Below are 55,816 nucleotides of genomic sequence, written 5' to 3' on the forward strand. Positions count from 1 at the left end.
TGGCCCGGATGCACCAAGTCAGGGTGATCATCGGCTGTTTAAGTTAATGAAGGATGAATGCGTAGGGCCGGACTCGCCCTGGACGGGCTGGTTCAACGTGCTAATCTGCGGCCGCAGCACGCACCCCGGAAGACCCACGCCCCGGAAGACATACACCATGACCAAGCCCGCCCGCCTCGCCGCCTTCCTTGCCCTGTCCCTGGCCTGCGCCGCCGCACCGGCGCTCGCCGACGGGGGCGTGTCGGTGACCGCCCCCTGGGCGCGGGCCGCCGCGCCGTCGGCGCGCAACGGCGGCGCCTTCATGGTGGTGACCAACGGCGGGACGGAGCCCGACCGCATCGTCGCCGCCCAGACCCCGATCGCGGAGAAGGCGGAACTGCACACCCACCAGATGGACAACGGCGTCATGAAGATGCGGCCGGTGGACGCCATCGCGGTGGCGCCCGGCGAGCCGGTGACGCTCCGCCCCGGCGGGCTGCACGTCATGCTGCTCGGCCTGAAGCAGCCGCTGACCCAGGGCAGCCGTTTCCCGGTGACCCTGACCTTCGCCAAGGCCCCGCCGGTGACCGTCGAGGTGCCGGTGCTGGGCGCCGCCGCCATGGGCCCGGAGGGCGCCGCCATGACTCACGAGCCCATGCAGCATGGCGCCATGGACCACAACAGCCCGGAGCACGAGGCCATGCACCAGCAGCACATGAAGCAGATGCAGCAGCAGGGCCAGTGACCGGCCGGGGGAACGGCCCAGGGGAACGACCGAGACGGCTTCACGCTTCGTTAAGCATGTTCCTCCAGGATGCGCGCAACGACTTAGGCCATTCGGCAGGAATCCCTTGTCCGCGCCGTCCTCCAACCACCGCCCTCCCCCGCGCCGCCCCGTTGCGGTGGCGCTGAAGTATGAGCCGGGCGCGCAGTCCCTGCCGCGAATCGTCGCCACCGGGAAAGGCCATGTCGCGGACCAGATCCTGGAACTGGCCTTCGCCAACGGCGTGAAGGTGCGCGAGGACGCCGACCTCGTGCAAGTCCTGTCGGCGGTGGACATCGACAGCGAAATCCCCATCGAGGCGATCGCCGCGGTGGCCGAGATCCTCGCCTACGTCTACCGCGCCAACGGCACCCTGCCGCCGTCCACTGAATCGGACGACGGCGCGAAGGCACCGGTCGGGGCCGCGCCATGACCCCTGCCCTCCTCCACGACATTGCCGCCGTCTCCGCGGCCCTGGACGAGGCGCGCGCCCAGGCGGAGGCCGGCGCGCCCATCGATCTGGCCGGGCTCGAGTCGCGGGTATCCGAGCTGTGCGCCGCCGCCGAGGACCACCGCGGCGGCGCGCTGGCCGAGCCGCTGCGCGCGGAGTTCCAGGCGCTGGTCGCGGCGCTCGACGCGCTGGCCGGGACGCTGGCCCGCCAGCGCGAGACGATGGCCGCCGCCGCCGAGGGCCGGCCGGACCCGCACAGCGCCCGCCAACGCGCCGCCTCCGCCTATGGCCGCACCGCCGCGCCGCCCTCCCCCGCGCCCACATCCGACAAGAAGCCGTCCTGACCCATGGACCTCGATCAGTACATCCGTTTCATCGTCGCCCTGCTGTTCGTCATCGCGCTGATCATGGTGGTGGCCTGGGTGATGCGCCGCGTCGGGTTCGGCGGGCTGGTGTCCACCCCGTCGCGCCAGCGCCGGCTGGGCGTCGTCGAGGTGCTGCCGCTGGACGGCAAGCGCCGGCTGGTGCTGGTGCGCCGCGACGACCAGGAGCATCTGCTGCTGCTGAGCGCCTTCGGCGACACGGTGGTGGATGGAGGCATCAGGCCGGGAGGCGGCTTCCGCGGCGCCCTGGTCGAGGCCGCGGGACCGGCCCAGTCGACGGAGCCCCGGCCATGAGCGGGCCCAAGCGTCTCGCGCTCGCCGGCGCGCTGGCCCTGGCCGTCGGCGTCGTCGGCGCCCTGGCGGCCGGCCCGGCCCTGGCCCAGAGCATGACCTTCGACCTGGGCGACGCCGGCGGCACCGCGACCGGCCGCATCGTCCAGATGATCGCGCTGATCACGGTGCTGTCGCTGGCGCCGTCGATCCTGATCATGATGACCGCCTTCACGCGCATCGTCATCGTGCTGTCCTTCCTGCGCTCCGCGCTGGGTGTGCAGCAGGTGCCGCCGAACACGGTGATGATGTCGCTGGCGATGTTCCTGACCTTCTTCGTCATGGCCCCGGTGTTCGAGCGCTGCTACACCCAGGGCATCCAGCCGCTGATCAACCAGGACATCGACGAGATGGAGGCGTTCCGCCGGACCGCCGCCCCCTTGCGCGAGTTCATGCTGAAGCACACCGGCGAGAAGGACCTGCGCCTGTTCATGGACATGGCGCGGATCGAGAACGTCCAGGAGGAGAGCCAGACGCCGCTGCAGGTGCTGGTGCCGGCCTTCATGATCTCGGAGATCAAGCGCGCCTTCGAGATCGGGTTCCTGCTGTTCCTGCCCTTCCTGATCATCGACATGGTCGTGTCGTCGATCCTGATGTCCATGGGCATGATGATGCTGCCGCCGACCATGGTGGCGATTCCCTTCAAGATCATCTTCTTCGTGCTGGTCGACGGCTGGTACCTGATCGCGGGGTCGCTGGCGCGCAGCTTCGGCACCCTGTAGCCCGCATACAGGGGGAAGCGCACATCGTCGCAGGTGAAACGGCCCCGGGACGGGCGGCGCAGCTTGCGCTAGAATTGGCCCCCGGAAGCGCGTATGACGGTTCGGCCGGTCGCACGCCGCCGCCCGGCATCACGCGCTTTGCTTGAGGCTTCTTCGTCCAGAATCGGACCCCCAACGGACCTCGCCCCCTTCCTCCCATGTCAGAAACACCCCTGAAAGCCGCCGCTCCCGACACGGGCAAGCTGGCCGCGCTCACGCTCGGCGCCTTGGGCGTCGTCTATGGCGACATCGGCACCAGCCCGCTGTACACGCTGCGCGAATGCTTCTCGCCCGACCACGGGCTGGCGCTCACCCCGGAGAACATCATGGGCATCATGTCCCTGGTGTTCTGGGCGCTGGTGATCATCGTGACCGTGAAGTACGTGCTGTTCGTCATGCGGGCGGACAACAAGGGCGAAGGCGGCATCCTGGCGCTGCTGGCGCTGGCCACCAGCAGCCGCCCGGACGCCAGCGGACGCCTGTCCGGCCTGATGGCCATGGGCCTGTTCGGCGCTGCCCTGTTCTACGGCGACGGCATGATCACGCCGGCTGTGTCCGTGCTGGGCGCCGTGGAGGGGCTGGAGGTCGCGGAGCCGGCGCTGGAATCCATCGTGGTGCCGGTGACCGTCTGCATCCTGATCGCCCTGTTCGCGATCCAGAGCCGCGGCACCGACAAGGTCGGCAAGCTGTTCGGCCCGATCATGGTCGTGTGGTTCGTCACGCTGGGCATCCTGGGCCTGATCGAGCTGGTCCAGCAACCGCGGGTGCTGATGGCGCTCAACCCGGCCTACGGGGTGGCCTTCTTCCAGAACAACGGCTGGGTCGGCTTCCTGGTGCTGGGCGCGGTCGTGCTGGCGGTGACCGGTGGCGAGGCCCTGTACGCCGACATGGGCCATTTCGGCCGCCACCCGATCAAGGTCGCGTGGCTGACGGTCGTGCTGCCGTCGCTGCTGCTGAACTACCTCGGCCAATGCGCGCTGCTGCTGAGCGATCCGGAGGCCGTGCGCAGCCCGTTCTATCTGCTGGTGCCGGAGTGGGGCCTGTACCCCATGATCCTGCTGTCCACCTGCGCCGCCGTCATCGCCAGCCAGGCGGTGATCTCCGGCGTGTTCTCGCTGACGCGGCAGGCGGTGCAGCTGGGGCTCTGCCCACGGCTGGACATCCGCCACACCTCCAGCGAGGAAGGCGGCCAGATCTACATTCCGCGCGCCAACTGGGGCCTGCTGATCGCGATCATCGGCCTGGTGGTGTGGTTCGGCTCCTCCAGCCGGCTGGCCACCGCCTACGGCATCGCCGTGACCGGCGACATGTGCATCACCACCGTCCTGGCCCTCGTCGTGGCCCATCGCCGTTGGGGCTGGAGCGTTCCGGTCTGCATCACGCTGGGGGCGCTGTTCCTGAGCGTGGAGCTGTCGCTGTTCGCCGCCAACGCGGTGAAGATCCCGCACGGAGGCTGGGTGCCCCTGGCCATCGCCGCCGCCGCCCTGGGATTGATGTCGACATGGCGCCGCGGCCGCGCCGTGCTGGCGCACCGGCTGGCCGAGGAATCGCTGCCGCTGGACAGCTTCATCAAGCGCCACGCGAAGTCGGGCGAGATTCAGCGGGTGAAGGGCACCGCGGTCTTCATGACGTCGGGCGCCGACACCGTGCCGATGGCCCTGCTGCACAACCTGAAGCACAACCAGGTGATGCACGAGCGGATCGTCTTCCTGACCGTGGTGGTGGAGGACGTGCCGCGCGTGCCCGCCAAGGACCGCGTGCTGCTGGAAGGCTTGGCCGAGGGCTTCTACCGCCTGACCGTGCGCTACGGCTTCTCGCAGGAGCCGAACATCCCCAAGGCGCTGCGGCTGTGCAAGGCCTTCGGGCTGGAGTTCGACGTGATGACGACCTCCTTCTTCCTGGGCCGCGAGACGCTGATCCCGCGCATCAACCCGCACATGGCGCTGTGGCGCGAGAAGCTGTTCGTCGTGATGTCCCGCACCGCGGTCAGCGCCACGGACTTCTTCAAGATCCCGCCCAACCGCGTGGTGGAACTGGGCACCCAGGTGCAGCTGTAGGTCTGGAGCCGTAGGTTGGGTGGAGCGTCAGCGCAACCCAACACAGCTTCCATGGTGGTGGCTGTTGGGTTGCGCTGCGCTCCACCCAACCTACGGACCTGATGGCGGACTCACGCTCCCGGCGGTCTGATGCGCCAGATGGCGGCGGGGTTCTGCTGCGGGTCGAGCCAGACGTGCTGGAACTTGCCGATCCAGGTGAAGCGGTGGCCGCTGAACAGGTCCTCCACCTGGACGTGGGCGCCGTCGGGCAGGCCCAGTTCCCACAGGGGGATCTCGATGGTGCCGCCGTGGCCGTTGTGCGGGTCGAGGTTGACGGCGATCAGGATCACGTTGTCCTTCGCCTCGGTCATCTTGCCGTAGAGCAGGATGTTGTCGTCGAAGGCGTTGTAGAAGCGCAGGTTGGTGAACTGGTGCAGCGCGGGGTTCTCCCGCCGGATCTCGTTCAGCTTCTTGACGTAGCCGACGATGTTGCCGGGCTTGTTCCAGTCCCAGTGCCGGATCTCGTATTTTTCGGAGTGGTTGTACTCCTCCTTGCCCGGGTAGGGATCGGCCTCGCAGACGAAATACGGGGCGTAGAGGCCGTAGACTCCGGACAGGGTGGAGGCCAGCACCGCGCGCATCATGTGCGCGGGCCGCCCGCCATGCACCAGGATCGGCGGCAGGATGTCCGGCGTGTTGGCGAAGAAGTTGGGCTGCATGTAGTCCTTGGACTCGCCCTGGGTCAGCTCCGTCAAATACTCGGTCAGCTCCGGCTTGGTGTTGCGCCAGGTGAAGTAGCTGTAGGACTGGGTGAAGCCCAGCTTGGCCAGCCGCTTCATCAGCTTCGGCCGGGTGAAGGCCTCCGCCAGGAAGAGCGCGTCGGGGTAGCGGTCCTGCACCTCGCGGATCATCCATTCCCAGAAGGGGAAGGGCTTGGTGTGCGGGTTGTCGACGCGGAAGATGCGCACCCCCTCCTCGCACCAGAACAGCACCACGTCGCGCAGCGCGTACCAAAGGTCCGGGTAGGATTCGCGGTAGAAGCTGACGTTGACGATGTCCTGGTACTTCTTCGGCGGGTTCTCGGCGTAGCGGATCGTGCCGTCCGGGCGCCAGTAGAACCACTGCGGGTGCTGCTTGATCCAGGGATGATCGGGGGAGCACTGGACCGCGAAGTCCAGCGCGATCTCGATGCCGTGCCGCCGGGCTTCCTTCACGAGGCGGCGGAAGCCCTCGTGGTCGCCGATCATCGGGTCGATCTCGGTGTGGCCGCCCTCGGTCGCGCCGATGGCGTAGGGCACGCCGGGATCGTTCGGGCCGGGATTCAGCGTGTTGTTGCGCCCCTTGCGGAAGCTGCGGCCTATCGGGTGGATCGGCGGGAAGTACAGCACGTCGAAGCCCATGTCCCGGATGAAGGGCAGCATGTTGGCGACGTCGTCGAAGGTGCCCGGCCGCGACGGGTCGGGCGAGGCGGAGCGCGGAAAGATCTCGAACCACGCGGAGTAGCGCGCGGCCGTGCGGTCCACATAGACCTCCAGGTCGCAGCCGTAGCGCGACAGGTACTGCCGCTCCCCATACCGCGCCATGGCCTTGCGCGGCTCGTCCGACAGGGCGTAGGCGATCAGCTCCGGCCCCTGGAGCGTGTTCATGCGCTCCACCACCCGCTCCAGCGCGGCCCGGCCTTCGCCCTCGTTCAAGCCGACGGCGTGCTCGACGAAGCGGCGGCCCTCGATCAGCTCCAGGCTGACGTCCATCCCGACGTCGTGCTTCTTCTTGAAGTCGGCGCGCCAGCTCTCCCACACGTCGCGCCAGGCAAGGATGCTGTACTGGTAGCGGGTGTTGCGGGTCAGCGGCACCTTGCCGACCCAGCGGTCGTTGTCGAAGAGGGTCATGGGCACCTCGCGCCACGCCTCCTCGTCCACCGGCCGGTAGATCACGCGGGCGGCCAGCACGAAGGTGCCGTCGGTGTAGATGTCGGCCCACACCTCCAGCGTGTCGCCGACCACGCGCTTGACCGCGAAGCGCCCGCCCTCGATCTCCGGATAGACGTTCTCGATGGTGACGCGCCGCGCCGCCAGCTCGTCCATCCAGGCGCGCGAGTCCTTGTCGTGCTGCGGCCCCTGCTCGCCCAGATGCTGTAATTCGATGGGCCGGCGCTGCGCCGGGCGGGCGCGGAAGACGCGCATCTCCAGCGGACGCAGGCGCAGGTCGCGGCCGGGCTCGAAGGGCACGGGCTCGGCGTCGGGGGTCACATCCTCGAAGTCCGCGAAGCCGCCGCCGGTCTGCGCCAGCACCGGGCCGGGGTCGATGGGGTGCGCCTGCGACTCGTCGGGGTTGATGAGCATGACCGAGCAGCTCTCGCCATCCCCGTTCGCCCAGCCCTGCGTGCTGCGGACCAGCCCGATCACCGGGTTGTGCGGTGCGGTGACGCGGCGCTGCGGCCCTTCGACGTTGAGCGCCGGGGTCTCCGCCTTCATGGCGTTGACCTTGCCGATGAAGCCGGTCAGGTCGAGCTTCGGCTCTTCCCAGTCCTCCGGCGTGGTGTGGACCACGTCCAGCTTGCGGGTGAAGCCGTACTCGAAGCCCACCGGCATCATCACGCCGGTGGAGAAGGACGCGGCGAACAGGTAGTGCATCTTCAGCTGGGCGGCCAGCCGCTCCGTGTCCTGGCTGCCGACTTCCGCCGCCAGCCGGTCGGTGTCGTGGCTTTCCGGGAAGGCGATGGAGGGCGCGATCCAGCGGAACTCCTCATACTGGTCGAGCAGCCAGTCCGACTTGAAGTCCCACCACTTGGCGCTGTTGAACAGGAAGTCGAAGCCGGCGCCGCAGAGGTCGCGCACCTGCTCCACCGTGCAGCCCAGCGTCTCCGCGAAGAATTTCACCTCCGGGTCGACGGCGTGGGACGCGTCGATCAGCGCCTTCCAGACATCGGCCGGGATCTGGTAGGCGGCGTCGCAGCGGAAGCCCTTCACGCCCAGGCCGATGTAGTGGCGCAGGTAGTGCGTCCAATACTCGATCATCCCGGCCCGCGCCTCCGCCTTGTCGTAGTCGAGCATGGCGAGGTCGCCCCACACCGTGACCAGCGACGGATCGACCGGGTCCACGGCGCGCGGGCTGTACAGCTCCCCATTGCCGTCGCGCCGGTACCAGTCCGGATGCTCGCCGACCAGCAGCGCGTCCTTGGCCGTGTGGTTGATGACGAGGTCGAGCATCACCGACTGGCCGTGCCGCCGCGCCTCGGCGATAAAGCCGCGCAGCAACTCGTCCGGATGCTCCGGCGCACTCCCTTGGAGCCGATCATGCAGCCGGTAATAATCCTTCACGGCGTACAGGCTGCCGGAGAAACCCGGATAATGGATCGGGTTCAGGAACAGCCAGTCGAATCCCATGCCCTGGATGCGCGGCAGGTGTCCCGCCCAGTCGCGTACCGGGCCGATCAGGGTGGGAAACAGGTTGTAGATGCGCGGTCCAGCGGTGGCCATCCGGGGTTCCTCGTGGTCGGCTGTGGCACGCCCGCCCGGCTCGGCCGTTGACAAGCCGAAAGCCCCCATATGGGATTGCTCAACGGCGGCAACGGAAGCCCGGCGGTGCGCACGCGCTCAACCCCGGCGAGGCGCGAAGGTTCCGCCATCGATTACGCTATGGCCGCAGCGGAAGGGACAGGAATGGGAAACGGGAACGGCAAGATCCGCCTCGACAAGCTGGACATCAAGGCGGCCACCATCGCCAGCAAGGAGGAGTACGAGAAGCGCCTCGACAAGCTGCAAAAGGAACTGCTGCACATCCAGCAGACCTATTGGCACGAGAAACGCCGCGCCATCCTGGTGTTCGAAGGCTGGGACGCCGCCGGCAAGGGCGGCTGCATCCGCCGCCTGACCGAGCCGCTCGACCCCCGCGGCTTCCACGTCTGGCCGATCGGCTCCCCCTCGGCGGAGGAGCAGGGCAAGCATTACCTCTACCGCTTCTGGACCAAGCTGCCGGCGCCGGGCACCTTCGCCGTCTTCGACCGGTCCTGGTACGGCCGCGTGCTGGTGGAGCGGGTGGAGGGCTTCGCCAACAAGGACGACTGGAAGCGCGCCTACGACGAAATCGTCCAATTCGAGCGGATGCTGACCGACGACGGCGCCCGCATCATCAAGATCTTCATGCACATCACCCAGGACGAGCAGCTCGACCGCTTCCGGGAACGGCTGACCAACCCCTACAAGCGCTGGAAGCTGACGGAGGAGGATCTGCGCAACCGCGCCAAGTGGGACGACTACACCAAGGCCATCGAGGCGATGTTCGAGAAGACCTCGACCGACAACGCGCCCTGGCACGCCGTTCCCGCCAACTCCAAATGGTACGCCCGCGTGAAGGTGCTGGAGATCGTGACGGAGGCCCTGCGCAAGGGCGTCAACGTCGCCCCGCCGCCCATCGACCTGTCCGTCGCCAAGATCGCCGCCGAGGTGCTGGGCATCCATCTCAGCTTCGGCGTGGACGGGAAAGACCAGTAATATGTCGGGTTGCGCTTCGCTCCACCCGACCTACAGGGCCGTTTCGTAGGTCGGGTGGAGCGAAGCGCAACCCGACACCCGCCCCCGACACCCGCCCCCCTCAATCGCGGCCGTACAGGCTCCGCTCGCCCAGTTCCTCGCCGCGCTGGCGCTCCAGCTCCTGGCTGTAGCGGCGCAGGGCGTAGGCCTCGGTGACGTAGCCGGCGATGCGGCGGTCGGTGCGCGCGGTCAGCACCGGCAGCGCCTCCACCTCGCACTCGTGGAAGCGCTGGAGCACCCGGCGCACGTCGTCGCCGGGCAGCACGAAGGCCTCCGGGTGCCGGGCCAGCTCGCCGACCGGCCGGGTCGCGGCCTCCTCGCCGAGGGAGGGATCGTGCACGGCGTCCATGTCGATCACCCCGGCGTAGGCGCCGCTGGGCTCCACCGCGAAGACCTGCTTGGCCGAGCCCACGGGGTAGAGCCGGCGCAGCGCGTCCACCGTCTGGGTCGTCAGCACGGTCTTGGCGTCGCCGCGCATCAGCCGCAGGGCGGTCAGCTCCGCCACCCAGCCGATGTCGTAGGCGCCGCGGATCGGCACGCCGCGCAGGTGGAAGCGCCAGGTCGCGAAGGAATAGCCGAAGGCCTGCCGCACCACGGTGGTGGAGACGACCACACCGATCATGACGCCCGACGCCGCCCAGAAGTCCTGCGTCGCCTCCAGCACCAGCAGCACCATGGTGACCGGCGCGCCGACGATGCCGGCGGCGACCGACCCCATGCCGACCAGCACCAGCAGCATCCGGTCGATGCCGAGCCCCGGGACATAGGCATCGACGGCACCGTACAGCACGCCGCCGAACAGCCCGCCCAGCAGGAGCGACGCGCTGAACAGCCCGCCGCGGAAGCCGGAGCCCAACGACAGGGCCGACGCCACGATCTTGGCGAGCAGCAGGATCGCCATGGCCTGCAGCCCGTCGGTGACGTGCGCCGGGTCGGCGCCGGGGCCGGCGCCCAGCACCCGCGGCACGGCCAGCGCCAGCGCGCCGAGGCAGAGGCCGCCAAGCGCCGGGCGCGCCCAGACCGGAACGGGCAAGGCGCGGAATCCGCGCTCCGCCACCGTGACCGACTGCATGGCGAGGATGCTGAGCCAGCCGGCGAGGAAGCCCAGCACGCCGCAGACCAGGTAATCCAGCCCCTCGACCGCGACGGGCCGGACGAACTGCAACGGCATGTCCCCGTCGGTCAGCCCATTCGCCACCGCTACGGCGGTCACCGCCGCCGCCCCGACCGGGGCCAGCGTCGCGATGGTGTAGCCGCCCAGCACCAGCTCGAACGCGTAGAAGGCGCCGGCGAGCGGGGCGTTGTAGGCCGCGGCGATCGCCGCCGCGGCACCGCAGCCGACAAGCGTGCGCAGGTCGGCGCGGCGCAGGTGCAGCCTCTGCCCGGCGACCGACGCGAGGCCGGACCCCGCCTGGGTGTAGGCCGCCTCCATCCCGACCGAGGCGCCGGAGCCGTTGGACAGCAGGGTGGACAGGGTCAGGCGCAGGCTGTCGACCAGCGACATCTTGCCGCCGTACAGCGCGTTCGCCTCGACCGGGTCGACGATCTCGTTGGGCCGCCAGCGCCGCACCAGCTTGACCAGCAGGCCGAGCAGCAGCCCGCCCGCCACGGGCACCAGCGCGATGCGCCAGGGATCGCCCGCCACCGCCTGGCTGAGGTTGAGCCCGTGCGGCAGATCGAACGCGGTCGCCTGCGCCCAGGCCACCGCCTCGTGCAGCAGGGCCACCGCCAGCCCGATCACGCCGCCGATGCCGGCGGCCAGCAGAAGGACGGCGAGCGTGCTGTTGCGCAGGCTCTGCCGGGTCAGCGACGCGGCGGACCGCTCGCTGGACAACAGGTTGGGCAGGGCGTTGGCGGCGTCGCTCGCCGCCCCACGGATTCCGGTGACGTCGTCGGGCATGACTGCATAACTGTGCGGGAGCGCTCTCGCGTCAACCGCACGGGTGAAGCGCCAGCCGATCTTTAGGGCTTGGCCTTCTCCGATCCAGTCGCCGGAGTGGCTGCCGGGGCACCCGCCTGGGCCGCGGGCGCCGGGGCGGAGGCGATCTTGCGCAGCACCTCCGCCAGGTTGTCGCGGACCTTGTCGGCGAGCGCCTTGTCCGCGTCGGCAGATTCGTGGAACAGCACCGTGAACAGGTGCGCCGACGACAGGAAGAAGGTCAGCGAGACGTGGAGGTTGCCCTCCTTCAGGGTGCAATCCATGGCGCCGGTGCGCAGCGACAGGCCGGGGAACTCCTCCATCAGGTTCAGCGTGGCGGCATGGGTGCCGTCGCACCGCTTCTTCATCGCCTCCACATAGGCCTCGGTCAGGTCGGCCAGCTTGGCGTCGTCGCCGACCACCCGCTCCTTGATGCCGCCCATGATCGGGCCGATGCGCCAGGCGAGGTCGGCCGGGCGCTCCTCCTTCGGGATGTTGTCGAGCGGAACGGACTGCGCGTCGCGCACGCCCGCGGCCCGCAGCAGGTCGGCCAGCCCGGCCGGAAGCGCCGGCCCCTTGGCCTTGCCGTCCTTGCCGGTGCCGGACGCGGTGGTCATCGGCGGCACGTCGCCCGCCTTGTCCACGCAGGTCTTCAGGTCGCCGAGGATCTTCTTGGTGCCCTTCAGCTGGAACACGATGCGGTCGCTGTCGGAGGAGAAGACCAGCTCCTTGCCGCTCATCATCGCGTTGTACAGCTCGTCGTCCTTGCCGTTGGGGACGACCAGCATGTCCGGCTTCGGCGCCACGGCGATGCGATCGCGCGTCAGCTTGCCGTCGACGGAGACCTTCACCTTCCACTGCTGCCCGCCCGGCAACTCGGCGCCGGGGATGCCGATGCCCAGGTTCACCTCACCCCTCGGGTTGCGCGCGACCATCAGCGTGTGACCGGTGTCGAAGCGGCCCTCGATCGCGCAATAGGCGAACTTGCCGTCCTTGTCCTTGGCCGGCCCGCCCTCCCAGCCGTCCTCCAGCACCGACGGGCCGGACTTCGTGGGCGCGGTCCCCGGTGCGGGTGCTTGACCGGCGGGTGCTTGACCGGCGGGCGCCTGTCCCGCCGGGGCCTGCGCCGCCGGGGCCGCGGGAGCGGGAGCGGGCGTCCGGCTGGGCGGCAGCGGGTAGTACATGACCGGCGGGTCGACCGGCACCAGTTCCGCGACCTGCGGCCCGGCGGCGTGGGCGGCGGTCGCCCCCAGCAGCAGAAGGGCGGAAAGCGCGACGGCGGCGGCGGTGTCGGTCATGGTGGAAACTATCCTTGGGGGCCTGCAGGGGGGCGAATCACCGCGGGAAGCTAGCCCCGCACGCCTGGATCGGCAAGCGGAAGACGAGCGCTTCTCCAGAAAGTTCACCCACCCCGGAGCAACCGCCCGCGGCCCCATCTCTTACCCGCCGAGAAAGGCCTCGCGCAGCGCGTCTTCGGGCAGGCGGTCGGCCGGCCCGTCGTGGACGATGCGCCCCAGCCGCATCAGCACGGCGCGTCCGGTGGCGGCCAGCGCGCGGGCGGCGCTCTGCTCGGCGACCAGCACCGTCGTGCCGGCGGCGGCGATGGACCGCACGGCGCCGAAGACCTCGCCCGCCAGCTTCGGCGACAGGCCGAGCGAGGGCTCGTCCAGCAGGAGAAGGCGCGGCCGCCCCATCAGCGCGCGTCCCACCGCCAGCATCTGCTGCTGCCCGCCGGACAGCCGCCACGCCCGCTCCGCCGCCTTGCCGGCGAGATCGGGGAACAGCGCGAACACCCGCTCCAGGTCGTCGGCGCGGGCGGCGCGCCCCAGCGGGCTCGCCACCTCCAGGTTGTCGCGCACGCTCATGCCGGGAAAGACGCGCCGGCCCTCCGGCACATAGCCGAGGCCGCGGCGGACGCGCTTTTCCGGGGTAAGGGTCGTGATCGCCTCCCCGTCCAGCCACAGCCCGCCGCCGCGCAGCGGCACGAGGCCGAGGATCGCCTTCAGCAGCGTGGACTTGCCGGCCCCGTTCGCCCCCAGCAGGGCCACCGCCTCCCCCGCCGCGAGCGACAGCGACAGGCCGTCCACCGCCACGGCCCCGCCATAGCCGGCGGTCAAACCCTCGATGCGCAACAGCGGTTCCGGTACCGGAACGGTCACGGCGCGTCCTCCCCCAGATAGGCGGCGACCACCGCCGCGTCGCTGCGGACGCCCGCGGGCGGGCCGTCGTACAGCGTGCGCCCCTGGTCCAGGCACAGCACATGCCCCGCCAGCGGCAGCAGGAAGCCCATGTCGTGCTCCACCACCAGCAGCGCCGTGCCAGCGGCGGCGATGGCCCGCAGGTGTCCGGCAAGCTCGGCCTTTTCCGCGTCGGTCAATCCCGCCGCCGGCTCGTCGAGCAGCAGCACCGCGGGCTGGCGCGCGAGCGCGCGGGCAAGCTCGACGCGACGGCGCAGCGCCGCCGGCAGGTCGGCGCAGGGCCGCAGCGCGAGGTCCGCCGCGCCCAGCCGCTCCAGCGCCCAGAGCGCGTGCGCCTCCGCCGCCGCGACACCGCGGTCGCGCTCCAGCCGGGCGGCGGCGACCGCCTCCAGCACCGTGGCCCCCTCCGGCAGGCTGACCGCCTGGAAGGTGCGCGCGATCCCGGCCCGGGCGATGCGGTCGGGCCGTTTCCCGGCAAGGTCGCGCCCGGCCACGAGGATGCGCCCGGCATCTGGCCGCTCCAGGCCCGAGATCAGGTTGATGACCGTCGTTTTGCCAGACCCGTTGGGACCGATCAACCCGGTGATTGTGCCCGCCTCCAGCGTCAATGAGACCTCATCCACCGCCCGCACGCCGCCGAAGGACTTTCGCAGCCCCTCGACCAGCAGCACCGGGCCGCCTTCGATTGCCACCGCGGGGGGCGCTTTCGCCACCGGAAGCACCCGCTTGCGCGGCGGGAACAGCCGGTCGAGCAGGCCGGTCAGCCCCTCCGGCGCCAGCACGATGGTCGCCAGCAGGGCCGCGCCGTAGACGATCAGGTAGCTGCGCTCCAGGAAGCGGAACCACTCCGGCAGGTGGACCAGCAGCACGGCGCCCAGGACCGCCCCGGCCACCCGCCCCCGCCCGCCGACCACGGCGATCGCCAGGACGGAGACCATGACCGGGAACTCCAGCACCTCCGGCGAGACCACGCGCTGCGTGTGCACGGACAGCGCGCCGGCCGCCCCGGCATAGACGGCGCTGAGCGCGAAGGCCCCCAGCCGCAGCCGCCCGACGTCGAGCCCCAGCGTGCCCGCCGCCAGCGGGTCGTCCCGCACCAGCGTCAGCGCCCGACCCCAGCGCCCGCGCGCCAGGCTCCAGGCCAGCGCACCGCCCGCGGCCACGAAGCCCCAGACCACCGCCGCCAGCGGCAACCCACGCGGCACCGCCCAGCCGAACAGCAGGACTCCCGGCACGCCCGGCAGCCCGTTGGCGCCCCCGGTCAGGCCGGGGCTGTTGACCGCCAGCAGCAGGACGACCTGCGCGATGCCCAGCGTCGCCAGCGCGAAGTAATGGGACTCCAGCCGCAGCACCGGCAGCCCGACCAGCAGCGCCAGCAGGAACGGCGCCAGGATGGACAGCGGGAAGGTCGCCGCGAAGGTCCAGCCCAGCTGGCTGCCCAGGATGCCCGTGGCGTAGGCCCCAACCCCGAAGAACGCCCCATGGGCGAGCGACAGGGCCCCGCCCAGCCCGAACACGATCTGGAACCCGATGGCGGCCAGCGCGTACACCCCCGCCACCGTCAGCACGCGCAGCCCATAGGGCGACGCGTACAGCAACGCGTACGCCGCCAACACAGCGACCCCAATCCCCTCCCCCGCCCAGCGGGGGAGGGTCAGGGTGGGGGCAAATTTCAATGCTCTACGCACGGCGCCGCGCCGCCTCCCCGAACAGCCCCTGCGGCCGGGCCAGCAGGATGACCAGCAGCGCGGCGTAGAGCAGCCCAAGCGCCACGGGGTATGAGAGCACCGACGACACCCCCACCTCGAACAGCGCGATCAGCAGCGCCCCGACCACCGCCCCGGGGACCGATCCCCAGCCGCCGATGGTCACCGCGATGTAGGCCTTCAGGATCAGGTCTCCGCCCGCCGTCGGCGTGACGAAATACCGGTTGGCGAGCAGCAGCCCGGCCGCCCCGGCGTAGGCGGTGCCCAGCGCGAAGGTGACCAGGATCATCGCCGTGACCGGCACGCCGCAGGCCCGCGCCATCTCCGGATCCTGGGCCGTGGCGCGGAGCCGCCGGCCGAGCTGCGTCCGCGCGAACAGCCATTGCTGCCCGGCGATCAGCAGGCCCGCGACCGCGATGATGGCCAGGGACTGCTCCGCCACCACCAGCCCGCCGAGATCGACCGTTCCGCCGGACAGCAGCGGCGGGGCCGCCCGCGGCTCCGGCCCGAACAGGACGGAGGCACCGTTCTGCAGGATGATCCCCACGGCGATGGTGCTGATGAAGACCGCCACCGGCGGGCTGCGCCGCAGCGGCAGGTAGGCCGCCAGCGCCAGCACAAGGCCGAGCGCCGCCATGGCGACCAGCACCACCGGCAGCAGCGCGATCCCCGGCAACGGAATCAGCGGCGCCAACGCGACCGCCAGCAGCCCGCCGGCCATGACGAGATCGCCCTGCGCGAAATTCACCGCGGAGGTCGCGTTCAGCACCAGCACGAACCCCAGCGCGACCAGCGCGTAGGCGGCGCCCAGCGCCAGCCCGTTGATGAGGAGTTGGAGGGTGGTCACGGGTGGATCCGTTGCGGTTTGGTGGTCGCGTCGGGCCCCCACCCTAACCCTCCCCCACTTCGCGGGGGAGGGAACTTAACCCCTCCCCCCGTCGAAGATGGGGGGAGGTCGGGAGGGGGGCCCAGCGCCACCACCTGGCAACCCAACGCAACCACTCCCACTCCCCTCACTTCACCACGCCCGTGACGTTGTCGTAGCGCTTCGCGATGGCCGGCACGCGGGACGCGCCGTCGTAGCAGACGATCACCGCCGAATGGGCCATGTTGCCCTTGCCGTCCGACCTGTAGGTCATGGCGAGCCCCTGGTGGGTGCCCGTGGACAGGCCCTTGCGCACATCCTCGGCCGAGCGTGCGCCCGCCTTGACCGCGTCCAGCACCATGCGCGTGCCGTCATACTGGCCGAGCGCGAAGGCGTCGGGCTCCGCGTTGAAGGCGGCGCGGTAGGCGGCGGTGAAGGCCTCCACCTCCGCGCTGCCGCCGGAGATGGGGGAGGCCGCGGTCTCCGCGCAGACGCCCTTCAGTTCGGCGGGCTCCAGCAGGGCCGCGGTGCTCGGCTGGTGCATGGCGGACCCGGCGACGATCGGCACCGGCACGCCGCTGGCCGCCGCCTGGCGGATGAACAGCGCGGTGGGGGCGGAATGCAGGTGCAGGACCAGCACGTCCGGCTTGGCGGCCAGCGCCTTGGTCAGGACCGGCAGCAGATCCTTGGCGGTGGGATCCACACCTTCCTCGAACACCAGATCGGCGCCCAGCCGCTTGAAGGCCGCCTCCAGGTGCGCCTTGCCGCTCTGCCCGTAGGCGGTGGTCTGGTAGATCAGGGCCGGGCGCTTCTTGCCCAGTTCCTCCACGACGTAGCGGGCGTGCGCCTCCTTGGTTACGGCGTCGCCGGGGAAGAAGCGGAAGACCCAGGGGTTGCCCTGCTCCGTGATGCTGGCGGTGCCCGACACGGTGACGAGCGGCAGCTTGTATTCCGCCGCCAGCGGAAGCATCGCCAGCATCTGCGTGCCCAGCATGCTGGCGACCACCGCGGTCACCGGGCCGCCGGCCGCGCGCTCCAGCGCCGTCACCGCCGCCTCCGGGGAGGTGCCGGTGTCGATCACCGGCGCGTCGGCGGTGATGCCGGCCGGCGGGCTCTTCAACGCCAGAAGCGCCCCGTTGCGCTGGCTGGTGCCCTCCAGCGATAGGAAGCCGGTCAGCGGGACCAGGACCGGCACCGACACGGATTCCGCCCGCGCCGAGACGGTCCCGCAAATAAGGGGCGCACAGAACAGCAAAGGCAGAAACCGCCTCATGGTCGTCTCCTCCTGGCCGGCGGGGGGGCGCCGCGCGAGGATGGGAGCCTGGGGGGCGTGCCCTCGAACGGTCGGCTCCCTTCGCTGGCATGACCCAGATCAGGTTCGATGGGTGTTGTCTCAGCCCGCCGGATCGCGGGCACCCCAGCCGTACGCACGCACAGTGTCGCCCCGGCGGCCCGCCTGTCAAGAAAGCGCAACAGGTCCAAGAAAGCGCACGGCTTGCGGATTCACGAATTTGAAATCGATCCGCCACGATAGCGTCCGCCATTCCGTGGTCCTGTCCGGCCCTCCCGCAACGCGGCACCAAGCCGTCATCGAAGGTCGCAGAAGGACACCGGCCGATGCACCCGGCATCGCAAGGCTCCGCCCCAGGACGCTCCGCCCCGTTGCATACGGTGGTTACCCTCACGGACGGGCGCTGCCTGCGCGTCGCCCTCCGGGGGCGGGTCGACTACGCCGCCCTGCCGCGGCTGCGTCCGATGGTCCGCGACATTGCGGACACGCCGCACCGGTGCCTGCGCATCGACCTGTCCGGCGTCGACTTCGTCGATTCCTGCGGTATCGGCCTGCTCCTGACCCTGCGCAGCCTGGTTGCGGAGCGGGGCGGCCGGGTCGGCTTCGAAAACCACACCCCCCGGGTCCGCCGCATCCTGGAACGCAGCGGCGTGGCTGCGCTCCTCGCGCCGGTCATGGGCTGTTCCGAACCCGAGCCCCTGCCCCGCGCGGCTTGAGCGTCCATGCAACGGAGGTGGGCTCAGCCCCGATGCGGCACTTGGTCGCTCGCTCTGGTGTAGAAACAATTCATCCGACTTCCTGATGAAAAAGTTCGTAGGCTGTATTACTAATTTCGCGAGACAATGAAGCGCGATCAATCGCCGAAAAGGACGCCTTGATGCACGCCACCGCAGCCGTTTCGCCATCCGCCCCGCCCCGGACGGCGGGCCCGGATCGGCAAGGTCCTGATCAGGAAGGCCTGGATCGCGACCTCTGGCGCATCGACGGGCGGACGGAGGCGACGCTGCGGACGCTGGGGCCCGCGCTCGGCCCCGTCCTCGACACGACCATCGACGCCTTCTACGCCTTCATGGCGAAGCAGCCGGACGTCGCCGCCCTGCTGTCCGATCCGGACCGCGTGGCGGCGATCCAGCGTGCCCACCGGGCGCAATGGGACGCCTTCTTCGCCGCCAACTTCGACGCCGACTACCTGGAGCGCGTGCGCAAGCTGGGCCACGCCCACCAGAAGGCCGGCGTGGCGCCGAAATTCTACATGGCCGGCTATTCCATGCTGCTGGAGCGCATGGCCGCCCACGTGATCCGCAGCCATCGCTTCGGCCGGGACCAGGCGGCGGCCGAAGTGGGGGCGCTGATCCGCGCGGTGCTGATGGAGGCGGAACTGGCGCTGTCCGTCTACCACCACGCCGCGACCAGCTCCGACATGTCCGCCGAGATGGAGGAGTTCGCGGAGGGCTTCGAGCGGGAGCTGAGCGAGGCCGTCGACCTCGTCCGCCACAACGCCGCCAGCATGGAGGGGGCCGCCGACGAGGTGCTGGGGGCCGCCAACAAGGTGGCGACGGAGGGGGAACGCGTCACCGACGCCTCCGAGCAGACGAACATGAACGCGCGCCTGATCGCGCTCGCCGCGCGCGGCCTTTCGGAGTCCTTCAGCGAGATCACCGCGAAGGTGGAGCACGCCACCGAAAGCTCCCGCAGCGCCGCCGGCCGCTCGCAGGAGGCGCAGGCCTCGGCCCAGACGCTGGTCGCCGCGTCGGAGCGGATCGGCAGCGTCGTCACGCTGATCGAGCGGATCGCCAAGGAAACCCGCCTGCTGGCGCTGAACGCCTCCATCGAGGCGGCCCGCGCCGGCAACGCCGGAAAGGGGTTCGCCGTCGTCGCCAACGAGGTGAAGACTCTGGCCGACCAGACCAACAGCGCCACCGGCGACATCCGCATGCAGATCGAGGCCATGCAGGCCTCCATCGCCCGCACGGTCACCGCCATCGAGGCGGTCGCCGGGCGCGTCACCGCCGTGACGGAGGACATCGCCTCCATCACCGAATCGGTCGGCGAGCAGGCCATCGTCACCCGCGACATCGCGGACAACGCCGACGAGATGGCCGCCAGCATGCAGAACGTGCATGAAAGCATCGAGCGCGTGGCGCAGGCGGCCGAGCGGTCGACCCGGAAGGCCAGCGAGCTGTGGGAGAACGCGACCGGGCTGGTGCGGCAGATCTTCGGCATCAAGCGGCGCGTCACCGCCAGCCTGCGCGGCACGCGCTTTGGCAACCGCCGCCGGGAGGACCGCGTCGCCGTGGACGTCGCCGCCCGCGTGGAGGTGGACGGCCTGACCTTCGACAGCCGGCTCGACAACATCTCCATGGGCGGCTGCCAGGTGCGCGAGGTGCAGCTGGCCAGCGCCGACGGCTACGCCATCCGCCTGGACATCGACGGGCTGGGACGCGCCACGGGCACCATCGTGGCCACCGAGCGCGACATCGCGCACGTCCGCTTCGACCCGCTGACGGCGGACTTCGCCACCCGGCTGGCGGCGGCGCTCGCGCGCTGGAACGCCGCGGACCAGGAGCTGGTGGCCCTGGCCCAGGACACCGCCCGGACGATCGGCGGGCTGTTCGACGAGGCCATCGACCGCGGCCGGATCGGCGTCGACGCGCTCTTCTCCGCCGAATACACGCCGGTCCCCGGCAGCGACCCGCCCCAAGTCACCGCGCCCTTCACCGAGCTGTGCGACCAGCTGCTGGCCGACCTCCAGGACCGGGCGATGGCACGGCATCGCCGGATCGCCTTCTGCGCGGCGGTGGACCGCAACGGCTACCTGCCGACCCACAACAGCAAGTATTCGGAACCGCAGCGGCCGGACGATCCGGACTGGAACAACGCGCACTGCCGCAACCGCCGCATGTTCGACGACGCCACCGGCCTTGCCGCCGCCCGCAACCGGCAGCCGGTGCTGATCCAGACCTACCGCCGCGACATGGGCGGAGGGCTGGTGGTCTCCATGAAGGATGTCGCGGCGCCGATCTATGTGAAGGGGAAGCATTGGGGCGCCTTCCGCATCGGCTGCGAAGACCGGGTGCAGGGATGATTCGACTCCCCGTTGAATTCACCCTATAGTATGCACCGTTTTCCCAGGGATGTTCCCATGCCGGACGGCCGCACCGAACACGACCGCATCACCGACCTCGCCATCCAGGTCGAGCACTACGCCCACGCGACCAACACGGAGTTGCGCGCGCTGCGCCAGGGGCAGGAGCGGCTGGAAGGCCGCATGGACCGCCTTGAGGAAGGGCAGAAGCAGCTGCGCACCGATGTCAACCAGCTGAAATCCGACGTCAAGGAGCTGAAGGCGGACGTTAGCCAGCTGAAGATTGATGTCCAGGAGCTGAAGATCGACGTCAAGGAACTGAAGACCGACGTCGCCCAGCTGAAGACCGACGTGAAGGAATTGAAAACCGACGTCGCCCAGCTGAAAATCGACGTCAGCGATCTGCGCCAAGGGCAGAAGCAGATGCAGGAAACGATGAACGAGAACTTCCGGCAGCTGTTCGTCATCCTGAACACCCGCCAGGGCTGACGCCGCTCAGCCGCCGCGGCGCATGGTTTCCCGGTGCAGGATGTAGAGGCCGCTGGCGATGATGATGCCCGCCCCCGCCAGGACGGCGGGAGTCGGCAGGTCGCCGAACACCAGGAAGCCGAACAGGGTCGCCCAGATCATCCCGGTGTATTCGAACGGCGCCACGACGGCGGCGCGCCCCAGCCGGAAGGCCTGGGTGATCAGCACCTGCGCCACCCCGCCCAGCACCCCGACCAGCAGCATCAGGCCGACGTGGTCCCAGTCCGGCGCCACCCAGACCGGCACCGCCGCGATCCCGCTGACCGCCGTGGTGGTCAAAAGCAAGTAGACGACGATCGCCGTGTTGGTCTCCGTCCGGGACAGGCCGCGCACCGCGATCATCGCCAGCGCGTAGAAGAAGGCTGCCGCCACGCCCACCAGGATGGGCAGCATGGGCGCGTCCGCCTCCGGCCGGGCCATCACGACCACGCCGCCGAATCCCACCAGCACCGCGGCCCAGCGGCGCCAGCCCACGGGCTCCCCCAGCAGCGGCATGGACAGGGCGGTGATGAACAAGGGCCCCGCGAAGCTGAGGACATAGACCTCGGCCAGCGGCAAATGCTTGAAGGCGAAGAAGAAGCAGCCCATCGACAGCAATCCGGCGAAGGACCGCCCGACATGGGCGAGCGGGCGCCGGGTGCGCAAGCTGCCCCAGCCGTTGCGGGCCACCGACACGCCGCCGACCAGGGCAAGCGCCACGGCCGACCGCACGAACATCAGCTGCGCGACGGGAAAATCGACGGAGAGGTGCTTGATCAGCGTGTCCATGCCAGCGAACAGCAGGATGGACAGCAGAAAGCACCCGATCGCGGTGCGGGTGTCGTCTTCGGCCACGGGGGCGATGGGAAGGGCGTCGGCTCGGCTCATGCCTGCACAGTATCTGAGCAGCCAGCGCGAAGCCCAATGCCGCAACCGCAGGTCAGGCCCGCGCGCCCTTTCCGGAGCGCAGGGCAAGGCCGCTGCCCACCACGATCAGCGTGCCGGCGAACGTGTCCCAGCCCGGCCGCTCCCCGAACAGCAGCGCGCCGAACAGCACCGCCCACGCCATGGAACTGTAGGACAGCGGCGCCAGCACGGCGGCGGGGGCCAGCCGGTAGGCCTGCGTCATGGCCAGCTGCGCCACGGTGCAGAGCAGGCCGGCCGCGGCCATGCCCGCAAGACCGGCCGCGTCGGGCCACACGAAATCCGGCAGCATCAGCGCGCCGCCCAGCACCCCGCAGGCGAGCGTGAAATAGGCGACAATCGTGGCGTTGTGCTCCGTCCGGGCCAGCCGGCGCACGCAGATGGTGGCGAGCGCGCTGCACAGCGTCCCCGCCACACACAGCAGCGCCATGCCCGACAGCATGCCCTCGCCAGGCTTCAGCATCACCAGCACGCCGAGGAAGCCGACCACCACTGCCACCCAATGCCGGCGGCACACGGCTTCGCCCAGCAACGGGGCCGACAGGGCGGTGACGAACAGGGGGCCGGCGAAGCTGATCGCGTAGACGTCGGCGAAGGGCATGTCGGAGAAGGCCATGATGAAGCAGAACACCGAAAGCGCGCCGACGACCGACCGGACCAGATGCGCCGCCGGCCGACGCGTGGCGAGCAAACCCCAGCCGCCCGAGCGCGCCAGGACGATGGCGAGCGGCACGGCCGAGAACAGGGAGCGGAAGAACATCACCTCCGTCGCCGGATAGCGCAGCGTCAGCGTCTTCTGGACCACATCCATGGCGGCGAACAGCAGCAGGGATCCCAGCATCCAGGCCACTCCGCGCCGCAACGGACTCCACCGCTCCGGCCGGACCAGTGCACGGGCAGACGCGGGCAAGGGTGCGGGAAGCGCGCCGGCGAGCGCGGTGTCCGTGGTCATGGTCGGAGCCGGGGATGATGGTTGGTGGTCATAGGCCTTTTAGACGAATGCCCGTGATCGGCGGGTGCGAAGCGTCGCCGCCCCCGATTTGTCCCGCATGCCCCAGCACAACGGTGGGTTTATCCCGCGGCATCGCCCTGCAAGTCGCGCATCGTGAAACGACGGGACGGGCATCAAACGGTGGTTTTGCGAAGGAATCCCGGCACTTCGCGGAACGACGCTGGCCCGCGCGGCCGGTCCGGGCAGTCTGTCGGCCATCACCTGCCCCACCACGCAGCCACGCACGGCGAAGGCCCGACCATGACCGTCTCAACCCCCGTCCGCATCGTCCTCGGCTTCTCTCCCTGGATCGCCTTCGGCGCGCTCCAGCCGCTCGGCGGCCTGTGGCCGTCCCTCACCGCGCTTGGCCTCAGCCTCGGCCTCTGCGCCCTCGACCGCCGGCGCGGGTCGCTGAAGGCGCCGGAGCTGGTGGCCGCCGCCTTCTTCGCGCTTCTCCCGGCCTGTGGGGCGCTTGGCTGGGCTTGGCCCGCGGAGAACATCGGTCTGGTGATCCATCTGGTCCTGGCCGCCATGGCCTTCGGCGGCATCGCGCTCGGCACTCCCTTCACGCTGCAATACGCCCGCGAGGAGATGCCGCGGGAATACTGGCATCTGCCGCAATTCGTCGCCGTCAACTCGGTCATCACCGCGGTGTGGGGCGCGATCTTCCTGGTCGGCGCGGCGGCCTTCTGGCTCGCCCCGACCGTCGCCCCCGTGATCGGTTCGGCCGCCGCCTTGGCCGGCATCCTGGCGAACCGCCGCTTGCCGGACTGGTTGACCAAGCGCGCCATCGCAAAGCAGCTGGCCGCACGGGAGCCCTTCGCCTGGCCGGCGCCGGCGGTGATCGGCGCGAAGGACGCCGATTCCGACCGCGACGTGGTCGTCGTGGGTTCCGGCATCGGCGGGCTGACCGCGGGAGCCCTGCTGGCGGAGGCCGGAGCGCGCGTCACGGTGCTGGAGGCGCACGACCGGCCCGGCGGTTTCTGCACCAGTTGGGACCGCAAGGTCCGCCTCGCCGACGGATCCATGGGGCGGTTCGTGTTCGACGCCGGCGTTCACGACATCAGCGGCGCCCGCGCCGACGGCCCGGTCGGCCATCTGCTGCGCACCGTCGGCGCCGCGGATCGCGTCATTTGGCAACCGGTTAACCGCGGCATCCTGATGGACGGCCGCTTCCGCCTTCTCCCCGGCGATGCCGACGGGCTGGTCGCCATGGTCGCCGCCGAGCATCCCGGCAGCGCCGAGGGTGTCGCCGCCTTCATGGCGGAGATGCGCGGCGTCTACCGCGACCTGTTCCTCGACTGCGGGACCACCGGCCTGCCCCACATCCCGCGCACGGTGGAGGCCATGCGCGCCTACCCCCGGCTCTGCCCGCACGCCTTCCGCTGGCGCGACACCGGCTTCCTGGCGATGCTGGAGCAGTTCGTGCCCGACGGGGGCGCCCGCCGGCTGCTCGCCAGCATGACCGGCTACCTGTCGGATCGGCCGGAGACCCTGCGCGTCGGCCAGATGGCGGCGATCTTCGGGTACTTCTTCGACGGCGGCGTCTACCCGCAGGGCGGGTCGCAGCGGCTGGCCGACGCCCTGGCGGACTCGATCCGCGACAAGGGCGGAGAGGTCCTGCTGCGCACCCCCGCCGCCCGCATCCTGGTGGAAGGAGGCCGCGTGGCGGGCGTCCAGACTGCCGAGGGACGGCGCATCGCCACCCCGGCGGTGGTCTCCAACGCCGACGTCCGCCGCACCATGCTGGAACTGGTCGGGACGGAGCACCTGCCCGACGCCTACGCCGCCCGCTGCCGGGCGCTGCGCCCCTCCACCTCCGCCTTCATGGTGACGCTGGCGCTCGACACGGTGCCGGACCTGCCGGCCATGTCCTTTCTGACGGACGAGCGGATGGCGATCGCCCTGCCCTCGGCCCACGACTCATCGCTGGCGCCGGAGGGCTGCGCGGCGGTGTCGCTGATCAAGCTGGCGCCCGCGGAGGATGGCTGGGACCGCGAGGCGCCGGACTACCGCGCCCGCAAGGAGCGGGAGGGCGACGCGATGATCGCCGCGGCCCGGCGCCTGATCCCCGACCTGGACCGCCACATCCGGCAGCGCCAGGACGCCAGCGCCGCCACCTTCGCCCGCTACGCGCACACCACGGGCGGCGCCATCTACGGCGTCGACCCCGCCCAGGGTCCCCTGCCCCGCAAGACGCCGATCCCCGGCCTGTGCTTGGCCGGCGGCGGCGTCTACCCCGGGCCGGGCGTGGAGGCCTGCGTCATCTCCGGCCGCCTCGCCGCGGAGGCGCTGGTGGGGCCGATCGGGGTGCGCCGCCCGGCGGAGGAGCTTTGCGCAGCGTAAGGGGTGCCTTGGTGGTGAATAATCTTTAGCGCCCGATGCGCTCCGCAATCAGCGGCCCTGCCGCCGGGGCGGTGTCCGCGACGGTGAAGGCGCGGCGCAGCATGGCCGTCGCCTGCTCCACCTGGGCCTCGCTACGGGCGTGGACCAGGGCGAGCGGCCGGCCGGCCGGCCCGACCGCGGCGCCCAGGCCGGCCACGTCGGCGAGGCCTACCGCGAAGTCGATGGGATCGGTCGTCTTGGTCCGCCCGCCGCCCAGCGCCACCACGGCGATGCCGACCGCGCGGGTGTCGATGGCGGCCACCACGCCCTCGCGCTCCGGATAGACCGGGCGGACGATGGGGGCGGCGTCCAGGTAGCGGTCTGGGGCGTCCAGCAGGTCGGCCGGGCCGCCCAGCGCCCGCACCATGCGGGCGAAACGCTCCGCCGCTTGGCCGCTCGCCACCGCCTCGTCGAACATCGCGCGGCCCGTTGCAACATCCGGCGCCAGCTTGGCGAGCGCCAGCAGCTCCGCCGCCAGCGCGGCGGTGACCTCGTAGAGGCGCGGCTCCGCCTTGCCGCCGCGCAGGATGTCGATGCACTCCCGCATCTCCAGCGCGTTGCCAGCGGTCAGGCCCAGCACCTCGTTCATGTCGGTCATCAGCGCGACGGTGGGCAGGCCGGCGCCCTCCGCCACGGTGACGATGCTCTCCGCCAGCTCCCGCGCCTTGGCATAATCCGGCATGAATGCGCCGGAGCCGAACTTCACGTCCATCACCAGCGCGTCCAGACCGGCCGCCAGCTTCTTCGACAGGATGGAGGCGGTGATCAGGTGGATCGTCTCCACCGTCGCCGTGACGTCGCGGATGGCGTAGAGGCGCCGGTCGGCCGGCGCGATGTCGTCGGTGGCGCCGATGACCGCGCAGCCGACCTCCTTGACCACCTTTTCCAGCAGCGTCCGGTCGGGCTTGGCCTGATAGCCGGGGATGCTCTCGAACTTGTCGAGCGTGCCGCCGGTGTGGCCGAGCCCGCGGCCCGAGACCATCGGCACGAAGCCGCCGCAGGCGGCCAGCGCCGGGGCGAGGATCAGGCTGGTCTTGTCACCGACGCCGCCGGTCGAATGCTTGTCGACCACCGGTCCCGGGAGGTTCAGATGATCCCAGCGGAGCACGCTGCCGGAGTTCCGCATGGCCAGCGTCAGGGCGACCCGCTCGTCCAGGTCCATGCCCTGGAAGAAAATGGCCATGGCGAAGGCCGCCGCCTGCCCTTCGGTGACCGAGCCGTCGGTGATGCCGCGCACGAAGGCGTCGATTTCGGCGGCGTCGAGGTGCCTGCCGTCGCGCTTCTTGCGAATCAGTTCCTGGGGAAGCATGCCGAGTCCGTGTTGTGCCGGGCCGTTGGAGGCGCGCCTCTAATAGCCCGCCCCTTAATAACCGGCGGTGGCCGGAACGGCCACCGTGTCGTCGCCCTTGCCGCCATGCCCGCTGGCCGCCAGCAGCGAGTCGAGCAGGCTCGACGCGCCGAAGCGGAAGGTCTTGGGCGTCGCCCAGCCCTTGCCCTGGAGCTGGTCGGCCAGCGCCAGGAAGGCCGCCGCGCCCGCCGCGTCGCGGATGCCGCCGGCGGCCTTGAAGCCCACGGTCTTTCCCGATTCGTGGATGACGTGCAGCAGCAGCGTCGCCGCCTCCAGCGTCGCGGCCGGCTGCACCTTGCCGGTGGAGGTCTTCAGGAAGTCGGCGCCCGCCGCGATGCTGTCGCGCGCGGCCCAGGCCAGCAGGTCCGGGTCGGGGAAGCAGCCGGACTCCAGGATCACCTTCATGATCACGTCCGGCCCGCAGGCGTCGCGGCAGGCGCGGATCACGCTCATCGGCTGGGTGCGCGCGCCGTCGATGAAGGCCCGGTAAGGCAGCACCACGTCGATCTCGTGCGCGCCGTCCTTCACGGCGGCCTTCGTCTCCGCCGCCACCGACGGGGCGTCGGCTTCGCCCTTGGGGAAGTTCACGACGGTGGCGATCTTGACGCCGCTGCCCTTCAGGGCCTTGCGCGCGGTCTTCACGAAGCGCGGCCAGATGCACACGGCGGCCACCGCGCCGGCCGGCGTGACCGCCCGCTTGCACAGCTTTTCCACCGCATCCTCGGTGTCGTCGTCGTTCAGGCTCGTCAGGTCGAGCAGGCCAATGGCGCGCGCGGCGACCTTCGCGTCGGCCTTCGCGGCCGCGGCTTTGTCGAGCGCCTGTTGCAGGTCGGCGGGGAGTTTCATGGCCGGCGTCCGTCCTCTTCGTTCAGCCCTTCCAGGAAGCCGACCAGCAGCCGCTCCAGGTCGGAGGCGGCGGCCGAGGCGGCCCGCAACGTCTGGTCATGGTCCACCGGCCCGTCGCCGAGCCCCACGCCCAGATTGGTGATGACCGCGCAGCCCGCGACCCGCAGGCCGCAATGGCGCGCGATGATGCATTCCGGGACGGTCGACATGCCGACGGCGTCCGCACCCAGCACCTTCAACATGCGGACCTCGGCGGGCGTCTCGAAGGACGGGCCGGGGTAGGCGGCGTAGACGCCCTCCACCAGGTCGATGTTCTGCTCCAGCGCCTTGCGGCGCATCAGCGCGCGCAGAGCCGGGTCCCAGGCGTCGGTCATGCTGGGGAAGCGCGGCCCGAAGCTGTCCTCGTTCGGGCCGGTCAGGGGGTTGGCGCCCAGCAGATTCAGGTGGTCGGAGATCGCCATCAGCCGCCCCGGCCCGACCTCCACCCGCAGCGACCCCGCGGCGCAGGTCAGCACCAGCGTGTCGCAGCCGGCGAGCTTCAGCGCGCGGATCGCGGTCTTCAGCGCGTCGAACCCGTTGCCCTCGTAGGCGTGAACGCGGCCCTGCATGCAGGCGACCGGCTGCCCGCCCAGCTGCCCCATCACGAGGCGGCCGGCGTGGCCTTCCACGCTCGGCACCGGGAACCCGTCCAAGTCCCCGTAGGAGACGGCGATGGCGTCCCCGATCCGGTCGGCGAGGCCGCCGAGGCCGGAGCCCAGCACGATGCCCACCCGGGGCCGGAAGCCGGCAGCCCGGTGCAGGATTTCCGCGGCGGCGCGTGCGGCGGTCATGGTGGTCGGTCCTTAAAAGTCCAAGTTGTCGGGGCCGAAGGAATGCGGCAGCAGCTCGCCGAGCGTAAACGTGCGACGCAGCCCTTCCGGTCCGCAAACATGAATTTGCGTCTCGGGCGCGGCGAACTCGCGCAGGCGCTGGCGGCAGCCGCCGCAGGGCGTGCAGAGGATGCCGTCGCCGGGCTTGCCGCCCATCACCACGATCTCGCGGATCTTGCGGTCGCCGCCGACGATCATCGCGCCGATGGCCGAGGACTCGGCGCACTGGCCCTGCGGGTAGGCAGCGTTCTCCACGTTGGCCCCGGCGTAGACCCGGCCGGACTCGCCCAGGATCGCCGCGCCGACGGAAAAGCGCGAATAGGGGGCGTAGGCCTTCTCCATGGCCTCGCGCGCGGCATCGATAAGGCGATTGGGGTCGGACATCACCGTTCCTTCACGTACGGAATGCCGCTGGCCTTGGGCGCCACCGCCTTGCCGACGAAGCCGGCGAGGAGGAGCACGGTAAGGACATAGGGCAGCATTTGGATGAATTGTACCGGTATGACGCCGACAACCGGCAGGGGTACGCCTTGCAGGCGCACCTGCACCGCGTCGGTAAAGGCGAACAGCAGGCAGGCGAACAGGGTCGGCCAGGGCCTCCACTTGCCGAAGATCAGCGCCGCCAGCGCCAGATAGCCCTTGCCCGCCGTCATGTCGCGCACGAAGCCGGCGCCGTGCGCGGTGGACAAGTATGCGCCGGCCACACCGGTCAGGACGCCGGTGATGATCACCGCCTGATAGCGCAGCTTGGTCACCGAGATGCCCGCCGTGTCCACCGCCGCCGGGCTCTCCCCCACCGCGCGCAGGCGCAGGCCGAAGCGGGTGCGGGTCAGCACCCAATGCGTCGCGATCACGACCAGGACGGTCAGCCAGATCAGCACGTTGGCGTCGTCGAAAATCTCCCGGTAGATCGGCCCTATGACGGGGATGGGCGAGAGCACCTCCACCCCCGGCAGGTGGACCTGCGGCAGCCGCGCGGAGGACGGCAGCAGCGGGGTCTGCCCGCCCTGGTGGAACCAGGCGTAGGCCAGCGTCGGGGCCAGCCCGGCGACCAGGATGTTGATCGCCATGCCGGAGACGACCTGGTTGCCGTTGTGGGTGATGCAGGCGAAGCCGTGCACCAGCGACAGCGCCACCGAGGCCGCGATGCCGGCGAGCAGGCCGAGCCAGGGGTTGCCGGTTGAGGAGGCGACGGCGGCGGCGAAGAAGGCGCCGGCCAGCATCTTGCCCTCCAGCCCGATGTCCACCACGCCCGCCCGCTCCCCGTAGAGTGCGGCGAAGGCGGCGAGCACCAGCGGAGTCGCCACGCGGATGGTGGCGTCGACCAGCAGAAGGATCGCCAGGAAGACCTCGTCCATGTCAGGCCCTCCCCTCGTTGCGCGCGCCCCGCTTGCGGAACAGCGCCTCCACCTGCGGCTTGAACAGGTTCTCCAGCGCGCCGGCGAACAGGATGACGAGGCCCTGGATGACCATCACCAACTCGCGGTTCACCGTGGGATATTCGAAGGACACCTGACCTCCCCCCTGCGCCAGCATGCCGAACAGCAGGGCGGCCAGGATGATCCCCACCGGGTGGTTGCGCCCCATCAGCGCCACCGCGATGCCGACGAAGCCGACGCCGCCGGTGAAGTTCAGCAGCAGGCGGTGCTGCACGCCCAGGATCTCGTTCACCCCGACGAAGCCGGCCAGCGCGCCGGAGATCACCATGGCGAGCACGATGTTCCGCGCCGGCGAGATGCCGGCGTACACCGCCGCCCGCTCGTTCTGCCCCACGGTGCGGATCTCGTAGCCCCAGCGGGTGCGCCACAGGAACAGATAGAACAGCGCGCAGCAGGCCAGCGCCCAGGCGAAGGACAGGTTCAGCGGCGAGGGCGCCACCTCGATACCGATCCAGCCCAGCGCCCGGTCCATGGAGGGCAGCCAGGTGCCCGGATCGAACTCCCGCGTTTCCGGCGACTGCTGGCCCGGCTTGATCAGCACGTCCACCAGCAGGTAGGTCATGATGGAGGCGGCGATGAAGTTGAACATGATCGTCGTGATGACGATGTGGCTGCCGCGCCTGGCCTGAAGCCAGCCGGGGATCCAGGCCCAGGCGGCGCCGAACAGCGCGGAGACGAGGACGCCGGCGACCGCGACCACCGGCCAGGGCCAGCCGGTCATCGCCAACCCGACCAGCCCGGCACCGAGCCCGCCCATGTAGGCCTGTCCCTCTCCGCCGATGTTGAACAGGCCGCAGTGGAAGGCGACGGCGACCGCCAGCCCGGTGAAGATGTAGCTGGTGGTGTAGTAGAGGGTGTAGCCGATGGCCTCCGGATAGCCCACCGCCTCCGTCACCATCAGCGCCAGCACGTCCAGCGGGTTCTCCCCGATCACCAGGATGATCAGCCCCGACAGGATGAAGGCCGCCAGCAGGTTCAACAGGGGCAGCAGCGCGTAATTGACCCAGCCGGGCACCTCCCCCGGCATGCCGAACCCCTTCCCCGCCATTCCTCGCGCCATTCAGGCCCCATCCCTTCGGACGTCTGCGTGTTCGCGTGCGTGTGCAACGCGAACCGCCCAGGAAGGTGCCCCGGCGCGAGACGCAGCGCAAGCGTGACCGTCCTGAAGCGCCGCGGCACCGATCAACGACCTCAGGCCGCCGCCTCCACCCCCGCCATCATCAGGCCCAGGCGGCGCTCGATTTGCTCAAGGGCGGCATCATTCGGCGCGACCTCGCCCATCAGGCGGCCGTCGAACATGACCAGGATGCGGTCGGACAGGCTGACGATCTCGTCCAGTTCCACGGAGACCAGCAGGATCGCCTTGCCCTCGTCACGCAGGCGCACGAGCCGCTTGTGGATGAACTCGATGGCCCCGATGTCCACGCCGCGGGTCGGCTGGCCGACCAGCAGCAGGTCGGGGTTCCGCTCGATCTCGCGGGCCAGCACGATCTTCTGCTGGTTGCCGCCAGAGAAGTTGGCGGCGCGCAGCCGCGCGTCGCGCGGGCGGACGTCGTAGGCCTCCATCTCCGCCTCGCAGCGGGACAGTACGGCCGCGCGGTCCATCAGGACCCGGCCGTTGTAGGCCTGATCGTCGTGATGGCCGAGGATGGCGTTCTCCCGCGCCTCGAAGCTGGTGATCAGCCCGACCTTCTGCCGGTCCTCCGGCACATGGCCGACGCGCAGACCCCGCAGCGCCTTGGCGTTGAACAGGCCCGGCCGGTCGGCCAACTCCTCCCCACGCAGGCGCACGGAGCCGCCGGCGACCGGCCGCATGCCGGCCAGCGCCTCCAGCAGCTCCGACTGGCCGTTGCCGGACACGCCGGCGATGCCGACGATCTCGCCCGCCCGAACGGAGAAGCCGACGCCCTTCACCCGCTCCACGCCGGAGCGGTCGCGCAACGTGAGGCCCGACACCTCCAGCACCACGGGGCCGGGCTGGGCCGGCGCCTTCTCCACCCGCAGCAGCACCTTGCGGCCGACCATCAGCTCGGCCAGCTGCTCCTTGCTGGTTTCGGCCGTGCGGACGTTCGCCACCACTTCGCCCCGGCGCATGACCGTGACGTTGTCGGTCAGCTCCATGATCTCGCGGAGCTTGTGGGTGATGATGACGATGGTCTTTCCCTGCTCACGCAGCGCGCGCAGGATGCGGAACAGGTGGTCGGTTTCCTGCGGGGTCAGGACGCCCGTGGGCTCGTCCAGGATCAGGATGTCGGCGCCGCGGTAGAGCGCCTTCAGGATCTCCACGCGCTGCTGCGCGCCCACCGGTAGCTCGCCGACCGGGCGGTCGAGGTCCACCTCCAGCCCGTAGTCGCGGGCGAGCCTGACGAGTTCCGCCCGCGCCCGCTCCATCCCCGCGGCCAGCGTCACGCCGCCCTCGGCGCCGAGCAGGACGTTTTCCAGAACGGTGAAGGGATCGACCAGCATGAAGTGCTGGTGGACCATGCCGACGCCGGCGGCCAGCGCGTCGCGCGGGCTCTTGACCGCGACCGGCCGGCCATCCACCAGGATTTCTCCGCTGTCGGCGGGCAGGTAGCCGTAGACGATGCTCATGATCGTCGACTTGCCGGCCCCGTTCTCGCCGATCACGCCGTGGATCGTCCCCTTCGGCACGGCCAGTGACACGTCGCGGTTGGCGTGGTTGGCGCCGAACCACTTGTTCACCCCGCGGGTTTCCAGGGCCGGCGGGGTGAGGGTGGCGGCTGCGGTGGGGGCGTCGGGCATGGGTGGGGTCTTCGGTGTGTCGGACAGATTGCCCCCTCCCACCCGCTCCCGCGGGCACCCTTCCCCGCTTCGCGGTGGAGGGAAGGACAGCGGCAGTCCCCTCCACCGCGAAGCGGGGGAGGGTTAGGGAGGGGGCCGCGGCACGAGGAACTGAAACAGGATCAGGGCTGGTACGGCTTCACCTGAAGCTGCCCGGCGATGATCTTCTGCTTGGCTTCCTCGACGGCCTTTTCCATGTCCGGCGTGACGAGCTTGCGGTTGTTCTCGTCGAGCGCGTAGCCGACGCCCTCCTCCTTCAGGCCGACGACACGGTGGCCGGCCTTCCAGCTGCCCTCCTTGGCGGACTTCATGCAGTCGTAGACGGTGACGTCCACGCGCTTGACCATGGAGGTCAGGACCTTGCCCGGATGCACCCAGTTCTGGTTGCTGTCCACGCCGATGCCGAGCTTGCCGGCGTCCACCGCGGCCTGGAGTACGCCCAGGCCCGTGGCGCCCGCCGCCGCGAAGACGATGTCGGCGCCGCGGCCGAACTGGCTCTTGGCAAGCTCCGCCCCGCGGGTCGGGTCGTTCCAGGCGGCCGGGGTGGTGCCGGTCATGTTGGTGATGACCTCGCCGTCGGCCTTCACCTGTTTCACGCCCTGCTCGTAGCCGGTCAGGAAGTTGCGGATCAGCGGGATGTCCATGCCGCCGACGAAGCCGACCTTGCCGGTCTTCGACGCCATCGCCGCCAGCATGCCGACGAGGAAGGAGCCCTCCTGCTCCTTGAAGGTCACGGACTGGACGTTGGGCAGTTCCAGCTTGTCGTCGATCAGGCAGAACTTGGTGTTCGGGAACTCGCGGGAGACCTTGTCCGCCGCCGCGGTCTGCGAGAAGCCGACCGCCGCGATGACCGACGCGCCGCGCCGGGCCATGTTGCGCATGGCCTGTTCGCGCTGGCTTTCGTTGGTGATCTCGAACTCGCGGTAGTTGATGCCGGTTTCCTTCTTGAAGCGCTCCGCCCCGTTGTAGGCGGCCTCGTTGAAGGACTTGTCGAACTTGCCGCCCTGGTCGAACACGACGGCCGGCACGAACTCGTCGGCGGCCTGCGCCGGGGTCGCCAGGGGCGCCGCACCGGCGGCTACGGACAGCGTGAGGACCGCGAGGATACGCTTCATCATTCTTCTTTCCCTTCCCTGTTCCTTTCGCCCGTCCGACGGGTACCCCCGATCAACGGTTCAAGGACGCGCAGGATAGCCGGTCGTTCCACCGCACAACAGGGGAATTGCCGCCGCATCCCACAGCCTTGCGGCAGCGAATCCGGGCTTCGCCGGTTGACGCAGGGGCGGTGGACCGCTATCACCCCCCGCGGAGTCCATCCCGGACCGAATCAGTATGTGGGGGAGCATCGGCGTGCATGAGTTGGTGGTGCTGCTGCAAGGCATCGTCCTCGGGATCGCCATAGCCGCCCCGGTCGGCCCCATCGGGCTGCTCTGCATCCGCCGCACGCTCCAGTACGGCCCGGCGATGGGCTTCTTCACCGGCTTCGGTGCGGCGGTCGCCGACACCATCTTCGGCGCCATCGCCGCCTTCGGCGTGTCGGCCGCGCTCGATTTCCTCCAGGGGCACGAGGTCGCCTTCCAGCTGATCGGCGGCATCTTCCTGCTGGTCGTCGCCATCCGCACCTTCCGCAAGAAGCCGGAGGAGGACGAGCGGGAGGCCGACAAGGCCGCCGACACGCCGTCCTGGCTGGGCGGCTTCATGACCGGCCTGTCGCTGACGCTGACCAACCCGGCGACCATCATGGCCTTCATCGCCATCTTCGCCGGCTTCGGGCTGGGCGGGAACCTGGGGCGGGTGGACGCCAGCACGCTGGTGGCGGGCGTCTTCATCGGCGCCTGCACCTGGTGGATGAGCCTGTCCATGGGCGTGGCCGCCGTGCGCCACCGCATCTCCGACGAGCGGCTGACGCTGCTCAATCACTGCACGGGCGTGGCGCTGGCCGGCTTCGGGCTGTGGGCGCTCGGCATGGCTTTCACGGGCATGGCGGGTTGGGCGATGGGCTGAAGGCCGCGCCGGCACTGCGCCTGCGCGACTTCTGGTCCCGGCGGATCGACCGGAAATGCCGGACCAGCCGGTACAGGTACAGCCCGACCAGCGCCACCAGAAGCCCGATCGTGAAATAGCCGATCAGCCGGTTCGCGAAGGGCCAGGTGGACAGCATGTAGCCGGCCCAGGCCAGCAGCAGCGTCCACAGAATCGAACCAACGCCGGAATAGAGGCAGTAGAGCAGGATCGACATCCGGCAGGCCCCCGCCGGGATGGAGATCAGCGTGCGCACGCCGGGCACCGGCTGCGTCAGGAACACGGCGAGCCCGCCGCGCTTGGCGAACCAGTCGGTGCTGCGCCGGACCTTCTTCGGGTGGATGGTCAGCCAGGGGCCCCAGCGCTTCAGGAAGGCCTCCAGCCGGTCGCGGCCGAGCAGGCGGCTCGGCAGGAACCACACCAGCTGCCCGACCATCGAGCCCAGCCCACCGGCCAGCGCGATGCCCCACAGGCTGTATTCCCCATGCGCCGCCGCCAGCCCAGCCAGCGGGATCACCGACTCCGCCGGCACCGGCGGGATCACCCGCGCCAGCACGAGCAGGAGGAAGATGCCCACGTAGTTCATCGTGTGCATCACATCGACCAGCCAGTTCGTCAGCCCGCCATCCATGCGCGTCCATCCCGAGTTCCATGCCCAGGGAGGAACAACGATGAAGCGGGCGCGGTTCCGGCAACCCAGCCGCGAGGAACCGAGGGGGCTACTCGGCGGCGCGGTCGAACTGAAGGGCGGCGAGGCGGGCGTAGAGTCCCCCTTCGCGCACCAGATCCGCGTGGCGGCCGGTCGCGACGACGCGGCCCTCGTCCATCACCACGATGCGGTCGGCGTTCAGCACGGTCGCCAGACGGTGCGCGATGATCAGCGTGGTTCGGCCCTTCATCAGCCGGTCCAGCGCGTCCTGCACCATGCGCTCGCTCTCCGCGTCCAGCGCGCTGGTCGCCTCGTCCAGCAGAAGCACGGGCGGGTCGCGCAGGATGGCGCGGGCGATGGACAGGCGCTGGCGCTGGCCGCCGGACAGCCGCACGCCCTTCTCGCCGAGGTAGGTGTCGAAGCCCTGGGGCAGCGCCTCCAGGAACTCCAGCGCGTGGGCGGCCTCCGCGGCGGCGCGCACCTCGGCGTCGCTGGCGTCGGGACGGCCGTAGCGGATGTTCTCCCAGGCGTTGGCGGAGAAGACGACGGGATCCTGCGACACGAGGCCGAGGCGGCGGCGCACCTCCACCGGGTCGGCGTCGCGCAGTTCCACGCCGTCCAGCCGGATCGTTCCCGCCTGCGGGTCGTAGAAGCGCAGCAGGAGCTGGAACACCGTGGTCTTGCCGGCCCCCGACGGGCCGACCAGCGCCACCGTCTCGCCCGGCGTCACGTCGAGCGAAAAATCCTCCAGCGCGGCGCCGTTCGGGCGGGACGGGTAATGGAACCGCACGCCGGCGAAGGACAGCGCGCCCGTCGCCGGTTCCGGCAGGACCACCGGGCTGGCCGGGGCGCGGATGTCCGGCCGGGTATCCAGCAGGTCGAACAGCCGCTCCGTGGCACCGGCGGCGCGCTGGAGATCGCCGACCACCTCGCTGATGGCGCCGACGGAGCCGGCGACGACCACCGAATAGATGACGAAGGCGGACAGCTGGCCCGCCGACAGGCGCCCGGCCAGCACGTCGTGCCCGCCGATCCACAGGATGATGCCGACCGCGCCGAAGACCAGCACGATGACGATCACCGTCAGCAGCGCGCGCACCTTCACGCGGCGCACCGCGGTGGCGAAGGCGTCTTCCACCCGCGCCCCGAACAGGACGCGGTCGAGCGCCTCGTGCGTGTAGGCCTGGACGGTGCGGATCGCACTCAGCGTCTCCTCCACGAAGGAGCCGATGTCGGCGATCTTGTCCTGGCTGGCGCGCGACAGGGCGCGGACGCGGCGGCCGAAGAGGATGATCGGGAACACCACCAGCGGCACGACCAGGAAAACCAGCCCGGTCAGCTTGGGCGAGGTGATCAGCAGCATCCCGGTGCCGCCCAGGAACAGCAGCAGGTTGCGCAGCGCGATGGACACCGACGAGCCCACGACCACCTGCAGCACCTCGGTGTCGGTGGTCAGGCGCGACAGGATCTCGGACGTCTTGTTCGTCTCGAAGAAGCCGGGGGAGAGGCGCAGGACATGGTCGTAGACGGCCCGGCGGATGTCGGCGACGACCCGCTCCCCGATCCAGCTCACCAGATAGAAGCGCCCGAAGGTGGAGGCGGCCATCAGCACGATGACCGCCAGCAGGACCAGAAGCGCGCGGTCGAGCAGCGATGAATCGCCGGCCGCGAAGCCCTGGTCCACCAGGACCCGCATGCCCTGCCCCATGCCCAGCACCGTGCCGGCCGCCACCACCAGCGCCAGCATGGCGCCGAGGATCTGCGCCTTGTAGGGCCACAGGAAGGGCATCAGCCGGCGCAGCGGGGTCAGGTCGCGGCGGCGCGTGTCGTTGGACGCAGTTTCGTTGGACGCTGCTCGCGTCGATCGTGAGGATTGGCGAAACACCGAGGCTCCCCAGCGGCAGGGGCGCGGCGGACAGTCGGCCGCGCAAGGCTGACGCGGCATATAGCAAGGCCTCAGCACACCGACAAGGAGCCTGCGGCGCGGGACAAGAAGCCTACGGCGCGATGCAAAAAGCCCGCGGCGCAAATCGCCGCGGATGGCGGTTGCATCGCGCGGCCCTCTTTGCTATAGACGCCGCTCGCTTTGCAGGAACCCCGGCCATGAAGACTGATATTCATCCCGACTACCACGAGATCAACGTGGTGATGACCGACGGCAGCACGTTCAAGACCCGCTCCACCATGGGCAAGCCGGGCGACACGCTGCGCCTCGATATCGACCCGAAGTCGCACCCGGCCTGGACCGGCGTGCAGAAGCTGCTCGACACGGGCGGGCAGATCGCGAAGTTCAACAAGCGCTTCGCGAGCTTCGGCCTGAAGAAGTAAGCTTCTTCTCCGCAAAACGAAAAGGGGCGTCCGGTCCGCCGGGCGCCCTTTTCGCGTTTGCGCATTCTGAAACAGACGCCGCGCCGGATCAGCCGGCCACGGCGTGCTGCACCTCCATCCGCGCCCGCTCGTCCAGGCGGGACACGCGCATGTAGAGCCTGTGGCTGCGCTCCAGCAGGCTGCGCAGGCCTTCCGGCAGGGCCTCGTTGTCGGGGCCTGAGGGGTCGGTGCAGACGTCGCCGCCGGACAGCGCGAAATCCTCGCTCGCCGCCTGCTCGCGGGTGATCTCGCCCGCGTGGACGGCCTTCTGCGCCAGCAGCCACGCCATCACCTGGGTAAGGCGGCTGGTCACGCGCATGGATTCGTAGGAAATTTGCAGCCGGACGTGCGGGGGCAGCGTCCGGTGGTTCACGGCATCATGATAGGCGATGTAGTTGCGCGCCTCGATCAGCAGCGCCATCGTCTCGTCATAGGTACCGTTGAAGAAGGTCGGTGTTTCCATCACGGCCGTACCCCTCCCGCGGCCGGATGGCCCAATGTTGAGCCTCGCCGCAACTGATTAACAATCGATGAGTGTCCCGGGACCGCCGTCCGGCGAAGGCCTATCTGGCCTTTCGACAGGCCGTGCGCCACCCCGTTTGAAAAAACATAGGCCCTCTTGAAGAGGCCCAGGGGTCGCCTATCTCTCGCGGTACCGGCGGACGCCCATACGGGGTCCGCCTGGATCGCAAAGATGATCGCAAAGTTGGGGATCGACGATGATCGTGGTCCCCGAACGCTGTATCGCTCGATTGGAGGATATATCATGCGTACCTACGACCTTTCGCCGCTGTTCCGTTCGACCGTCGGTTTCGACCGCCTCTCGCGCCTTCTGGAGACCGCGATGACCGGCGACGAGGCCGCGGCGTCCTACCCGCCCTACAACATCGAAAAGACGGGTGATGACGCCTACCGGATCACCATGGCCGTTGCCGGCTTCGGGCCGGAGGACCTGGAGATCACCGCCCAGCAGAACTCGCTGGTGGTCACTGGCAAAGCTAAGAAGGATCAGGAAACCGGCCAATTCCTCTACCGGGGTATCGCCGGCCGCGCTTTCGAGCGCCGCTTCCAGCTTGCCGACTTCATCAAGGTGGCCAACGCCAACCTGCTGAACGGGTTGCTCCACATCGATCTGGTGCGTGAGGTTCCGGAAGCGATGAAGCCCCGCACCATCAAGATCGACAGCGCCGCGTCGCAGCAGCCGGCCCTGACCCAGCAGGCCGCGTAACACCCGACTTCGGTCAGATCACGGCTGGATCGTTTCCTGAACGGAACGGATGGCGCCCTGGGCAACCGGGGCGCCGTTTCGCTTTTGCAATGAAGTTCGATACGGAAGCCGAACGTTCCGGCTTCGCCATGATCCCGAAATTCCGGGTTCGTTACGCACCCATGGCGTTCAGATAGTCCGCCATGCTCAGCACGCGCTCCGCCGGCAGGCGGACGGTCACCGTGGTGCCCTGCCCCGGCGCGCTGTCGATGAGCATCGCGCCGCCGTGCGCCTCGACCAGCCGCTTGCTGATCGGAAGCCCAAGCCCGGTTCCCTCGTGGCCGCGCGTCATCGACTGGTCGATCTGGTTGAAGGGGACCAGCGCCTTCGGGATGTCGTCGGCCGCCATGCCGATGCCGACGTCGCGGACGAACATCTCCACACCACCGCAGGCGCCGCGGCGGGCGCCGATGGTGACGGTGTCGCCGGCTTTTGAGAATTTCACGCCGTTGGACAGCAGGTTCACCAACACCTGGCGCAGGCGCAGCGCGTCGCCGCGCACCGGCGGCAGGTCGTCGGACAGGTCGATGGACACCGCCACGCCGCGCTTTCCGGCCTGGATGGCGATCAGGTTCAGCCCCTGCCCGACCAGATCGGCGACGTCCACCGGCCCGTCCAGCAGGTCGAGCTTTCCCGATTCGATCTTCGTGATGTCGAGGATGTCCTCGATGATGCCCAGCAAATGCTCGCCCGACTGGCGGATGCTCGTGGCGTAGTCCGTGTAGCGGTCGACCTCGGTCGCCCCGATCAGCCGCATCTCGATCACCTGGGCAAAGCCGATGACCGCGTTCAGCGGCGTGCGCAACTCGTGGCTCATCACCTGGAGAAAGGCCGACTTGGCCCGGTCCGCGGCCTCCGCCGCCTCCTTCGCGCCGATCAGCTCCCGCTCGATCCGCACGCGCTCGGTGATGTCGCGGATGACCGCGATGAACATGCGGCGGCCCGCCACCTCGATGCAGCTGACCGCCAGTTCCACCGGGAACAGCGTGCCGTCGCCGCGCACCGCCATGACCGGACCGTCCTGCCCGGCGATGCGGGTGGTCCGGCCCACCGGGAAATGGTTCAGGTATCCGCTGTGGCGCGCGGCATCGGCGGGCGGCAGCAGCCGATCGATCCGGCCCCAGACGATCTCGACCGCCGGGATGCCGAACATCTCCTCCGCCGCCCGGTTGAAGCTGTGAACGATGCCCTCCTCGTCGGCGGTGAGAATGGCGTCGGCGGCGGCGTCGACGATGGCGTTGGTCCGCGCCTCCGCCATGCGGAGCGCCTCGGCCGTCCGCACATACTCGGTCATGTCGGTCAGCGTGCCGACAAAGCCCTGGAAGCGCCCGTCCGCGTCGGTGAGCGGGGAGCTTTGGCAGAGCACCGAGGTCGTCGTTCCCTCCGGCCCGAGGAAGCGCAGGTTGACCAGCATCGCGCGCCCCTCGGCCGTGCAGCGCGTCCATTCCGCCTCGAACCGGCACCGGTCGTCGGGATGGATGGCGTCGCGCCAGCCACGGCCCTGCACCTCGTCGGCGGCGACCCCGGTGATCTGCGCGAAGCGGGGATTGGCGAAGGTGATTTCCCCCCTGGCGTCCGTCTGGAAGATGCCGACGGGGGCGGAGCGGGCCAGCGTCTGGTACAGCGCCTCGCTCGCCCGCAGGCGGTTCTCCGCCTCCACCCGGTCGGTGACGTCGCGCACGTTGATGACGACGCCTTGCACGTCCGGGTCGTCCAGCATGTTGCAGGCGGCCGCCTCGACATGGCGCCAGACACCCCCGGCGTGGCGCAACCGGTAGACGGCGGGCTCCAGGGGGGCGCTGGGATCCGCCACGCGGCGGGCGAAGCGGCGGGCGGCGTCGGCGCGGTCGTCGGGGTGGACGTAGTCCAGCATGGCGGTCCCGACCACCGATTCCGGCTCATACCCGAAGACGCGCAGCGAGGAGCCGCCCACGAACCGGAACAGCCCGTCGCGCGACAGCAGGGCCGTCACGTCGCTGGCGTTCGTCATCAGAGCGGTCGCTGAGCGCTCGTTGATCCGCAAGGCCTGAGTCCTCCCACCGTTCCGGCTGGATGGATTCAGTAGACCGTCACTTCATTAACCGTTTATGACGTTGCCGAAATCGAACGCGAAAAAGCTAGCGGGCTTTCGGCGCCAGATGCTCGGCCAGTGCGTCGACGACGGCGTCCGGGCTTTCCGTCATGACCATATGGCCTATGCCCGGCAGCACGACGACTTGCGACGACTTGACCTTGGCGGCGAGCGCCCGGCCGGCCTTCGCCGGCGTCATGCGGTCGGCGGCGCCCAGCAGGAACAGCGTCGGGCAGGCCACCGCGGACGCCGCCTCCGTACCACGCGCGTAGGCGTTGCAGGCGGCAAGATCGACCCCGAGCACGCCCGGCGGGGTCCGCTGCATCAGGCGACGCCCGCCCGGCAGCAGGGCCAGCCCCGGCGCCGCCGACCCGCCGACATGGCCGCGCGGCCCGTGCCCCCAGCCGATGACCAGCTCGATCGACGACGGATCGTTCGCGGCCGCCGCGGCCAGCAGGTCGGGATGCACCGGCATCACCTCCGCCACGCCGAGCAGGGCCAGCGATTCGACGCGCCCCCCATGGCGCGCCGCGGTGTCCAATGCGACCAGGGCGCCCATGGAATGGCCGACCAGCGCCGCCCGCTCCACGCCGGCGGCGTCCAGCAGCGCCACGATCCAGTCCGCCAGTTCCGCCACGGAGGCGAGCGGCGCGCCGGCGGAGCGGCCGTGCCCCGGCAGGTCCACCGCCAGCACCGCGCGCCCGTGATGGGCGAGGTAGCGGGTTTGCAGGCTCCACACCGTGTGGTCCATACCGGCGCCGTGGATCAGCACCACGACCGGCAGGGCCGGATCGAACGGACGGCCGCCGGTGTGGGCGTAGACCGCGTGGCCGTTGACGGAAAGTTCCATGGCGGCCCCCTTACGGCTTGGTCGCGGCGCGCAGCGCCTGCCGCAGGTCGTCGATCAGGTCGTCGCAATCCTCCAGCCCGATGGACAGGCGGATCATGTCCTCCCCCACCCCGCTGGCCTTCAGCGCTTCGGCGTCGAGCTGCGCGTGGGTCGTGCTGGCCGGGTGGATCACCAGCGACTTGGCGTCGCCGACGTTGGCGAGGTGCGAGAAGAGCGCCAGCTTCTCGATGAAGCGCCGCCCGGCGTCCCGACCTCCCCCCGGATCAGAAGAACGGATGCCGAAGGAGATGATGGAGCCGGCGCCGTGCGGCAGCAGCCGGGCGGACAGCCGGTGGTCGGGATGGTCGACCAGCTCCGGATAGGTGACCCAGGCGACCGAGCCCTTGTCCGAATAGGCCTCAGACTCAAGGAAGCCGACAACCTTGCGGGTGTTGTGGATGTGCCCCTTCATGCGCAGCGGCAGAGTCTCCACGCCCTGGAGGATCTGGAAGGCGTTCATCGGGCTCATGCAGGCGCCGAAGTCGCGCAGGCCCTCCGCGCGGGCGCGCATGACGAAGGCCGCGGGGCCGAACTCCTCCACGAAATCGATGCCGTGATAGCCGGCGTAGGGCTCCGTCAGGGTCGGGAACTTGCCGGACGCCTCCCAATCGAAGGTGCCGCCGTCGATCACCACGCCGCCGATGGCGACGCCATGGCCGGCCAGCCACTTCGTGCAGGAATGCATGACGAGGTCGGCGCCGAACGACAGCGGCTTGCACAGGTAGGGCGTGACGAAGGTCGCGTCCACCAGCAGCGGCAGGCCGGCGTCATGCGCGATCTGCGACACCTTGGGGATGTCCAGCACCTCCAGCCCCGGGTTGCCCAGCACCTCGCCGAAGACCAGCCGGGTCTCCGGCCGGATCGCGTTGCGGAAGCCGTCGAGGTCGCGTGGGTTCACGAAGGTCGTCGTGATGCCGAAGCGCGGCAGCGTGTAGGCCAGCAGGTTGCGGCTGCCGCCGTAGAGGGAGGAAGACGCGACGATGTGCCCGCCGGCGTCCATCAGCGTCAGGATCGCCAGAGTCAGCGCCGCCTGGCCGCTGGCCGTGCAGACCGCGCCGACGCCGCCTTCCAGCGCCGCCAGCCGCTCCTCCAGCACCGCGACGGTGGGGTTGGAGATGCGGGAGTAGATGTGCCCGGCGCGCTCCAGGTTGAACAGCGAGGCCGCGTGGTCCGTGTCGTCGAACACGAAGGACGTCGACTGGTAGATCGGCACCGCCCGCGCCCCGGTCGCCGGGTCGGGCCGCTGGCCGGCGTGCAGGCTCAGCGTGTCGAACTTGAGGAACTTGGCCTCGGCCATGCGCTTCCCCCCTAAAGGTAGGGGGCCGCCCGGTGTTCGAGCGGCCCCCTGTTGTTTTTGCGTTTTTTGCCTGCCCTGCTCAACTCAATGAGCTGTGTTGCGCCGAGCGTATGGCTGGATGACCCAAAGGTCAAGATGCTAGCGTTGCCCATATCGATGGGCCGGATCGGAAGAGTCGAAGGGCTGACGCGCAAACGCTACTTACGAACTTTCACATCATGCACGTCACCCTGTGGTGAACCGCCACCCCTCAGCCAATTTGCTGCACCCCCAACGTCGCCGATCAGCACTACCCCGTGCCCAAGGCCGCTCGCAGTTCGTCGGTAATTTCCCTCATTTCCTCGCTCAACGATTGGATGTCCAACCGCCGATCCTTTGCCACGACATCGATAAATTGCCGAGCCACATCGTAAAATTTTTCCGATATCCTCCAATCGAACTTCCTATAATATCTGGGGCCGCCATTCTCCATAAAGCATTTCATTTCATGATCTTCAATGTTACGGACAATTTGCAAGAACAAGTAACAATTTATCAGTGAGTTTTCGATCCACCGCGAAGTGGTTATCCGCTGCCCATATTTAAAGCAACCATGAAAATCGGTCGCCATAACTCGGGGGACGAGCGTTTCCTGTATAGCATTCTCGATATAACGAGTGTTCCACAGAATATTCTTCAGGAACAAAGTTCCGAATTTGGTGATACAATACCGAAACTCACCGGTCTCATATCGAACTTTTACAAAACTGCCCGAGTGCAATAGATCAATGTTGACCATTAATTCTCTGTCTTCGATGGTATATCCAAGCATATACAAAAACCGCCTTATAGACCCAACGCCAACATAATTCCTCGAGAAAGCAAGCAGTTGCAGGACACGAAGTTTCAACACGAGAAAATTATGAACATCACTTCTGCTAGCATCCACCATATGGTAATTGAATATATTATCGATGCTAGCACCACGAACGACAGGTATAATTTTCTCGCCGATAGAAAATTTGTTAAAAAATCCGACCCCTTCACGTATTAAATAAGCCTCAAAAACATCATATTGGTCATATTTCTCGATAGAGTCTGAAATCCGTGGGCCACCCTTCAGCAATAAAAGATCCTTTTCTTCGACATATTCAAATATTTCGAAGACGTTTTTGAAGGCACTGTTCTGGTTTATTATCCTTGTAATTAACCATGACGCGATCTCGACGAGAGACTCCATGATGTGTCGATGATTGTGATCGAAAAGCGCCGAAATCTCCTGCTTCTCGGAAACTCCCAAACTGCGTTCCATGGCTTCAAGAAGCGCAAGCATGAACCATGACACAGCTTCTTCGCCGCCCCGCCAGAATTTGCTGTCCTTCTTTACGTCATGAATGTAATATCTCACCCCCCGCTCAAGGAGCCTGCGGAACTCACACGGAATGAGGATAGACGGACGGATTCGCCGCATTCTTTCACTGTGATTCACAACGAATCGCTCGTGCGTGCAGTTCCTTAATGTGACAATGTAGTTGCTATGCGAAACAGTGTATTGAGGGGCTTGGACTCCAAACAGAACAGTCGCGATGTCATCGAACAGTTCGGCATGTTCACCCTTAACAACTTCATCAAAGGTCAGGGCGTCCATGCCATCAATTGCAATGAGAAAATAAAAATCGAGGCTGCGCAAGAAGTCGACAGCAGGACCGAAGGTATCCATCACGCTTTCATCGCAGTCCGCATTCGGATTTATGATGAAGTAAAGATCGCGATCATTTATCGCGATACGTCTTTTCTGACAATACTCCTTGAATCCGTTAACAAATGACCGAACACCACCACATGCATTGAGCGCAACAGAGTTAAGCTGAAACGATACCAGGATATTCCGCAGCACAATATCCCGTATCCTCGCATACCTTTTGTCCTTCGGAAGACGTCCCTGGATGTTACTGCTCGCCGTAAACTGGCTATGATCTATATGGACAAAAAGAATTTTTTCGTTGGCAAAGCTATCCTTGTATCCGTTTTCGACGAATTTTATAAACGTTGACTTACCGCTCCCCACCTTTCCAAGAATAAACTCAACGACGGGGAGATATGTCTGTCCTTTTTTTGATCTGTTCTCCCTAATTTTTGAGATCAGACCATCAACCCAGTCGTCCGTAGCGCCACGTGTCCTATTGATGTAGGCCTCATACCCGACGTACCCCGTGAAATTCTCGATCTGCGACTGCGAAGGGTAGACGTAGCCAAGGTCACTATCGAACACCGCGTTGCCGTCCGGAAGCTGAAACAAACAACGCTCCAGAACTCTAAAAAAGTCCGATATGTAGCTGAAAGATTCAGATATGTTGTAGCGGTGATACCTCACTTGGTTCCGGGGATTCTGCCCATCCTGGTGCGATCTGCTGATGAATTCACAGAATGACAGATCGTCCTCAGGAATATCGAGCATCTTGTCGCGAAAAAACTCCGACATGGCCGTTTCCATTATCCCCTCCCGCACCGACAAGGATTCCAAACAAATGATCGATAACTCACCATACGCACGCATTTATTAATCGACACCTGCGCACGCGAGCCTGCTCCTAAAATTTATTTCTTTTTCCTTTTCCGTTCAATCGATACCAGTTCGACTGAAAGCGCGACAGAATGACGCTTCTGTCCTTGCCCGATGATTAAAATGCCTTCATCAAACGGCGCAGGCACCGCTTCATATTACGGGCTTAATGCGGGAACATCACCGAAACATCGACAAACCCCGATCGGTGCTTGTAACGGAGCCTTGGGCCGGTAAGATTGCAGATCAAAACCTCCACCGGGCCGAGCAAAATCAATGGCTTGAGCCTATGGAAGCGGAGTTTTGATCCGCGCTCTAAATCACGCACCCACCTCCACCATCGTTTCTTCCACCAGCCAATCCACGACCTGCGCCAGGGCCTCCCACCCCGTCGCCCCCTGCTCCAGCGCGTCGCGGTAGATGGCGACCTGGCGGTGGGCGCTGGTGCCGCGGTGGATGATGTCGCGGGCGTGCGCGACCTCGGCGGCGCAGCCGAAATGCTCCGCGTCCTCGCGGGTCAGCTCGATCAGTTCCTCCATCAGATCGGCGTAGGGCACGATCTTGCCTTGGCCGAAATCCACCAGCCCGTCGTCCAGGCCGTAGCGCTGGGCGCGCCAGCGGTTCTCTTCGATCAGCAGGTTCTTGTAGGGCCGCCACGTCACGTTCTTCAGCCGCAGCCGCCACAGCATGCGTAGCAGGCAGCGGTACAGCGCCGCCACCGTCACCGCGTCGTCCAGCCGGGTGCAGACGTCGGTGATGCGCATCTCCAGCGTGGGGAAGCGCTGCGACGGGCGGATGTCCCACCACAGTTTGCTGGCGTCCTCGATGATGCCGGCGTTGACCAGCACGTTCACCTGCTGCTGGTACTCGCCGAAGCTCTGGAACCCGTCGGGCATGCCCGTGCGCGGCAGTTCGTTCCACACCGACAGGCGGTAGGACTTGCGCTCCATGTCCTGCCCGCGCCAGAAGGGCGAGGAGGTGGACAGGGCCAGAAGGTGCGGCAGGAAATAGCGGACCTGGTTCATCAGGTCGATGCGCAGGTCGTCGTCCTCGATCCCCACATGGACGTGCATGCCGCAGATCATCAGCCGCCGCGCCGGGGCGCCCAGGTCGCGGGCCAGCATGTTGTAGCGGTCGCGGTTGGTGTGCTTCTGCGGCTCCCACGCCGCGAAGGGGTGCGTGGAGGCGGCGATGGGGGCGAGGTCATGCTCCCGCGCCACGCCGGCCACAGTGGCGCGCAGGCTGGCGAGTTCGGCCCGCGCCTCCGCAAGGTCGGCGCAGACCGGCGTGCCGACCTCGATCTGGCAGCGCAGGAATTCCGGGTGGATGCGGCCCGGCGCCCGCTCCTGGCAGGCGTCCAGCATGCCGTCGGGCGGGTTGCGCGCGATGTCCCGCGTGCTGCGGTCCACCAGCAGATACTCTTCCTCAAGCCCCAGCGTGAAGGCCGGTTCCATGCAGTCTCACTCCCGCGGGTGCATCTCGACCCGGTAGAGATCCGGGTCGGCGAGGATGGGCTCCAGCGCGTCGCCCAGGACCTGGGCCCAGGTGGCGACGCCTTCCGGAATGGCGATCAGGTCCTGGCGGACCTCGATCAGGACGTTGGGCAGGCCGGCCGGCGTGGCGTGGGTTTCCACTGTGCCACCCAGCGTCGTGCGCCCGGTGTAGGGCTCGTTGTCGCCGACGCACCAGCGCCCGTCGGCGCGCAGCCGCGCGATCATCGGCACGGGGATGCGCGGGTCGCGGTCCCACAGGATGCCGACGTGCCAGGGCCGCGCCACGCCGCGCATCACGGGCGTGAAGCTGTGGACGGAGACGATGGCCGGCACCTGCCCGCGCTCGCGCCGCCGCGCGATCTCCGCCGCGATGGCGTCCCGGTAGGGGATGAAGATCGCCTCCACCCGCCGCCGTTCCTCCGCCGCGTCGAGCGCGCGGTTGGCCGGGATCACCACATCGTCGCTGACCACCGGGATCGCCGTCGGGTCGTTCAGCGCGCGGTTCGGATCGATCACCAGCCGGGAGTAACCGGCCAGCACCGCCGTCGCCCCGAACCGGTCGGCCAGCCGCCGCGTCAGCTCCGCCGCGCCGATGTCGTAGGCGATGTGCCGGCACAGCTGCTCCTCCGGCAAGCCCAGGTCTCCGAGCGCCTTGGGAACCGCGCGGGTCGCGTGGTCGCACAGGATCAGCAGCGGGCTCCGCGACTCCGGGTGCAGCACGGTGAAGGGCGGCGGATCCTCCGGGCCGAGCAGCGGCGGCGGCGGTGCAGCCCGCGGCGGCGTGGGGGCGGTGACCGGCCGGGAATGCTCGGCGGGCTGGCAGGGGGAGTGCGGCGTCATGGCGGCATAATATTGCAGGGCAAGGCGCGGTCCGGAAGCTCGGGCGAAGGTTATAGGCACCCCTGGCTTAACACCGTCCCCGCGCCAGGGTTTCCAGGCTGGGCGCCGAACCGCGCTTTGCAGACGTGCCATGCGGCGGGGCCGTTGGCGCCCACAGGTTGCGACCGCTATAACAGCGCTATGACGGACGCCAGCACCCTCGCCTCCGCCGCGCGCGTCGACGCCGCGCAGCGGATTGCCTTGATCGCCCTGTTGACGGGTGCGATCGGCATCGCCTTTTCGCCGATCTTCGTCCGTCTGTCCGAATTGGGGCCGACCGCCACGGCCTTCTGGCGCCTGGGCTTCTCGGTGCCGGTCCTCTGGGCCTGGATGGCGCTGGAGCCCAAGCGTGGCGCGCGCACCCGCAGCCCGTCCTCCGTCTCCGACTACGCGCGGCTGACGGCGGCCGGCCTGTTCTTCGCGGGCGACCTCACCGCATGGCACTGGTCGATCAAATACACGTCGGTCGCCAACTCCACGCTGCTGGCCAACTTCGCACCGATCTTCGTCACGCTGGTGTCCTGGCTGGTGTTCAAGGAGCGCTTCTCGCGCACCTTCGTCCTCGGCCTCGTCCTGTCCATCGGCGGCGCCGTCGTGCTGATGGGGCAGAGCCTGCAACTCAGCCCGGAGCATCTGTTCGGCGACGCGCTGGGCATGCTGACCGCGCTGTTCTACGGCGGCTACATCCTGTCCGTCGGCCGGCTGCGCGCCGAGTTCTCGACCGCCACCATCATGACCTGGAGCGGCGTGGTCACGGGCGTGGCCCTGCTGCCCGTCGCCATGCTGTCGGGCGAAAGCCTGGTGGCCGGCACTGCGTACGGCTGGGCGGTGTTGCTCGGGCTCGCCCTGTTCAGCCACGCCGGTGGCCAGAGCCTGATCGCCTACGCGCTGGCCCACCTGCCCGCCGCCTTTTCCTCCGTCAGCCTGTTGATTCAGCCGGCGGCGGCGGCGATTCTGGCCTGGATCCTGTTGGACGAGCCGCTCGGCCTGCTTCAGGCGATCGGCGCCCTGATCGTGCTCGCCGGCATCCTGATGGCCCGCCGCGGGAGCCGATGACGTCCTGCAATCGCCCGCGCGCGGATGGCCGTTGACGCGCTCCATCCGAGTCGGGTACGACCCATGACTGTTTGCTTATGAAGGGGACTGCTCCGTGTCCGAAGGTGAAGAGAACCTCCACGTCCCCGCTTCGTCGCAACGCATTTCCGAATGGGTGGCGCAACAGCTGCTGGAACGGATCGCCCGCGGCGAGCTGGTCCCCGGCGAGCGCCTGCCCGGCGAACGCCAGCTGGCCGAACAGCTGCACGTCAGCCGCGTGTCCGTGCGCGCCGCCCTCCAGAAACTGAAGACCCAGGGCTTCCTCACCGCCGTCCAGGGCGGCGGCACCCGCGTGGTGTCCTCGGCCGGCGCCATGGACGGTGCTCTGACGGAGATGGTGCGGGTCAAGCACGCGAACCTCTGCGACCTCGTCGAGATCCGCCAGGCGCTGGAAAGCTGGGCCGCCCGCCGCGCGGCTGAGCGCGCGACTCCGGAGCAGATCGAGCACATCGGCCACATCCTGACCGCCATGGGCCAGACCGGCCGCGACGGCAAGCAGGCGGCCGACGACATGGACTTCCACCTCGCCGTCGCCCAGGCGGCCGGCAGCCCGGTCTACCTGCACCTGCTGGCCACCATCCGCGACATCCTCGGCCAGATGATGGAGTACCACCACACCGAGCCCTTCGCGCTGGGCAAGGAGGCGCTGATGATCGACCATCACCGCGCCATCTACGAGGCGATTCAGCGCCGCGACGCCGACGCCGCGTCCGTGGCGGCGACCGCCCATCTCGGCTGGGTACTCGACCGCTACAACGATATGCGCCGGAAGGCCGAGGAAATCGCCACCCCGCCCGGCTGACCGCCCTTCCCTTTCCGCCTTTCCCAGAAATAAAAAGCCGCAGGCCCGAACGAGCCTGCGGCTTTTTCGTTCTCAGACGTGGGTTCCCCGCCGCGTCACGCGGCGAGGAGCGCCTCGATCTGCTTCGTCACGTCGTCGATCTCGGCCATGCCGTCCACCGTCTTCAGGACGCCACGGTCCCGATAATACGGCAGGATCGGCGCGGTCTGCTCGTGGTACTGGGCCAGCCGGGTCGTCACCGTCGCGGCGTTGTCGTCGGCACGGCGCTTGAACTCCGTGCTGCCGCAGACGTCGCACACGCCCTCAACCTTGGGCTTCTCGAACGTGTCGTGATAGCCCTTGCCGCACTTGGCGCAGGTGTAGCGACCGGTGATGCGCTCCACCAGGATGTCGTCGACCACCTTCATCTCGATGACGTGGTCGAGCTTCAGCCCTTTGTCGGCCAGCATCTTGTCCAGCGCCTCGGCCTGGGCGACCGTGCGCGGGAAGCCGTCGAGGATGAAGCCGTTCGTGACGTCCGGCTTGGAAATGCGCTCGGCGATCATCTGGACCATCAGTTCGTCCGGCATCAGCTTGCCGGCCGCCATGATGTCCTTCGCCTGCTGCCCCAGAGGACCGCCCTCGGCGACCATCGCGCGGAGCATGTCGCCCGTCGAAAGCTGGACGAGCCCGCGCGTGTCCTCGAGACGGCGCGCCTGGGTCCCCTTCCCGGCGCCCGGCGGTCCGAGCAGAATGAGATTCATTACTTTCTCCCCCGAAGCTTCGCTTTTTTAATCAGCCCTTCGTACTGGTGGGCCAGCAGATGGGAATGAATCTGCGCGACCGTGTCCATGGTGACCGTGACCACGATCAGCAGGCTGGTGCCGCCAAAATAGAACGGAACGGAATGCTGCGAAATCAGGATTTCGGGCAAGAGACAAACCGCCACAAGGTACGCCGAGCCGATGACCGTCAGACGGGTCAGCACATAGTCGATGTAGTCGGCCGTGTTCTTGCCGGGACGGATGCCGGGGATGAAGCCACCGTACTTCCGCAGGTTCTCCGCGGTCTCGGCCGGGTTGAACACGATGGCGGTGTAGAAGAAGCAGAAGAAGACGATCAGCGCCGAATAAAGCAGCATATACAACGGGGTACCGTGCGCGATGTAGCGCGACACCGTCTGCAGCCACTCCGGCCCCTCCCCGCCCGCGAAGCCGACCGCGGTCAGCGGCAGCAGCAGGAGCGAGGACGCGAAGATCGGCGGAATGACGCCGGAGGTGTTCAGCTTCAGCGGCAGGTGCGACGCTTCGCCGCCGAACACCCGGTTGCCCATCTGGCGCTTCGGGTACTGGATCAGCAGGCGGCGCTGCGCGCGCTCCATGAACACGATGAAGAACACGACGCCGACGGCCATCAGCAGCATGAAGACGATGAACACCGTCGACAGCGCGCCCGTGCGGCCCAGTTCCAAAGTGCTGACCAGCGCGCGCGGCAGTTCCGCGACGATGCCGGCGAAGATGATGAGGGAGATGCCGTTGCCGATGCCGCGCGCGGTGATCTGCTCGCCCAGCCACATCAGGAAAAGCGTGCCACCAACCAGCGTGATGACCGTGGCGACGCGGAAGAACACCCCCGGATCGGCGACCGCGGCTCCGTGCGATCCACTCATCGCCTCCAGCCCGACCGCAAGGCCATAGGCCTGGACCGTGGCAAGCAGGACGGTGCCGAAGCGCGTGTACTGGTTCAGCTTCTTGCGGCCCGATTCGCCCTCCTTCTTCAGCGCTTCCATCTGCGGCGACACCGCGGTCAGGAGTTGCACGATGATGGAGGCCGAAATATACGGCATGATGTTCAGAGCGAAGATCGTCATGCGGCTCAGCGCACCGCCGGCCAGCATGTCGAACATGCCGAGGATGCCCCCGCCCTGCTGCCGGAAGATGTCGGCCAGGATCTGCGGGTTGACGCCCGGAAGCGGGATGTAGGTGCCCAGGCGGTAGATGATCAAGGCACCAAGGGTGAACCAGATCCGCTTCTTCAGCTCGGTCGCCTTGGAGAACGCGCCGAAGTTAATGTTCGCGGCAAGCTGCTCGGCCGCTGATGCCATGGGTCGTATCCCTGTCCCTAACGTGCGAACGGGGCGGTCCTGCACACTGCAGGCCGCCCCTCGCAACTACGCTGTATTTAGTGCCGGACGGTGCCCGCGCGCAAGCGCGGGCTCATCCAATCACTCGGCGGCTTCGGCGGCGGAACCGGTCAGCGTGACGCTGCCGCCCACCTTCTCAACCGCTTCCAGCGCCGACTTGGAGGCGCCGGCGACGGTGAAGCTGGCCTTGGTCGTCAGCGTGCCCTTGGCGAGCAGGCGGACGCCGTCCTTGGCCACCTTGCCGGTGACGCCCGCCGCTTCCAGGGCCACCGCGTCGATGGTCTGGTTGGCGTCGAGCTTGCCGAGGTCGATGGCCTTCTGGATCATGCCCAGGTTCACCACCGAATATTCCTTCGCGAAGATGTTGCGGAAACCGCGCTTCGGAAGGCGGCGGTGAAGGGGCATCTGGCCGCCTTCAAAGCCGTTGATCGCGACGCCGGTGCGCGAGGTCTGACCCTTCACGCCGCGGCCGCCGGTCTTGCCCTTGCCCGAGCCGATACCGCGGCCGACGCGCATGCGGGCCTTGCGGGCGCCGGGGTTGTCCCGGAGATCGTTCAGCTTCGTCATGGGTTCAGCCCTCGTTCTCGACGCGGACCAGGTGCGCGACCTTGGCGATCATGCCCCGCACGGCCGGAGTGTCCTCCAGCTCGCGGGTCCGGTGCAGCTTGTTGAGACCCAGACCGATCAGCGTCTCGCGCTGGTCGTGCTTGCGACCGATCGGGCTGCCGGTCTGGGTGACGATGACGGTCTTCTTCTCGGCCATGATCAAGCCTCCTGCGCACCGGCGGCGCCGGTTTCGCGCTTGCCGAGGATGTCGCTGACGCGACGGCCACGACGGGCGGCGACGCTGCGCGGGCTGGAAACCTGCGACAGGGCGTCGAAGGTCGCCTTGATCATGTTGTGCGGGTTCGAGGTGCCGATGGACTTCGTCACCACGTCCTGCACGCCCAGGGCCTCGAAGATCGCGCGCATCGGGCCGCCGGCGATGATGCCGGTACCGGCCGGGGCGGTGCGCAGCACGACTTTGCCGGCACCGAAGTGGCCGTTGGAGTCATGATGCAGCGTGCGGCCTTCGCGCAGCGGAACGCGGATCATGCCGCGCTTCGCCTGGTCGGTGGCCTTGCGGATGGCCTCCGGAACCTCGCGGGCCTTGCCCGAACCGACGCCGACGCGGCCCTTGCCGTCGCCGACCACCACCAGGGCGGCGAAGCCGAAGCGACGGCCGCCCTTCACAACCTTGGCGACGCGGTTGATGCCGACGAGCTTTTCGATCAGCTCGCTCTCTTCCCGATCGCGCTCGCGCGGCTGCCGATCACGGTCGCTCCGCTCGCCTCGTTCACGTGCCATTTCGGAGCCTCCTTAGAACGACAGCCCGCCCTCGCGGGCGGCGTCGGCCAGGGCCTTGACCCGGCCGTGGTAAATGTAGCCACCACGGTCGAACACGACCTCGGTGACGCCCGCCGCCTTGGCGCGTTCGGCGATGAGCGTGCCGATCTTCTTGGCGGCTTCGACGTTCCCGCCGTGCTTGAGCTGCTCGCGCAGCTCTTTTTCCACGGAGGAGGCGGAGGCGACCGTACGGCCGTTCTCGTCGTCGATGATCTGGGCGTAGATGTGCAGATTGGACCGGAAAACCGAAAGGCGAGCCCGCCCGCCGGCCTTCTTGGCAATCTGCGCGCGCACGCGCTGCTTGCGGCGCTCGTGGAGTTGCTTTGGCTTGAGCATGGCGGACCTTACTTCTTCTTGCCTTCCTTGCGGAGGATGGTCTCGGTCGTGTACTTGATGCCCTTGCCCTTGTAGGGCTCCGGCTTCTTCCACCCGCGGATCTCCGCGGCGACCTGACCGACCTTCTGCTTGTCGAAGCCCGACACCGAGATCGCGGTGGGCTTGTCACACTTGATGGTGATGCCCTCCGGGATCGGGTACTTCACGTCGTGCGAGAAGCCGAGCTGCATGACCAGCTCCTTGCCCTGCACGGCCGCGCGGTAACCGACGCCGTTGATCTCGAGGTTGATGGTGAAGCCCTGGCTGACGCCCGTGACCATGTTGTTGATCAGCGTCCGCGAGGTCGCCCACATGACGCGGGCGCGCTTGCCGTCGTTGGCCGGGGCGACCACGACCTTGCCGTCTTCCAGCTTGGCCGTGATGTCGTCGATGAGGGTCAGGCTGAGCGAACCCAGCTTGCCCTTGGCCGTCACCTGCTGGCCGTTGACGGCGACGTCAACACCAGCCGGGACCGGCACGGGATGCTTTCCAATGCGCGACATCGAAGGGTCCCCCTTAGAACACGCGGCAGAGGACTTCACCGCCGACGTTGGCGGCGCGGGCCTCGTTGTCCGACATCACGCCGCGCGGCGTGGAGAGGATCGAGATGCCCAGGCCGTTGAAGACGCGGGGCAGATCGGTGATCTTCGAATAGACGCGGCGGCCGGGCTTCGACACGCGGGCGATCTGCTTAATGACAGGCTCGCCTTCGTGATACTTCAGCTCGATCTTCAGGTTCTTGACGCCGGGGCGGACATCCTCCTCGGAATAACCGCGGATGTAACCCTCGCGCTTCAGGACCTCGAGCACGTTGGAGCGCAGCTTGGACGCCGGGCTCTCCACAACAGACATGCGGGCGTGCTGACCGTTGCGGATGCGGGTCAGCATATCGCCGAGCGGATCGCTCAAAGACATTTTCCGACCCTCCTTACCAGCTCGACTTCACCATGCCCGGGATCTGGCCGGTGGAGGCCAGTTCACGGAGGGTGACGCGGGACAGCTTGAACTTGCGATAGAACGCCCGCGGACGGCCGGTCATTTCGCAGCGGTTGCGGATGCGCACCTTCGAGGAGTTGCGCGGCATTTCGGCCAGCTTCAGGCGGGCGGCGAACTGCTCTTCCGGCGGGAGGGAACGGTCGGAGGCGATGGCCTTCAGACGAGCGCGCTTGTTGGCATACTGCTTCACCAACTTCGTGCGGCGCTTGTTCTTCTCGATGGCACTGGTCTTAGCCATGGGGTCGTGCTCCAGCCAATCAGGCCACAAACGGCATGTCGAAGGCCTTCAGGAGAGCCTTGGCCTCCTTGTCGGTCTTCGCCGAGGTGACGAAAATGATGTCCATGCCGCGGATCTGATCGATCTTGTCGTAGTCGATCTCCGGGAAAATGATCTGCTCCTTGACGCCCATGGCGTAGTTGCCACGGCCGTCGAAGCTGTTGCCGGGGATGCCGCGGAAGTCGCGGACACGCGGCAACGCGATCGTGACCAGGCGGTCCAGGAACTCGTACATGCGGTCGCGCCGGAGCGTGACCTTGCAGCCGATCGCCATGCCCTCACGCAGCTTGAACTGCGCGATGGACTTGCGCGACTTGGTGACCACCGGCTTCTGGCCGCTGATCGCCGTGAGTTCGCTCACCGCGTTCTGGATCTTCTTGGAGTCGCCGACAGCCTCGCCGACACCCATGTTGATGACGATCTTCTCGATCCGCGGAACTTCGAGGTCGTTCTTGTAGCCGAACTCACTCTTGAGCGCGGCGCGGATCTTGGAGTCGTAGATTTCCTTCAAACGTGCAGCCATGGTCCGGTCCTCACACGTCGATAACTTCGCCGGACCGCTTGGCGACACGCACCTTGCGGCCATCCTCAAGGATCTTGAAGCCGACGCGGGTCGGCTTGCCGTCCTTGGGGTCGATGTGGGCGACGTTCGAGACGTTGATCGGCGCCTCGAACTCGACAATGCCGCCCTGCGAGCGGGCGCTGGGGCGCTGGTGCTTCTTCACCACGTTGACGCCCTGCACGACGACACGGCCTTCCGCCGGGATGACCTTGATCACCTCGCCGGTCTTGCCCTTGTCCTTGCCGGTCAGAACGACGACCTTGTCCTTGGTCTTGATCTTCGCGGCCATCACAGCACCTCCGGCGCCAGCGAGATG

Annotated in this window: 54 protein-coding genes and 1 riboswitch (1 of these 55 running past the window's edge); of the genes, 16 read left to right on the top strand and 38 right to left on the bottom strand. The window is 68.3% G+C overall.

Going from position 1 to position 55,816, the window contains the following annotated elements:
* Window positions 1–157: 157 nt before the first annotated feature.
* The 6 genes from J2851_RS16570 to J2851_RS16595 all read left to right on the top strand — a co-directional run bounded on the left by J2851_RS16570 (window position 158) and on the right by J2851_RS16595 (window position 4,724).
* On the top strand, window positions 158–724 hold the full coding sequence (locus J2851_RS16570; protein WP_209767487.1) for a copper chaperone PCu(A)C: 567 nt from the start codon (window positions 158–160) through the stop codon (window positions 722–724).
* Between the two features lie 106 nt (window positions 725–830).
* Entirely contained in the window at window positions 831–1,175 is a 345-nt protein-coding gene (locus tag J2851_RS16575; protein ID WP_209767488.1) for an EscU/YscU/HrcU family type III secretion system export apparatus switch protein, read from the top strand.
* A complete protein-coding gene (locus J2851_RS16580; RefSeq protein ID WP_209767489.1) occupies window positions 1,172–1,537 on the top strand; it encodes a hypothetical protein in 366 nt (121 codons plus the stop codon). Before J2851_RS16575 ends, J2851_RS16580 begins: the two co-directional genes overlap by 4 nt.
* A 3-nt stretch (window positions 1,538–1,540) precedes the next feature.
* Window positions 1,541–1,870, top strand: coding sequence for a FliO/MopB family protein (locus J2851_RS16585; protein ID WP_209767490.1), 330 nt, complete (start codon window positions 1,541–1,543; stop codon window positions 1,868–1,870).
* Window positions 1,867–2,628 (top strand): flagellar type III secretion system pore protein FliP, encoded by a 762-nt coding sequence (gene fliP, locus J2851_RS16590; protein ID WP_209767491.1) that lies wholly within the window; start codon window positions 1,867–1,869, stop codon window positions 2,626–2,628. The genes J2851_RS16585 and fliP overlap by 4 nt, the downstream gene beginning before the upstream one ends.
* Before the next feature lie 197 nt (window positions 2,629–2,825).
* Complete coding sequence (locus J2851_RS16595; RefSeq protein ID WP_209767492.1) at window positions 2,826–4,724, top strand: potassium transporter Kup; 1,899 nt, start codon at window positions 2,826–2,828, stop codon at window positions 4,722–4,724.
* Window positions 4,725–4,834: 110 nt separating this feature from the next.
* Here J2851_RS16595 and J2851_RS16600 read toward each other — a convergent pair whose 3' ends face one another.
* Window positions 4,835–8,182 (bottom strand): maltotransferase domain-containing protein, encoded by a 3,348-nt coding sequence (locus J2851_RS16600; protein WP_209767493.1) that lies wholly within the window; start codon window positions 8,180–8,182, stop codon window positions 4,835–4,837.
* 183 nt (window positions 8,183–8,365) lie between these two features.
* Here J2851_RS16600 and J2851_RS16605 point away from each other — a divergent pair, with 183 nt between their 5' ends.
* Window positions 8,366–9,196 carry a polyphosphate kinase 2 family protein gene (locus J2851_RS16605; RefSeq protein WP_209767494.1) on the top strand — a complete coding sequence of 277 codons (831 nt, stop codon included), beginning with the start codon at window positions 8,366–8,368 and terminating at the stop codon, window positions 9,194–9,196.
* Window positions 9,197–9,296: 100 nt separating this feature from the next.
* Here the strand turns inward: J2851_RS16605 and J2851_RS16610 are convergent, their stop codons facing one another.
* From J2851_RS16610 to J2851_RS16635, 6 genes are all read right to left on the bottom strand, one after another.
* Entirely contained in the window at window positions 9,297–11,135 is a 1,839-nt protein-coding gene (locus J2851_RS16610; protein WP_209767495.1) for a chloride channel protein, read from the bottom strand.
* Between the two features lie 62 nt (window positions 11,136–11,197).
* Complete coding sequence (locus J2851_RS16615) at window positions 11,198–12,451, bottom strand: hypothetical protein (protein ID WP_209767496.1); 1,254 nt, start codon at window positions 12,449–12,451, stop codon at window positions 11,198–11,200.
* A 141-nt stretch (window positions 12,452–12,592) separates the two neighbouring features.
* A complete protein-coding gene (locus J2851_RS16620; RefSeq protein ID WP_307420454.1) occupies window positions 12,593–13,312 on the bottom strand; it encodes an ABC transporter ATP-binding protein in 720 nt (239 codons plus the stop codon).
* Window positions 13,309–14,967 (bottom strand): branched-chain amino acid ABC transporter ATP-binding protein/permease, encoded by a 1,659-nt coding sequence (locus tag J2851_RS16625; RefSeq protein ID WP_307420456.1) that lies wholly within the window; start codon window positions 14,965–14,967, stop codon window positions 13,309–13,311. The genes J2851_RS16620 and J2851_RS16625 overlap by 4 nt, the downstream gene beginning before the upstream one ends.
* A 64-nt stretch (window positions 14,968–15,031) precedes the next feature.
* On the bottom strand, window positions 15,032–15,904 hold the full coding sequence (locus J2851_RS16630) for a branched-chain amino acid ABC transporter permease (protein ID WP_209767497.1): 873 nt from the start codon (window positions 15,902–15,904) through the stop codon (window positions 15,032–15,034).
* A gap of 166 nt (window positions 15,905–16,070) precedes the next feature.
* Complete coding sequence (locus J2851_RS16635) at window positions 16,071–17,195, bottom strand: ABC transporter substrate-binding protein (protein ID WP_209767498.1); 1,125 nt, start codon at window positions 17,193–17,195, stop codon at window positions 16,071–16,073.
* Window positions 17,196–17,254: 59 nt separating this feature from the next.
* A riboswitch (TPP riboswitch) is annotated at window positions 17,255–17,352 on the bottom strand.
* Window positions 17,353–17,593: 241 nt separating this feature from the next.
* On the opposite strand from J2851_RS16635, the gene J2851_RS16640 reads away from it, so the two are divergent.
* From J2851_RS16640 to J2851_RS16650, 3 genes are all read left to right on the top strand, one after another.
* A complete protein-coding gene (locus tag J2851_RS16640) occupies window positions 17,594–17,929 on the top strand; it encodes an STAS domain-containing protein (protein ID WP_209767499.1) in 336 nt (111 codons plus the stop codon).
* A 161-nt stretch (window positions 17,930–18,090) separates the two neighbouring features.
* Window positions 18,091–20,298: a methyl-accepting chemotaxis protein gene (locus tag J2851_RS16645; RefSeq protein WP_209767500.1), complete on the top strand. Its 2,208-nt coding sequence runs from the start codon at window positions 18,091–18,093 to the stop codon at window positions 20,296–20,298.
* A gap of 57 nt (window positions 20,299–20,355) precedes the next feature.
* Complete coding sequence (locus J2851_RS16650; protein WP_209767501.1) at window positions 20,356–20,787, top strand: hypothetical protein; 432 nt, start codon at window positions 20,356–20,358, stop codon at window positions 20,785–20,787.
* A 6-nt stretch (window positions 20,788–20,793) separates the two neighbouring features.
* Here the strand turns inward: J2851_RS16650 and J2851_RS16655 are convergent, their stop codons facing one another.
* Window positions 20,794–21,693, bottom strand: coding sequence for a DMT family transporter (locus tag J2851_RS16655; RefSeq protein WP_209767502.1), 900 nt, complete (start codon window positions 21,691–21,693; stop codon window positions 20,794–20,796).
* 52 nt (window positions 21,694–21,745) lie between these two features.
* The gene (locus J2851_RS16660; protein WP_281416038.1) at window positions 21,746–22,681 is read right to left on the bottom strand and encodes a DMT family transporter; all 936 of its coding nucleotides are present in this window, start codon (window positions 22,679–22,681) and stop codon (window positions 21,746–21,748) included.
* Between the two features lie 300 nt (window positions 22,682–22,981).
* Between J2851_RS16660 and J2851_RS16665 the strand changes: the two genes are divergently transcribed.
* Window positions 22,982–25,066: a phytoene desaturase family protein gene (locus J2851_RS16665; RefSeq protein WP_209767504.1), complete on the top strand. Its 2,085-nt coding sequence runs from the start codon at window positions 22,982–22,984 to the stop codon at window positions 25,064–25,066.
* A 25-nt stretch (window positions 25,067–25,091) separates the two neighbouring features.
* Here J2851_RS16665 and deoA read toward each other — a convergent pair whose 3' ends face one another.
* The 8 genes from deoA to J2851_RS16705 form a co-directional block, all read right to left on the bottom strand.
* On the bottom strand, window positions 25,092–26,414 hold the full coding sequence (deoA, locus tag J2851_RS16670) for a thymidine phosphorylase (RefSeq protein WP_209767505.1): 1,323 nt from the start codon (window positions 26,412–26,414) through the stop codon (window positions 25,092–25,094).
* Window positions 26,415–26,468: 54 nt separating this feature from the next.
* Window positions 26,469–27,299, bottom strand: coding sequence for a deoxyribose-phosphate aldolase (gene deoC, locus J2851_RS16675; protein WP_209767506.1), 831 nt, complete (start codon window positions 27,297–27,299; stop codon window positions 26,469–26,471).
* Entirely contained in the window at window positions 27,296–28,129 is an 834-nt protein-coding gene (locus J2851_RS16680; RefSeq protein WP_209767507.1) for a purine-nucleoside phosphorylase, read from the bottom strand. The genes deoC and J2851_RS16680 overlap by 4 nt, the downstream gene beginning before the upstream one ends.
* A gap of 12 nt (window positions 28,130–28,141) precedes the next feature.
* Complete coding sequence (cdd, locus tag J2851_RS16685) at window positions 28,142–28,552, bottom strand: cytidine deaminase (RefSeq protein WP_209767508.1); 411 nt, start codon at window positions 28,550–28,552, stop codon at window positions 28,142–28,144.
* Window positions 28,552–29,526: an ABC transporter permease gene (locus tag J2851_RS16690; protein ID WP_209767509.1), complete on the bottom strand. Its 975-nt coding sequence runs from the start codon at window positions 29,524–29,526 to the stop codon at window positions 28,552–28,554. The genes cdd and J2851_RS16690 overlap by 1 nt, the downstream gene beginning before the upstream one ends.
* A gap of 1 nt (window position 29,527) precedes the next feature.
* Complete coding sequence (locus J2851_RS16695) at window positions 29,528–30,667, bottom strand: ABC transporter permease (RefSeq protein WP_246500712.1); 1,140 nt, start codon at window positions 30,665–30,667, stop codon at window positions 29,528–29,530.
* 131 nt (window positions 30,668–30,798) lie between these two features.
* A complete protein-coding gene (locus tag J2851_RS16700) occupies window positions 30,799–32,370 on the bottom strand; it encodes an ABC transporter ATP-binding protein (protein ID WP_209767510.1) in 1,572 nt (523 codons plus the stop codon).
* A gap of 161 nt (window positions 32,371–32,531) precedes the next feature.
* Window positions 32,532–33,527 (bottom strand): BMP family lipoprotein, encoded by a 996-nt coding sequence (locus J2851_RS16705; protein WP_370881325.1) that lies wholly within the window; start codon window positions 33,525–33,527, stop codon window positions 32,532–32,534.
* A gap of 232 nt (window positions 33,528–33,759) precedes the next feature.
* On the opposite strand from J2851_RS16705, the gene J2851_RS16710 reads away from it, so the two are divergent.
* Window positions 33,760–34,413 (top strand): LysE family translocator, encoded by a 654-nt coding sequence (locus tag J2851_RS16710; RefSeq protein ID WP_307420461.1) that lies wholly within the window; start codon window positions 33,760–33,762, stop codon window positions 34,411–34,413.
* Here the strand turns inward: J2851_RS16710 and J2851_RS16715 are convergent.
* Both J2851_RS16715 and J2851_RS16720 read right to left on the bottom strand, forming a co-directional pair.
* The gene (locus tag J2851_RS16715) at window positions 34,382–35,062 is read right to left on the bottom strand and encodes a DedA family protein (protein ID WP_209767512.1); all 681 of its coding nucleotides are present in this window, start codon (window positions 35,060–35,062) and stop codon (window positions 34,382–34,384) included. The two genes, J2851_RS16710 and J2851_RS16715, sit on opposite strands and share 32 nt — an antisense overlap.
* A gap of 88 nt (window positions 35,063–35,150) precedes the next feature.
* A complete protein-coding gene (locus J2851_RS16720) occupies window positions 35,151–37,025 on the bottom strand; it encodes an ABC transporter transmembrane domain-containing protein (RefSeq protein ID WP_209767513.1) in 1,875 nt (624 codons plus the stop codon).
* Between the two features lie 158 nt (window positions 37,026–37,183).
* Between J2851_RS16720 and rpmE the strand changes: the two genes are divergently transcribed.
* Entirely contained in the window at window positions 37,184–37,408 is a 225-nt protein-coding gene (rpmE, locus tag J2851_RS16725; protein WP_014241009.1) for a 50S ribosomal protein L31, read from the top strand.
* An 88-nt stretch (window positions 37,409–37,496) separates the two neighbouring features.
* Here the strand turns inward: rpmE and J2851_RS16730 are convergent, their stop codons facing one another.
* Window positions 37,497–37,910, bottom strand: coding sequence for a DUF1465 family protein (locus tag J2851_RS16730; protein WP_209767514.1), 414 nt, complete (start codon window positions 37,908–37,910; stop codon window positions 37,497–37,499).
* Window positions 37,911–38,213: 303 nt separating this feature from the next.
* Between J2851_RS16730 and J2851_RS16735 the strand changes: the two genes are divergently transcribed.
* Window positions 38,214–38,675, top strand: a complete 462-nt coding sequence (locus J2851_RS16735) for an Hsp20 family protein (protein ID WP_209767515.1) — start codon at window positions 38,214–38,216, stop codon at window positions 38,673–38,675.
* 151 nt (window positions 38,676–38,826) lie between these two features.
* Here J2851_RS16735 and J2851_RS16740 read toward each other — a convergent pair whose 3' ends face one another.
* The 6 genes from J2851_RS16740 to J2851_RS16765 all read right to left on the bottom strand — a co-directional run bounded on the left by J2851_RS16740 (window position 38,827) and on the right by J2851_RS16765 (window position 47,846).
* Complete coding sequence (locus J2851_RS16740; protein ID WP_209767516.1) at window positions 38,827–40,704, bottom strand: PAS domain S-box protein; 1,878 nt, start codon at window positions 40,702–40,704, stop codon at window positions 38,827–38,829.
* A gap of 127 nt (window positions 40,705–40,831) precedes the next feature.
* A complete protein-coding gene (locus tag J2851_RS16745; protein WP_209767517.1) occupies window positions 40,832–41,635 on the bottom strand; it encodes an alpha/beta fold hydrolase in 804 nt (267 codons plus the stop codon).
* A gap of 10 nt (window positions 41,636–41,645) precedes the next feature.
* Complete coding sequence (locus tag J2851_RS16750; RefSeq protein ID WP_209767518.1) at window positions 41,646–42,971, bottom strand: O-acetylhomoserine aminocarboxypropyltransferase; 1,326 nt, start codon at window positions 42,969–42,971, stop codon at window positions 41,646–41,648.
* A gap of 289 nt (window positions 42,972–43,260) precedes the next feature.
* Complete coding sequence (locus J2851_RS16755; protein WP_209767519.1) at window positions 43,261–45,444, bottom strand: hypothetical protein; 2,184 nt, start codon at window positions 45,442–45,444, stop codon at window positions 43,261–43,263.
* A gap of 389 nt (window positions 45,445–45,833) precedes the next feature.
* The gene (locus tag J2851_RS16760; RefSeq protein ID WP_209767520.1) at window positions 45,834–46,967 is read right to left on the bottom strand and encodes a carboxylate-amine ligase; all 1,134 of its coding nucleotides are present in this window, start codon (window positions 46,965–46,967) and stop codon (window positions 45,834–45,836) included.
* A 6-nt stretch (window positions 46,968–46,973) separates the two neighbouring features.
* On the bottom strand, window positions 46,974–47,846 hold the full coding sequence (locus J2851_RS16765; RefSeq protein WP_209767521.1) for an N-formylglutamate amidohydrolase: 873 nt from the start codon (window positions 47,844–47,846) through the stop codon (window positions 46,974–46,976).
* Between the two features lie 180 nt (window positions 47,847–48,026).
* Here J2851_RS16765 and J2851_RS16770 point away from each other — a divergent pair, with 180 nt between their 5' ends.
* A complete protein-coding gene (locus tag J2851_RS16770) occupies window positions 48,027–48,941 on the top strand; it encodes a DMT family transporter (RefSeq protein ID WP_209767522.1) in 915 nt (304 codons plus the stop codon).
* Between the two features lie 94 nt (window positions 48,942–49,035).
* Entirely contained in the window at window positions 49,036–49,782 is a 747-nt protein-coding gene (locus J2851_RS16775; protein WP_209767523.1) for a FadR/GntR family transcriptional regulator, read from the top strand.
* A gap of 95 nt (window positions 49,783–49,877) precedes the next feature.
* On the opposite strand, the gene J2851_RS16780 is transcribed toward J2851_RS16775, so the two are convergent.
* The 12 genes from J2851_RS16780 to rplN all read right to left on the bottom strand — a co-directional run.
* Complete coding sequence (locus J2851_RS16780; protein WP_209767524.1) at window positions 49,878–50,525, bottom strand: adenylate kinase; 648 nt, start codon at window positions 50,523–50,525, stop codon at window positions 49,878–49,880.
* Complete coding sequence (secY, locus tag J2851_RS16785; RefSeq protein ID WP_209767525.1) at window positions 50,525–51,865, bottom strand: preprotein translocase subunit SecY; 1,341 nt, start codon at window positions 51,863–51,865, stop codon at window positions 50,525–50,527. Before secY ends, J2851_RS16780 begins: the two co-directional genes overlap by 1 nt.
* A 120-nt stretch (window positions 51,866–51,985) precedes the next feature.
* A complete protein-coding gene (gene rplO, locus J2851_RS16790) occupies window positions 51,986–52,471 on the bottom strand; it encodes a 50S ribosomal protein L15 (RefSeq protein ID WP_209767526.1) in 486 nt (161 codons plus the stop codon).
* Between the two features lie 4 nt (window positions 52,472–52,475).
* Window positions 52,476–52,667, bottom strand: coding sequence for a 50S ribosomal protein L30 (gene rpmD, locus J2851_RS16795; protein ID WP_209767527.1), 192 nt, complete (start codon window positions 52,665–52,667; stop codon window positions 52,476–52,478).
* Between the two features lie 2 nt (window positions 52,668–52,669).
* Entirely contained in the window at window positions 52,670–53,251 is a 582-nt protein-coding gene (rpsE, locus tag J2851_RS16800) for a 30S ribosomal protein S5 (RefSeq protein ID WP_209767528.1), read from the bottom strand.
* Between the two features lie 12 nt (window positions 53,252–53,263).
* The gene (gene rplR, locus J2851_RS16805) at window positions 53,264–53,626 is read right to left on the bottom strand and encodes a 50S ribosomal protein L18 (protein WP_209767529.1); all 363 of its coding nucleotides are present in this window, start codon (window positions 53,624–53,626) and stop codon (window positions 53,264–53,266) included.
* Window positions 53,627–53,634: 8 nt separating this feature from the next.
* On the bottom strand, window positions 53,635–54,168 hold the full coding sequence (gene rplF, locus J2851_RS16810) for a 50S ribosomal protein L6 (protein WP_209767530.1): 534 nt from the start codon (window positions 54,166–54,168) through the stop codon (window positions 53,635–53,637).
* 13 nt (window positions 54,169–54,181) lie between these two features.
* Window positions 54,182–54,580 (bottom strand): 30S ribosomal protein S8, encoded by a 399-nt coding sequence (gene rpsH / locus J2851_RS16815; RefSeq protein WP_209767531.1) that lies wholly within the window; start codon window positions 54,578–54,580, stop codon window positions 54,182–54,184.
* A 13-nt stretch (window positions 54,581–54,593) separates the two neighbouring features.
* Window positions 54,594–54,899 carry a 30S ribosomal protein S14 gene (rpsN, locus tag J2851_RS16820; RefSeq protein ID WP_209767532.1) on the bottom strand — a complete coding sequence of 102 codons (306 nt, stop codon included), beginning with the start codon at window positions 54,897–54,899 and terminating at the stop codon, window positions 54,594–54,596.
* 19 nt (window positions 54,900–54,918) lie between these two features.
* Window positions 54,919–55,461, bottom strand: coding sequence for a 50S ribosomal protein L5 (gene rplE / locus J2851_RS16825; RefSeq protein WP_209767533.1), 543 nt, complete (start codon window positions 55,459–55,461; stop codon window positions 54,919–54,921).
* A gap of 10 nt (window positions 55,462–55,471) precedes the next feature.
* On the bottom strand, window positions 55,472–55,792 hold the full coding sequence (gene rplX, locus J2851_RS16830; protein ID WP_209767534.1) for a 50S ribosomal protein L24: 321 nt from the start codon (window positions 55,790–55,792) through the stop codon (window positions 55,472–55,474).
* Window positions 55,789–55,816 carry the final stretch of a 50S ribosomal protein L14 gene (gene rplN / locus J2851_RS16835; RefSeq protein WP_085555126.1) on the bottom strand. It continues 341 nt past the right edge of the window, so only the last 28 of its 369 coding nucleotides appear in the window; its start codon lies off the right edge, out of view; its stop codon occupies window positions 55,789–55,791. The genes rplX and rplN overlap by 4 nt, the downstream gene beginning before the upstream one ends.

The sequence above is a fragment of the Azospirillum rugosum genome (assembly GCF_017876155.1).
Lineage (GTDB): Bacteria > Pseudomonadota > Alphaproteobacteria > Azospirillales > Azospirillaceae > Azospirillum > Azospirillum rugosum.

Bases quoted from the DNA above. Each gene is read 5' to 3' on its own strand.
- deoC (WP_209767506.1), bottom strand. From the start codon at position 27,299: ATGAAACTCCCCGCCGACCTGCAACAGGCGCTCGACAAAGCCGCGGCC.
- rpmE (WP_014241009.1), top strand. From the start codon at position 37,184: ATGAAGACTGATATTCATCCCGACTACCACGAGATCAACGTGGTGATG.
- J2851_RS16650 (WP_209767501.1), top strand. From the start codon at position 20,356: ATGCCGGACGGCCGCACCGAACACGACCGCATCACCGACCTCGCCATC.
- J2851_RS16715 (WP_209767512.1), bottom strand. From the start codon at position 35,062: ATGGATGGCGGGCTGACGAACTGGCTGGTCGATGTGATGCACACGATG.
- J2851_RS16635 (WP_209767498.1), bottom strand. From the start codon at position 17,195: ATGAGGCGGTTTCTGCCTTTGCTGTTCTGTGCGCCCCTTATTTGCGGG.
- J2851_RS16655 (WP_209767502.1), bottom strand. From the start codon at position 21,693: ATGAGCCGAGCCGACGCCCTTCCCATCGCCCCCGTGGCCGAAGACGAC.
- J2851_RS16755 (WP_209767519.1), bottom strand. From the start codon at position 45,444: ATGGAAACGGCCATGTCGGAGTTTTTTCGCGACAAGATGCTCGATATT.
- J2851_RS16610 (WP_209767495.1), bottom strand. From the start codon at position 11,135: ATGCCCGACGACGTCACCGGAATCCGTGGGGCGGCGAGCGACGCCGCC.
- secY (WP_209767525.1), bottom strand. From the start codon at position 51,865: ATGGCATCAGCGGCCGAGCAGCTTGCCGCGAACATTAACTTCGGCGCG.
- J2851_RS16745 (WP_209767517.1), bottom strand. From the start codon at position 41,635: ATGGAACTTTCCGTCAACGGCCACGCGGTCTACGCCCACACCGGCGGC.
- J2851_RS16665 (WP_209767504.1), top strand. From the start codon at position 22,982: ATGACCGTCTCAACCCCCGTCCGCATCGTCCTCGGCTTCTCTCCCTGG.
- J2851_RS16720 (WP_209767513.1), bottom strand. From the start codon at position 37,025: ATGCCGCGTCAGCCTTGCGCGGCCGACTGTCCGCCGCGCCCCTGCCGC.
- J2851_RS16760 (WP_209767520.1), bottom strand. From the start codon at position 46,967: ATGGAACCGGCCTTCACGCTGGGGCTTGAGGAAGAGTATCTGCTGGTG.
- J2851_RS16585 (WP_209767490.1), top strand. From the start codon at position 1,541: ATGGACCTCGATCAGTACATCCGTTTCATCGTCGCCCTGCTGTTCGTC.
- J2851_RS16615 (WP_209767496.1), bottom strand. From the start codon at position 12,451: ATGACCGACACCGCCGCCGCCGTCGCGCTTTCCGCCCTTCTGCTGCTG.
- J2851_RS16705 (WP_370881325.1), bottom strand. From the start codon at position 33,527: ATGATGAAGCGTATCCTCGCGGTCCTCACGCTGTCCGTAGCCGCCGGT.
- rpmD (WP_209767527.1), bottom strand. From the start codon at position 52,667: ATGGCCGAGAAGAAGACCGTCATCGTCACCCAGACCGGCAGCCCGATC.
- cdd (WP_209767508.1), bottom strand. From the start codon at position 28,552: ATGTCCGACCCCAATCGCCTTATCGATGCCGCGCGCGAGGCCATGGAG.
- J2851_RS16600 (WP_209767493.1), bottom strand. From the start codon at position 8,182: ATGGCCACCGCTGGACCGCGCATCTACAACCTGTTTCCCACCCTGATC.
- J2851_RS16660 (WP_281416038.1), bottom strand. From the start codon at position 22,681: ATGACCACGGACACCGCGCTCGCCGGCGCGCTTCCCGCACCCTTGCCC.
- J2851_RS16695 (WP_246500712.1), bottom strand. From the start codon at position 30,667: ATGGCGCGAGGAATGGCGGGGAAGGGGTTCGGCATGCCGGGGGAGGTG.
- J2851_RS16765 (WP_209767521.1), bottom strand. From the start codon at position 47,846: ATGACGCCGCACTCCCCCTGCCAGCCCGCCGAGCATTCCCGGCCGGTC.
- J2851_RS16570 (WP_209767487.1), top strand. From the start codon at position 158: ATGACCAAGCCCGCCCGCCTCGCCGCCTTCCTTGCCCTGTCCCTGGCC.
- J2851_RS16700 (WP_209767510.1), bottom strand. From the start codon at position 32,370: ATGCCCGACGCCCCCACCGCAGCCGCCACCCTCACCCCGCCGGCCCTG.
- J2851_RS16605 (WP_209767494.1), top strand. From the start codon at position 8,366: ATGGGAAACGGGAACGGCAAGATCCGCCTCGACAAGCTGGACATCAAG.
- rpsN (WP_209767532.1), bottom strand. From the start codon at position 54,899: ATGGCTAAGACCAGTGCCATCGAGAAGAACAAGCGCCGCACGAAGTTG.
- deoA (WP_209767505.1), bottom strand. From the start codon at position 26,414: ATGCTTCCCCAGGAACTGATTCGCAAGAAGCGCGACGGCAGGCACCTC.
- J2851_RS16580 (WP_209767489.1), top strand. From the start codon at position 1,172: ATGACCCCTGCCCTCCTCCACGACATTGCCGCCGTCTCCGCGGCCCTG.
- rplF (WP_209767530.1), bottom strand. From the start codon at position 54,168: ATGTCGCGCATTGGAAAGCATCCCGTGCCGGTCCCGGCTGGTGTTGAC.
- rplE (WP_209767533.1), bottom strand. From the start codon at position 55,461: ATGGCTGCACGTTTGAAGGAAATCTACGACTCCAAGATCCGCGCCGCG.
- J2851_RS16740 (WP_209767516.1), bottom strand. From the start codon at position 40,704: ATGACGAACGCCAGCGACGTGACGGCCCTGCTGTCGCGCGACGGGCTG.
- J2851_RS16780 (WP_209767524.1), bottom strand. From the start codon at position 50,525: ATGAATCTCATTCTGCTCGGACCGCCGGGCGCCGGGAAGGGGACCCAG.
- rpsE (WP_209767528.1), bottom strand. From the start codon at position 53,251: ATGGCACGTGAACGAGGCGAGCGGAGCGACCGTGATCGGCAGCCGCGC.
- J2851_RS16595 (WP_209767492.1), top strand. From the start codon at position 2,826: ATGTCAGAAACACCCCTGAAAGCCGCCGCTCCCGACACGGGCAAGCTG.
- J2851_RS16730 (WP_209767514.1), bottom strand. From the start codon at position 37,910: ATGGAAACACCGACCTTCTTCAACGGTACCTATGACGAGACGATGGCG.
- J2851_RS16680 (WP_209767507.1), bottom strand. From the start codon at position 28,129: ATGACCGCCGCACGCGCCGCCGCGGAAATCCTGCACCGGGCTGCCGGC.
- J2851_RS16690 (WP_209767509.1), bottom strand. From the start codon at position 29,526: ATGGACGAGGTCTTCCTGGCGATCCTTCTGCTGGTCGACGCCACCATC.
- rpsH (WP_209767531.1), bottom strand. From the start codon at position 54,580: ATGTCTTTGAGCGATCCGCTCGGCGATATGCTGACCCGCATCCGCAAC.
- rplR (WP_209767529.1), bottom strand. From the start codon at position 53,626: ATGCTCAAGCCAAAGCAACTCCACGAGCGCCGCAAGCAGCGCGTGCGC.
- J2851_RS16750 (WP_209767518.1), bottom strand. From the start codon at position 42,971: ATGGCCGAGGCCAAGTTCCTCAAGTTCGACACGCTGAGCCTGCACGCC.
- rplO (WP_209767526.1), bottom strand. From the start codon at position 52,471: ATGACGAAGCTGAACGATCTCCGGGACAACCCCGGCGCCCGCAAGGCC.
- J2851_RS16735 (WP_209767515.1), top strand. From the start codon at position 38,214: ATGCGTACCTACGACCTTTCGCCGCTGTTCCGTTCGACCGTCGGTTTC.
- J2851_RS16645 (WP_209767500.1), top strand. From the start codon at position 18,091: ATGCACGCCACCGCAGCCGTTTCGCCATCCGCCCCGCCCCGGACGGCG.
- J2851_RS16770 (WP_209767522.1), top strand. From the start codon at position 48,027: ATGACGGACGCCAGCACCCTCGCCTCCGCCGCGCGCGTCGACGCCGCG.
- fliP (WP_209767491.1), top strand. From the start codon at position 1,867: ATGAGCGGGCCCAAGCGTCTCGCGCTCGCCGGCGCGCTGGCCCTGGCC.